Source organism: Marvinbryantia sp. (assembly GCF_047017445.1).
GTDB lineage: Bacteria > Bacillota > Clostridia > Lachnospirales > Lachnospiraceae > Marvinbryantia.
The window spans coordinates 1-57671 of sequence record NZ_JBKXTT010000019.1; the positions used below are offsets into that span (position 1 = coordinate 1).

The 57671-nt window shown below is 48.0% G+C and carries 60 protein-coding genes, 1 tRNA gene and 4 pseudogenes (1 of these 65 running past the window's edge); 56 read left to right on the plus strand and 9 right to left on the minus strand.

Features of this window, described 5'->3' with window-relative positions:
* The first annotated feature begins 127 nt into the window (after positions 1-127).
* The 3 genes from ACLU9Q_RS17095 to greA all read left to right on the plus strand — a co-directional run bounded on the left by ACLU9Q_RS17095 (position 128) and on the right by greA (position 3127).
* Positions 128-209, plus strand: a tRNA-Leu gene (locus ACLU9Q_RS17095).
* A 118-nt stretch (positions 210-327) separates the two neighbouring features.
* A complete protein-coding gene (locus tag ACLU9Q_RS17100) occupies positions 328-2601 on the plus strand; it encodes an adenosylcobalamin-dependent ribonucleoside-diphosphate reductase (protein ID WP_412625682.1) in 2274 nt (757 codons plus the stop codon).
* Between the two features lie 22 nt (positions 2602-2623).
* Entirely contained in the window at positions 2624-3127 is a 504-nt protein-coding gene (gene greA / locus ACLU9Q_RS17105; RefSeq protein ID WP_296840017.1) for a transcription elongation factor GreA, read from the plus strand.
* 39 nt (positions 3128-3166) lie between these two features.
* On the opposite strand, the gene ymfI is transcribed toward greA, so the two are convergent.
* Positions 3167-3901 (minus strand): elongation factor P 5-aminopentanone reductase, encoded by a 735-nt coding sequence (gene ymfI / locus ACLU9Q_RS17110; protein ID WP_296840014.1) that lies wholly within the window; start codon positions 3899-3901, stop codon positions 3167-3169.
* Between the two features lie 10 nt (positions 3902-3911).
* Positions 3912-5405: a UDP-glucose--hexose-1-phosphate uridylyltransferase gene (gene galT, locus ACLU9Q_RS17115; protein WP_296840011.1), complete on the minus strand. Its 1494-nt coding sequence runs from the start codon at positions 5403-5405 to the stop codon at positions 3912-3914.
* Positions 5406-5609: 204 nt separating this feature from the next.
* Here galT and ACLU9Q_RS17120 point away from each other — a divergent pair, with 204 nt between their 5' ends.
* Both ACLU9Q_RS17120 and ACLU9Q_RS17125 read left to right on the plus strand, forming a co-directional pair.
* The gene (locus tag ACLU9Q_RS17120) at positions 5610-6698 is read left to right on the plus strand and encodes a PucR family transcriptional regulator (RefSeq protein ID WP_296840008.1); all 1089 of its coding nucleotides are present in this window, start codon (positions 5610-5612) and stop codon (positions 6696-6698) included.
* A 96-nt stretch (positions 6699-6794) separates the two neighbouring features.
* Complete coding sequence (locus tag ACLU9Q_RS17125) at positions 6795-8138, plus strand: S41 family peptidase (RefSeq protein ID WP_296840004.1); 1344 nt, start codon at positions 6795-6797, stop codon at positions 8136-8138.
* Positions 8139-8145: 7 nt separating this feature from the next.
* Here ACLU9Q_RS17125 and ACLU9Q_RS17130 read toward each other — a convergent pair whose 3' ends face one another.
* Positions 8146-8307, minus strand: a complete 162-nt coding sequence (locus tag ACLU9Q_RS17130; RefSeq protein ID WP_296840001.1) for a hypothetical protein — start codon at positions 8305-8307, stop codon at positions 8146-8148.
* A 165-nt stretch (positions 8308-8472) separates the two neighbouring features.
* Between ACLU9Q_RS17130 and ACLU9Q_RS17135 the strand changes: the two genes are divergently transcribed.
* The 14 genes from ACLU9Q_RS17135 (at position 8473) to ACLU9Q_RS17200 (ending at position 20213) form a co-directional block, all read left to right on the plus strand.
* Positions 8473-10332 carry an NlpC/P60 family protein gene (locus ACLU9Q_RS17135; RefSeq protein ID WP_296928116.1) on the plus strand — a complete coding sequence of 620 codons (1860 nt, stop codon included), beginning with the start codon at positions 8473-8475 and terminating at the stop codon, positions 10330-10332.
* A 214-nt stretch (positions 10333-10546) separates the two neighbouring features.
* Positions 10547-11875 carry a type I glutamate--ammonia ligase gene (gene glnA / locus ACLU9Q_RS17140; protein WP_296838335.1) on the plus strand — a complete coding sequence of 443 codons (1329 nt, stop codon included), beginning with the start codon at positions 10547-10549 and terminating at the stop codon, positions 11873-11875.
* 42 nt (positions 11876-11917) lie between these two features.
* Positions 11918-12466 carry an ANTAR domain-containing response regulator gene (locus tag ACLU9Q_RS17145; protein ID WP_296838332.1) on the plus strand — a complete coding sequence of 183 codons (549 nt, stop codon included), beginning with the start codon at positions 11918-11920 and terminating at the stop codon, positions 12464-12466.
* A 72-nt stretch (positions 12467-12538) separates the two neighbouring features.
* On the plus strand, positions 12539-13372 hold the full coding sequence (gene dapF / locus ACLU9Q_RS17150) for a diaminopimelate epimerase (protein ID WP_296838329.1): 834 nt from the start codon (positions 12539-12541) through the stop codon (positions 13370-13372).
* Between the two features lie 103 nt (positions 13373-13475).
* Positions 13476-14690, plus strand: a complete 1215-nt coding sequence (locus tag ACLU9Q_RS17155; RefSeq protein ID WP_296838326.1) for an LL-diaminopimelate aminotransferase — start codon at positions 13476-13478, stop codon at positions 14688-14690.
* 207 nt (positions 14691-14897) lie between these two features.
* The gene (locus ACLU9Q_RS17160) at positions 14898-15509 is read left to right on the plus strand and encodes a DNA-3-methyladenine glycosylase I (protein WP_296928118.1); all 612 of its coding nucleotides are present in this window, start codon (positions 14898-14900) and stop codon (positions 15507-15509) included.
* A 24-nt stretch (positions 15510-15533) separates the two neighbouring features.
* Positions 15534-15899 carry an ACT domain-containing protein gene (locus ACLU9Q_RS17165; RefSeq protein WP_296838320.1) on the plus strand — a complete coding sequence of 122 codons (366 nt, stop codon included), beginning with the start codon at positions 15534-15536 and terminating at the stop codon, positions 15897-15899.
* Positions 15900-16052: 153 nt separating this feature from the next.
* Entirely contained in the window at positions 16053-16883 is an 831-nt protein-coding gene (locus tag ACLU9Q_RS17170) for an ornithine carbamoyltransferase (protein WP_296838317.1), read from the plus strand.
* 30 nt (positions 16884-16913) lie between these two features.
* Positions 16914-17363, plus strand: coding sequence for a SufBD protein (locus tag ACLU9Q_RS17175; RefSeq protein WP_296928121.1), 450 nt, complete (start codon positions 16914-16916; stop codon positions 17361-17363).
* 56 nt (positions 17364-17419) lie between these two features.
* Positions 17420-17773 carry a TIGR04076 family protein gene (locus tag ACLU9Q_RS17180; protein WP_296838310.1) on the plus strand — a complete coding sequence of 118 codons (354 nt, stop codon included), beginning with the start codon at positions 17420-17422 and terminating at the stop codon, positions 17771-17773.
* Positions 17774-17876: 103 nt separating this feature from the next.
* Positions 17877-18185, plus strand: a complete 309-nt coding sequence (locus tag ACLU9Q_RS17185) for an ArsR/SmtB family transcription factor (RefSeq protein ID WP_412625693.1) — start codon at positions 17877-17879, stop codon at positions 18183-18185.
* 91 nt (positions 18186-18276) lie between these two features.
* Positions 18277-19290, plus strand: a complete 1014-nt coding sequence (locus ACLU9Q_RS17190; protein ID WP_296838303.1) for a permease — start codon at positions 18277-18279, stop codon at positions 19288-19290.
* Positions 19291-19462: 172 nt separating this feature from the next.
* Entirely contained in the window at positions 19463-19828 is a 366-nt protein-coding gene (locus ACLU9Q_RS17195; protein WP_296838300.1) for a thioredoxin family protein, read from the plus strand.
* Entirely contained in the window at positions 19818-20213 is a 396-nt protein-coding gene (locus ACLU9Q_RS17200) for an arsenate reductase ArsC (protein ID WP_296838341.1), read from the plus strand. The genes ACLU9Q_RS17195 and ACLU9Q_RS17200 overlap by 11 nt, the downstream gene beginning before the upstream one ends.
* Before the next feature lie 36 nt (positions 20214-20249).
* Here ACLU9Q_RS17200 and ACLU9Q_RS17205 read toward each other — a convergent pair whose 3' ends face one another.
* The 4 genes from ACLU9Q_RS17205 to ACLU9Q_RS17220 form a co-directional block, all read right to left on the minus strand.
* Positions 20250-20390: a hypothetical protein gene (locus tag ACLU9Q_RS17205; RefSeq protein WP_296838297.1), complete on the minus strand. Its 141-nt coding sequence runs from the start codon at positions 20388-20390 to the stop codon at positions 20250-20252.
* A gap of 158 nt (positions 20391-20548) precedes the next feature.
* Positions 20549-20866, minus strand: coding sequence for a hypothetical protein (locus ACLU9Q_RS17210; protein ID WP_006860705.1), 318 nt, complete (start codon positions 20864-20866; stop codon positions 20549-20551).
* Positions 20863-21090 carry a helix-turn-helix transcriptional regulator gene (locus ACLU9Q_RS17215; RefSeq protein ID WP_296838289.1) on the minus strand — a complete coding sequence of 76 codons (228 nt, stop codon included), beginning with the start codon at positions 21088-21090 and terminating at the stop codon, positions 20863-20865. Before ACLU9Q_RS17215 ends, ACLU9Q_RS17210 begins: the two co-directional genes overlap by 4 nt.
* Positions 21091-21475: 385 nt before the next feature.
* Positions 21476-21838, minus strand: coding sequence for a DUF4180 domain-containing protein (locus ACLU9Q_RS17220; protein WP_296838286.1), 363 nt, complete (start codon positions 21836-21838; stop codon positions 21476-21478).
* 416 nt (positions 21839-22254) lie between these two features.
* Here ACLU9Q_RS17220 and ACLU9Q_RS17225 point away from each other — a divergent pair, with 416 nt between their 5' ends.
* Positions 22255-22743, plus strand: a complete 489-nt coding sequence (locus ACLU9Q_RS17225) for a hypothetical protein (protein WP_296838283.1) — start codon at positions 22255-22257, stop codon at positions 22741-22743.
* Positions 22744-22830: 87 nt separating this feature from the next.
* A complete protein-coding gene (locus tag ACLU9Q_RS17230; RefSeq protein WP_412625684.1) occupies positions 22831-22953 on the plus strand; it encodes a hypothetical protein in 123 nt (40 codons plus the stop codon).
* A 114-nt stretch (positions 22954-23067) separates the two neighbouring features.
* On the opposite strand, the gene ACLU9Q_RS17235 is transcribed toward ACLU9Q_RS17230, so the two are convergent.
* A complete protein-coding gene (locus ACLU9Q_RS17235; RefSeq protein ID WP_412625685.1) occupies positions 23068-24243 on the minus strand; it encodes an IS110 family transposase in 1176 nt (391 codons plus the stop codon).
* A 317-nt stretch (positions 24244-24560) separates the two neighbouring features.
* Here ACLU9Q_RS17235 and ACLU9Q_RS17240 point away from each other — a divergent pair, with 317 nt between their 5' ends.
* The 15 genes and pseudogenes from ACLU9Q_RS17240 (at position 24561) to ACLU9Q_RS17310 (ending at position 33947) form a co-directional block, all read left to right on the plus strand.
* Positions 24561-24890, plus strand: coding sequence for a SufBD protein (locus ACLU9Q_RS17240; RefSeq protein WP_412625687.1), 330 nt, complete (start codon positions 24561-24563; stop codon positions 24888-24890).
* A gap of 248 nt (positions 24891-25138) precedes the next feature.
* Positions 25139-25555 carry a YjdF family protein gene (locus ACLU9Q_RS17245; protein ID WP_296834872.1) on the plus strand — a complete coding sequence of 139 codons (417 nt, stop codon included), beginning with the start codon at positions 25139-25141 and terminating at the stop codon, positions 25553-25555.
* 61 nt (positions 25556-25616) lie between these two features.
* Positions 25617-25766 (plus strand): recombinase family protein, encoded by a 150-nt coding sequence (locus tag ACLU9Q_RS17250; RefSeq protein ID WP_296834874.1) that lies wholly within the window; start codon positions 25617-25619, stop codon positions 25764-25766.
* Between the two features lie 30 nt (positions 25767-25796).
* A complete protein-coding gene (locus ACLU9Q_RS17255; protein WP_412625689.1) occupies positions 25797-26297 on the plus strand; it encodes a zinc ribbon domain-containing protein in 501 nt (166 codons plus the stop codon).
* A 56-nt stretch (positions 26298-26353) separates the two neighbouring features.
* Positions 26354-27058, plus strand: a complete 705-nt coding sequence (locus tag ACLU9Q_RS17260; protein WP_296834878.1) for a metallophosphoesterase family protein — start codon at positions 26354-26356, stop codon at positions 27056-27058.
* 14 nt (positions 27059-27072) lie between these two features.
* Complete coding sequence (locus ACLU9Q_RS17265) at positions 27073-27414, plus strand: hypothetical protein (RefSeq protein ID WP_296834880.1); 342 nt, start codon at positions 27073-27075, stop codon at positions 27412-27414.
* Between the two features lie 44 nt (positions 27415-27458).
* Positions 27459-27992: pseudogene (locus ACLU9Q_RS17270) on the plus strand (cell filamentation protein); the annotation flags it as partial.
* A gap of 79 nt (positions 27993-28071) precedes the next feature.
* Positions 28072-28284: pseudogene (locus ACLU9Q_RS17275) on the plus strand (hypothetical protein); the annotation flags it as partial.
* A gap of 416 nt (positions 28285-28700) precedes the next feature.
* Positions 28701-28865, plus strand: a pseudogene (locus ACLU9Q_RS17280) (TnpV protein); the annotation flags it as partial.
* A gap of 91 nt (positions 28866-28956) precedes the next feature.
* Positions 28957-29370: a sigma factor-like helix-turn-helix DNA-binding protein gene (locus tag ACLU9Q_RS17285; RefSeq protein WP_296834882.1), complete on the plus strand. Its 414-nt coding sequence runs from the start codon at positions 28957-28959 to the stop codon at positions 29368-29370.
* 8 nt (positions 29371-29378) lie between these two features.
* Positions 29379-29501, plus strand: a complete 123-nt coding sequence (locus ACLU9Q_RS17290) for a helix-turn-helix domain-containing protein (RefSeq protein WP_412625690.1) — start codon at positions 29379-29381, stop codon at positions 29499-29501.
* 242 nt (positions 29502-29743) lie between these two features.
* Entirely contained in the window at positions 29744-30958 is a 1215-nt protein-coding gene (locus ACLU9Q_RS17295) for a replication initiation factor domain-containing protein (protein ID WP_296834884.1), read from the plus strand.
* Positions 30959-31559: 601 nt separating this feature from the next.
* Entirely contained in the window at positions 31560-31778 is a 219-nt protein-coding gene (locus ACLU9Q_RS17300) for a tRNA wybutosine-synthesizing protein 3-like protein (RefSeq protein WP_412625694.1), read from the plus strand.
* Positions 31779-31889: 111 nt separating this feature from the next.
* Positions 31890-33493: pseudogene (locus ACLU9Q_RS17305) on the plus strand (recombinase family protein).
* Between the two features lie 70 nt (positions 33494-33563).
* Complete coding sequence (locus ACLU9Q_RS17310; protein WP_296834887.1) at positions 33564-33947, plus strand: hypothetical protein; 384 nt, start codon at positions 33564-33566, stop codon at positions 33945-33947.
* Between the two features lie 418 nt (positions 33948-34365).
* Here the strand turns inward: ACLU9Q_RS17310 and ACLU9Q_RS17315 are convergent, their stop codons facing one another.
* Positions 34366-34875, minus strand: coding sequence for a hypothetical protein (locus ACLU9Q_RS17315; protein ID WP_296834889.1), 510 nt, complete (start codon positions 34873-34875; stop codon positions 34366-34368).
* Positions 34876-35084: 209 nt separating this feature from the next.
* Here ACLU9Q_RS17315 and ACLU9Q_RS17320 point away from each other — a divergent pair, with 209 nt between their 5' ends.
* From ACLU9Q_RS17320 to hslO, 20 genes are all read left to right on the plus strand, one after another.
* Entirely contained in the window at positions 35085-35864 is a 780-nt protein-coding gene (locus ACLU9Q_RS17320) for an EFR1 family ferrodoxin (protein WP_296834891.1), read from the plus strand.
* A gap of 111 nt (positions 35865-35975) precedes the next feature.
* Positions 35976-36701: a LytR/AlgR family response regulator transcription factor gene (locus tag ACLU9Q_RS17325; RefSeq protein ID WP_296834893.1), complete on the plus strand. Its 726-nt coding sequence runs from the start codon at positions 35976-35978 to the stop codon at positions 36699-36701.
* A complete protein-coding gene (locus ACLU9Q_RS17330) occupies positions 36682-37956 on the plus strand; it encodes a sensor histidine kinase (RefSeq protein ID WP_296834895.1) in 1275 nt (424 codons plus the stop codon). The genes ACLU9Q_RS17325 and ACLU9Q_RS17330 overlap by 20 nt, the downstream gene beginning before the upstream one ends.
* Positions 37957-38102: 146 nt before the next feature.
* On the plus strand, positions 38103-38270 hold the full coding sequence (locus ACLU9Q_RS17335) for a cyclic lactone autoinducer peptide (protein ID WP_296834897.1): 168 nt from the start codon (positions 38103-38105) through the stop codon (positions 38268-38270).
* A gap of 3 nt (positions 38271-38273) precedes the next feature.
* A complete protein-coding gene (locus ACLU9Q_RS17340) occupies positions 38274-38837 on the plus strand; it encodes an accessory gene regulator B family protein (protein ID WP_296834900.1) in 564 nt (187 codons plus the stop codon).
* A 409-nt stretch (positions 38838-39246) separates the two neighbouring features.
* Positions 39247-39897 carry a hypothetical protein gene (locus ACLU9Q_RS17345; RefSeq protein WP_296834902.1) on the plus strand — a complete coding sequence of 217 codons (651 nt, stop codon included), beginning with the start codon at positions 39247-39249 and terminating at the stop codon, positions 39895-39897.
* A 446-nt stretch (positions 39898-40343) separates the two neighbouring features.
* On the plus strand, positions 40344-41399 hold the full coding sequence (gene ispG / locus ACLU9Q_RS17350) for a flavodoxin-dependent (E)-4-hydroxy-3-methylbut-2-enyl-diphosphate synthase (protein WP_296834904.1): 1056 nt from the start codon (positions 40344-40346) through the stop codon (positions 41397-41399).
* Between the two features lie 2 nt (positions 41400-41401).
* On the plus strand, positions 41402-45994 hold the full coding sequence (locus ACLU9Q_RS17355) for a PolC-type DNA polymerase III (protein WP_298515347.1): 4593 nt from the start codon (positions 41402-41404) through the stop codon (positions 45992-45994).
* Between the two features lie 43 nt (positions 45995-46037).
* A complete protein-coding gene (locus ACLU9Q_RS17360) occupies positions 46038-46544 on the plus strand; it encodes a YqeG family HAD IIIA-type phosphatase (RefSeq protein WP_296837920.1) in 507 nt (168 codons plus the stop codon).
* Complete coding sequence (locus tag ACLU9Q_RS17365) at positions 46541-47047, plus strand: shikimate kinase (RefSeq protein WP_296837916.1); 507 nt, start codon at positions 46541-46543, stop codon at positions 47045-47047. Before ACLU9Q_RS17360 ends, ACLU9Q_RS17365 begins: the two co-directional genes overlap by 4 nt.
* Positions 47037-48104, plus strand: coding sequence for a M24 family metallopeptidase (locus tag ACLU9Q_RS17370; protein WP_296837913.1), 1068 nt, complete (start codon positions 47037-47039; stop codon positions 48102-48104). Before ACLU9Q_RS17365 ends, ACLU9Q_RS17370 begins: the two co-directional genes overlap by 11 nt.
* Before the next feature lie 95 nt (positions 48105-48199).
* A complete protein-coding gene (efp, locus tag ACLU9Q_RS17375) occupies positions 48200-48757 on the plus strand; it encodes an elongation factor P (RefSeq protein WP_006864545.1) in 558 nt (185 codons plus the stop codon).
* A gap of 79 nt (positions 48758-48836) precedes the next feature.
* Positions 48837-50183: a phosphoglucosamine mutase gene (gene glmM, locus ACLU9Q_RS17380; RefSeq protein ID WP_296837908.1), complete on the plus strand. Its 1347-nt coding sequence runs from the start codon at positions 48837-48839 to the stop codon at positions 50181-50183.
* A 6-nt stretch (positions 50184-50189) separates the two neighbouring features.
* Positions 50190-51932, plus strand: a complete 1743-nt coding sequence (locus ACLU9Q_RS17385; RefSeq protein ID WP_296837904.1) for an ABC transporter ATP-binding protein — start codon at positions 50190-50192, stop codon at positions 51930-51932.
* A gap of 78 nt (positions 51933-52010) precedes the next feature.
* Entirely contained in the window at positions 52011-52910 is a 900-nt protein-coding gene (locus tag ACLU9Q_RS17390; protein WP_296837901.1) for a DUF2156 domain-containing protein, read from the plus strand.
* A gap of 6 nt (positions 52911-52916) precedes the next feature.
* Positions 52917-54104: a pyridoxal phosphate-dependent aminotransferase gene (locus tag ACLU9Q_RS17395; RefSeq protein WP_296837897.1), complete on the plus strand. Its 1188-nt coding sequence runs from the start codon at positions 52917-52919 to the stop codon at positions 54102-54104.
* Between the two features lie 346 nt (positions 54105-54450).
* Positions 54451-55515, plus strand: a complete 1065-nt coding sequence (hisC, locus tag ACLU9Q_RS17400; RefSeq protein ID WP_296837893.1) for a histidinol-phosphate transaminase — start codon at positions 54451-54453, stop codon at positions 55513-55515.
* On the plus strand, positions 55512-56009 hold the full coding sequence (locus ACLU9Q_RS17405) for a COG2426 family protein (protein ID WP_296837890.1): 498 nt from the start codon (positions 55512-55514) through the stop codon (positions 56007-56009). The genes hisC and ACLU9Q_RS17405 overlap by 4 nt, the downstream gene beginning before the upstream one ends.
* 60 nt (positions 56010-56069) lie before the next feature.
* Entirely contained in the window at positions 56070-56834 is a 765-nt protein-coding gene (locus ACLU9Q_RS17410) for a class I SAM-dependent DNA methyltransferase (protein WP_296837886.1), read from the plus strand.
* Position 56835: 1 nt separating this feature from the next.
* Positions 56836-57671, plus strand: partial view of an Hsp33 family molecular chaperone HslO gene (gene hslO / locus ACLU9Q_RS17415; RefSeq protein WP_296837883.1) — the 5' portion only. Its footprint extends 49 nt past the window's final position; only the first 836 of its 885 coding nucleotides appear in the window; it begins with the start codon at positions 56836-56838; its stop codon lies beyond the right edge, outside the window.

A 57671-nucleotide genomic window follows, 5' to 3' on the forward strand; every position in this document is an offset into this window, starting at 1 on the left:
AGAGCACTTGACTTTTAATCAAGTTGTCCGGGGTTCGAATCCCCGATGCTTCATCCGAAAAGCATTGATGTAAAGTCGATGCTTTTTGTTTTACCCTGCAGAAAACTTCATATATAAGAAACGATATGCGGATATGGCGGAATTGGCAGACGCGCAGGATTTAGGTTCCTGTGTCTTACGGCGTGCAGGTTCAAGTCCTGTTATCCGCATTTTTATTTCCGCGGATCTTTGGACCTGTAGGCCGCGAGGACAGAAAAATCCGCCTTGCATACCACCATATGTTGTGGTATGATAAATGGGCATCAACCAAATATGGAGGAATTTGAAATGACAACAGAAGAATGGCTTGGGCAGGGGAATCAGCTTGGAATGGACATCTGGGAGCGCAAATACTGCAGCGACGGCGAGGATTTTGAAGCGTGGATCGCGCGCGTCAGCGGCGGCAATGAAGAAATCGCGCAGTATATAAAGGAAAAGAAATTCCTTTTCGGCGGCAGGATTTTATCCAATCGCGGATTGAGTCAGAAGGACCGCAAGGTGACGTATTCCAATTGTTACGTGATCACACCGCCGAAGGATGAAATTGAAGATATTTTTGAATGTGCAAAGAAGCTTGCGCGCACATACAGCTACGGCGGCGGCTGCGGAATCGACATTTCCGGACTTGCTCCGCGCGGCGCGCGCATCCACAACGCGGCCAAGGAGACAAGCGGCGCCGTCTCCTTTATGGAGCTGTATTCGATGGTCACAGCGCTGATCGGCCAGAACGGCAGACGCGGCGCACTGATGATCTCCATCGACAGCTCGCACCCCGATGTGGAGGAATTTATCAATCTGAAAACAGACCTGGAGAAGGTCACAAAGGCGAATATTTCCGTCCGTCTCCATGACGATTTTATGGAAGCGGTAAAGGGAAATGAGGAATACCGTCTGCACTTTAAGCGGGAGGCCACCGGAGAGGTGGTCGAGCGCACCGTGCAGGCGAAGGAGCTGTTCCACAAGATCGCGCTGACAAACTGGGATTACGCCGAGCCGGGCGCGCTTTTCTGGGACCGCATTTCGAGCTGGAACCTTCTTAGCAATACGAAGGATTTCAGCTATGCGGGCGTCAATCCCTGCGCGGAGGAGCCGCTTCCGGCGGGCGGAAGCTGTCTGCTCGGCAGCATCAACCTCTCGGAGTTTGTGCAGCATCCGTTTACGGAGACGGCGTCCTTCGATATGGACGGTTTCCGCAAATGCGTGCAGGCGTGCGTGCGCGCCCTGAACGAAGTGCTGGAGGAGGGACTTCCGCTCCATCCGCTTGCGGAGCAGCGCGAGAGCGTGGCAAAATGGCGTCAGATCGGTCTCGGCATCATGGGACTGGCGGATGCACTCCTGAAGCTGGGGTTGACCTACGGCGAAGAGGACGCGGTGGAAATGTGCGACAGGATCGGCTTTGCGATGGCGGACGCGGCGATCGCTACCTCGGCGGTGCTGGCAAAAGAGCAGGGCGCATTTCCTGCATGTAATACTGAGGAGATCATGGAAACACCGTTTTTCCTGGCAAATACATCGGAAAAAACACAGGAGCTTGTGCGCAAGTACGGGCTGCGCAATTCGCAGCTTCTTACGATCGCCCCGACGGGCACGCTGTCGACGATGCTTGGTATTTCCGGCGGTATTGAGCCGGTGTATGCAAACTCCTATCAGCGAAAGACGGAGTCTCTGCACGGAACCGACGTTTACTATAAGGTTTACACGAAAATCGTGGAAGAATATATGAAGCAGCACGGCGTTACAGACGAAAATGCGCTTCCGGGATATTTTGTGACGGCGATGATGCTCGATTATCATCAGCGCATTGAGATGCAGTCCGTCTGGCAGAAACACATCGACGCATCCATCAGCTCGACGGTAAACGTGCCGAACAGCTTTACCGTGGAAGAGACGGAGAGCCTTTATCTTTACGCTTATGAGCGCGGCCTGAAGGGCATCACGATCTACCGCGACGGCTGCAAGCGCACCGGCGTGCTGACGGTGACGGACAAAAAGAAGGTGGTTGCAGGCGAGGGGCTGGAGCGCGGTGAGATCATCCTGGTGACAGACGATGTGGTTGGAAAGAAGCGCAAGCTGATCACGGGCTGCGGAAGCCTGCACTGTATCGCGCTGTTCGATCCGCACACGGGCGCGCTGCTGGAGACGTACCTCAGCAAGGGATCGACCGGCGGCTGCAACAATTTCATGGTCGGGCTGTCCCGCATGATCTCCATCAGTGCGCGCGGCGGCATCGACATTGAGACGATCGTGGATCAGCTCAATTCCAGCGGTTCCTGTCCGTCCTACACGGCGCGCCGCGTAACGCGCAAGGATACCAGCAAGGGCGCGTGCTGTCCGATGGCGGTCGGCAATGCGCTGATGGATATGTATAAGGAAATGCAGGCGGAGCTTGCGCAGAAGCAGGAGATCAAACCGGAAACAGAAGCAAAAAAGACAAAAAAACCGCAGGCAGTTGACATAAAAGAAGCAGACAGGCATATGTACTGCCCGGAATGCGGCGAAAAGCTGGTGTTCGAGGAAGGCTGCAATATCTGCAAGAGCTGCGGCTGGAGCAAATGCCTGTAATGGATGTGGCTGGAGGAAATTTATGGGTGAGACATTAACAAAGAGCGATGTCCGCAAGATCGAGGAGGAGATTGAGTACCGGAAGCTGACGGTGCGCAAGGAGGCGATCGCTGCGGTGAAGGAAGCGCGGGCGCACGGGGATCTGAGCGAGAACTTTGAATATCATGCGGCGAAGCGCGACAAGAATAAAAATGAGAGCCGCATCCGCTATCTGGAGCGGATGCTGAAGACAGCGCACATTGTATCAGATGTATCCAGGGACGGCGAGGTCGGGTTGAACAATATAGTGGAGGTCTATTTTGAGGACGATGATGAGACGGAAACCTACAAAATCGTTACCTCCATTCGCGGCAACTCCATGAGCGGCAAGATCAGCATCGAGTCGCCGATGGGCAAGGCGCTGCTCGGAAAAAAAGAGGGCGATCGCGTCTATGTAAAAGTAAATGAAAATACGGGCTACTACGTGGTGATCAGATCGGTGAAAAACACCACGGAGGACGCAGACGACAAAATAAGAGGCTTTTAGAGCCTCTTATTTTGGTTGTCCTGTAGATGAGGAATATTTTCAGATCCATCCCCCGTCCAGCGTGATGATCTGTCCGGTGAGATAATTATGACCGCTGCAGAGCGATATCGCAAGCTCGGCGACCTCCTGCGGCTCGGCAAAGCGTCCGGCAGGGATCTCCTCCGTCAGAGCCGCGCGTTCCTCAGCGCTCAAAAAGCCGTTCATTTCGGTGTCGATCACGCCGCAGGCAATCGCGTTTACCTGGATATTGCTGGGGGCGAGCTCCTTTGCGAGCGCTTTTGTGAAAGCGTTGACGCCGCCCTTGGAGGCGGAGTAGGCCACCTCGCAGGAGGCGCCCGCCACGCCCCAGACGGAGGAGATATTAAGAATCTTCCCCGCGTGACGCTGCAGCATCAGCGGGATCGCCATGCGGCTGGTGTAAAACACGGAGCTTAAATTTGTCCGGATCAGACGGTCCCACTCCTGAGGCGTCATGTCCGTCAAAAGACCGTGCCAGGAGATGCCGGCATTATTGACGAGGACATTCAGTCCGTCCGTTTCCCGACCGATCTGCGCAAATACCTGCTCCATCCGGAAAGCGTCTGCGGCGTCTGCAGCGAAGGTGCGGCAGTGGATGCCAAAGCTGTGCTCCAGCTCCTTTTTTAATTCCAGGAGCAGCGCTTCATTTTTCCGGCAGGTGAGAAATAAATCGTAACCCTGCGCGGCAAAGGCAGCGGCAAGCGCACGTCCGATGCCGCGGGAGGCGCCGGTAATACAGGCTGTTTTTCGTTCCATAGCGCGCTTCCTACAGCGTATTGATAAATTTCAAAAATGCTGCGCGTCCTTCGGCGGTACATTTGTAGACGCCGGCATGTTCCAGAACCTGCATAAATACATGTCCGATCTCAGCGTGCAGAATATCCATCACATTTTCTTCTGTGATCTTTTCATACTTTGGAAGGAACTCGTCTACCCAGTCGGCGTGCTTTTCAAGGTCGGCGTGAGAGCGGACGTCTTTGCCGGATACCAGATATTCAGCCAGCAGCTCCATCTCTGCTTTCAGTCTTGCCGGAAGTACGGCAAGTCCCATAACCTCGATCAGACCGATGTTTTCTTTTTTAATATGATGCAGCTCTGCGTGCGGATGGTAGACGCCCAGCGGGTGCTCGTCCGTGGTAATATTGTTGCGAAGTACCAGATCCAGCTCGTAATCTTCCCCGCGGCGGCGTGCAATCGGCGTGATGGTGTTGTGCGGTTCGCCGTCTGTCTCCGCGAAGATAAAAGCGTCCTCGTCGGTGTAGCCGCGCCATGCAAGCAGGATGTGGTCGGCGAGGTCGATCAGACGGTCTTTATCGGCACAGCGCAGACGGATCACGGACATTGGCCATGCCACAATGCCGGCCTTCACATCATCATAACTCCTGATGGAGATTTCCTGCTCCACCGGAGCCTTTGCCATAGCAAACTCATAGTGACCGCCCTGGAAGTGGTCGTGGCTTAAAATAGAGCCGCCCACGATCGGCAGATCGGCGTTGGAGCCGACAAAATAGTGCGGGAACTGACCGACAAAATCCAGCAGTTTGCCAAAGGTGGCGCGCTCGATCTTCATCGGAACGTGCTGGGAATTGAATACGATGCAGTGCTCATTGTAGTAAACGTAGGGAGAATACTGGAAGCCCCACTGACTGCCGTTGATCGTCACCGGAATGACGCGGTGGTTCTGGCGCGCCGGGTGGTTGATCCTTCCGGCGTAGCCGACATTCTCCATGCAGAGCAGGCATTTCGGATAACCGCTCTGCTTTGCGAGCTTGGCTGCCGCGATCGCCTTCGGATCCTTCTCAGGCTTTGAGAGATTGATGGTGATATCCAGCGTGCCGTATCTGGTATCGGTGGTCCACTTTACATCCTTGCAGATGCGGTAGCGGCGGATGTAGTCAGTATCCTGGCTCAGCTTATAAAAATAATCAGTGGCTGCAGCCGGAGATTCGTTGTAGAGATTCCAGAATTTTTCCACGACCTCGTGCGGACGCGGCGTCAGCAGTCCCATTATTTTTGTGTCGAACAGGTCGCGGTAAACGACGCCGTTTTCCTGCAAGATGCCTTTTTCATATGCGTAGTCTAAAAGGTTGCATAGCGTTTTCTCCAGGCAGATTTCCCGGGAGCTTTCCGCGGGCGCTTCGTATTCCTCCAGGTGAAACAGCTCCAGCAGCTCATTGACGGCATAATTTTTATCTGTTTCCGTGATCAGACCGCTCTGGATACCATAGGTGACCAGATCGGCGATATCATTATAAATCATGGCGATGCCCTCCCTCTTTGTAATAAAAGAAGTATAGCATATTTTTATATGCAAGAAAATACAAATATTTTGGTTCTTCTGTACCATTTGCACAGGTCTTGTCGGCACTTTTTAATTTTTTACAAAAAAGGACGAATTTTCTCTTTTATTTTTGGTAAAATTGGTGTATGATTGTAACATGACAAACGTATCGGGGTGAAGGACATGATTTCAAATCAAATTTTGCAAAATACGGTAGAGGGAATCAAGCAGATCAGCAGAGTGGATGTCGGGATTATCGACACGGAGGGAAATGTACTGGCGTCGACGTTTGACGAGGTGGGGCAGTATGTGGACTCGGCGATGCTGTTTGTTAATTCCCCGGCGGACAGCCAGGAGCTTCAGGGTTACCAGTTTTTCAAGGTGTACGACGATGCGCAGCTTGAATATATCCTGCTGGCGAGCGGAAGCAGCGACGACACCTACATGGTCGGAAAGATGGCTGCGTTTCAGGTGCAGAACCTGCTGATCGCCTACAAGGAGCGCTTTGATAAGGACAATTTTATCAAAAATCTTCTGCTCGACAACCTGCTTCTCATCGACATCTATAACCGCGCGAAAAAGCTTCATATCGAGACGGAGGCGCGCCGGGTGGTTTTTATTCTGGAGACGGATCATGAGAAGGACAGTTCCTCTCTGGAGAGCGTGCATATGTGCCTCGGCAATAAGGCGAAGGATTTTATCACGGCGGTCGATGAAAAGAGCATCATTGTTGTGAAGGAGCTGTCGCCTTCGGACGACTATGCGGAGATGGAAAAGGTTGCCGCGCAGATCCTGGGCAGTCTGGACGAAACGAAGCGCGAGCATGCCCATATCGCATACGGTACGATCGTGGGAGAGATCCAGGAAGTATCCCGCTCCTACAAGGAAGCGCGGATGGCGCTGGACGTTGGCAAGATTTTCTTCGACGAGCGCGATATCATTGCGTACAGCTCGCTTGGGATCGGACGGCTGATCTATCAGCTCCCGATGCCGCTGTGTAAAATGTTCATCAAGGAAATCTTCGACGGAAAGTCGCCGGACGATTTCGATGAGGAGACGCTCACCACCATCAATAAGTTCTTTGAGAACAGCCTGAACGTTTCCGAGACCTCCAGACAGCTCTATATCCACCGCAATACGCTCGTATACCGCCTGGATAAGCTTCAGAAGAGTACCGGGCTGGATCTGCGCGTATTTGAGGACGCGATCACCTTCAAGATCGCGCTGATGGTCGTAAAGTACATGAAGTATATGGAGTCGATGGAATATTAATGCCGACATGAAGACAGAAGCTGCTGCATAAAATAACAGGGAGAAATTGTGTGGGGGATTTGAGCTGCTCAGATTCCCCTTTTTGCGGAGAATATTATGGAAAATGAAAATCTGGACGAAGAAATGAAAATACTAACTGAAAAGAAGCAGGAAACGGACGATCTGCCGGAGGAGGCGGGGCAGCCGGCGGAAAATGCCGCGCAGACGGAGCGAAAAAATCGCGACAGCTTTTTCATTCACGGGATGCTCTGCGGCGTTCTGCTCACGCTGCTCTGCATTGCGCTCGCGCTGGGCTGGTTCCGCTTTAGGCTGATAAAGCGGCTCTCCGCGCAGACGGAGACTGCCACGCAGGAGGAAGCCGGCAATCTGGATCTGGATACCGGTGCGATCAGCAGTAAGATTCTGGAGATACAGGAAGTCATCAATCAGTATTTTATGGGAGAGCCGGACGGAGAGCTTGTGGAGGATGAGCTCTACAGCGGACTTTTGGAGGGACTGGAGGATCCGTATGCCGCGTACTATTCCGCCGAGTCGCTGAAAACCCTGGAGGAATCGACAAGCGGGGAATATTCCGGCATCGGCGCGCTGCTTGCGCAGGACCCGGAGACAGGAGCGATCTCAGTTGTCACCTGCTTTGCGGATACTCCGGCGGCGGAGGCAGGAATGCTTCCGGGAGATATGGTAACGGCAATTAACGGAGAGAAAACGGACGGCATGGATCTGACGGAGCTGGTTTCCCGCATCAAGACGGAAGCGGGAGAGACAGTGACTTTAAATATTCTGCGTGAAGAGGAGGAACTGGAGCTTTCGGTAGAGCGGCGGGAGATTCAGATCCCGACGGTCTCCGCGGAAATGCTGGAAAACCAGATCGGCTATCTGCAGATCACGGAATTTGACGATGTGACAGTAGAACAGTTCAGGACGGCGATGGCTGATCTGGATGCGCAGGGAATGGAAAAGCTGGTGATCGATCTGCGCGACAATCCGGGCGGTACGCTGCAGTCTGTCTGCGATATCCTGGAGGAGCTGCTGCCGGAAGGGCTGATCGTTTACACGGAGGATAAATACGGGCAGCGCACGGAATATTATGCTTCCGGAGAGCATGTCTTTGACAAGCCGCTGGCGGTGCTGATCAACGGGAACAGCGCCAGCGCGTCGGAGATATTTGCGGGTGCGGTGAAGGATTATGGGATCGGAACCCTGGTCGGCACGACGACCTTTGGGAAGGGCATCGTGCAGCAGATCTTCACACTGTCCGGCGGTACCGGCATGAAGCTGACGGTGGCGAAATACTATACGCCGAGCGGAGCTGACATTCACGAAAAAGGTATCGAACCCGATGTAGAGATCGAGCTTTCTGAGGATATGAAAAACCAGTTGAACATTGAAAAGGAAAACGACGATCAGCTTCAGGAGGCGCTTCGCATTTTAGAGGAATAGTCTGGTCTTACGGGAGAGGACCGGCAGGAAAATCCGGACATAGCTTCCGGAATTCCGCAATTTCCTTCGGTGGGAGCGGTTCCAGATATGCTTTGAAAAATTCTGCATCGCTCATGCAGGCGAAGCGGCGGAGCTGTTCTGCGATAGCTTCCGGGTTTCTGATTTCCATAGATTGCGGCTCCTTTCCTGAATATAGTTCCATTTTAGTCTAAATAAGTCTAAAAGTAAATAGAGAGCTTTGAAAAAAAAGAAATTGAAATTATGAGAAGAATGTGATACGGTATACAGATAAGGAGTGTGGGGAATACCGATTTTCAGGAGATTGACATACAGAATGAAAAGAAAACAGCTTTGGAAAAAAATATCATATATTGCTGTTTCAGGAATGCTTGCCGTATCCGTACCGGCAACGGCGGTGCGGGTACCGGTGTCGGCTGAGGAAACAGAGGGGCAGGAGACGGTAAAGAAGGACCAGGAGCAAAGCGCGGAGCCGCTGCAGACAGATCCACCGCAAGCGGATCCGCCGCAGACAGACCCGCCGCAGACAGATCCGCCACAGACGGATCCGCCACAAACAGATCCACCACAGACGGACCCGCCGCAGACAGACCCGCCGCAGACAGATCCACCACAGACGGATCCACCGCAGACGGATCCGCCGCAAACGGATCCCATACAGACAGAACCGCCGCAGACGGATGAACCGCAGACGCCGGGTTCAGAGCCGGAAACGGGTTCCGCGGAAACGCCCTCCGAGTCGGAAACGGGAGCGCCGGTTACAGAGCCGGAGACAGAGTCTGACTCCGGGACGGAGCACACGGAAACAGAGGATGGCGAAACAGAGAGCGGCAGTGAAACAGAATCGCAGTCCGGGACGGAAACGGAATCGGAGGCTGAGTCGGAATCGGAGGCTGAGTCGGAGAGTGAGGATCATTCGCAGAAGAATGCGAACTGGGAGACGAATATCATTGCCAGCAATGCGGCTTATCTCGGACAGCTTTCCAGTCTCTATGGCATCAGCTTTTCGGACGGCTTCGGCAGTCTCTGCAGCGAGGTGGAGGCGGCGTTTGCGCAGACGCTCGCCGACCCGGAGAATTTTCATGCCTCCAACTGGAAGGACGTCTTTGCGGTGTTTGTTTACGAGTTAAAGCAGAGAACCGGCTCCGGCGCGATAACGCCGGATGCCCGTGCGCTTCTGCTGGAGATCTTCACGGAGATGAACGAGCCGGAAAGAGACGTGCAGGAGGTGTCCGGACCGGATATTTCCGAGGTATTTGTGGAGGAATACTCCATTGAGGACGAGCTGGCAGCCGTGGACGCGCAGGAGGAGCTGCTGCTTGCAGGATGCAGCACCCAAATAGGCGGGATGGCAGAGCTTATGCGTGCATCCATTAAGGAGCGTGCCGAGCAGCAGAGAGAAACGCTGCGCGAGGAAAAAAAGGAACAGATGGATGCGGCGCGCTATGAGAAGTGGCTGAGACTTCGTCAGGAGAGCGAGCTGCAGGCGGATGGACAGGCTGCGGAGACTGTGGAAACGTATTCTGCGGCGGAGCTTGTCCCGGCGACGATTGACGATTATGTGCGAAGAAACGGCATTGACAGCGCAGGGGCGGCGGAAATGCAGTCCTACGCATCCGCGCAGTGTCTGCAGCTTTGCGCGATCGCCAGCGCGGCGCCGCAGATCGTGCGCGCATCGGTTGGAGATGATATTTCTGATGCACGTGTACAGATCGTCACGGCGGCATATAGCCTGGTCGGAAAGGTCGGCTATTTCTGGGGCGGCAAATCCTTTGTGTTCGGGTGGGACAGCAGATGGGGTTCTCCCGCGCAGGTGACGGCGGACGGCAGTACCTCGACCGGTATGACGAGAGGATACGGTCTGGACTGCAGCGGCTTTACGCTGTACTGCTATTACAATGGTCTGGGCGGTTCCGATGCGGGTATCGGCGGACACACGACAAGCCAGTGGAATGCTTCCGTGATGGTGGACCAGATCAACGCAGGACCGGGAGATCTTGTATTTTACGGCGGCCCGGAGCGCGGCGACATGAACCATGTCGGACTGGTGGTCGGAAAGTCGGCGGACGGCGGCCTGATCGTTGCGCACTGCTCATCCAGTCAGAATGGCGTGGTAGTCGGCGAGGCATGGAGTTCCGGTTTCCGGTATGTGCGGACAGTGCCGGGACTTTCGTAGGATCTTTGTGCGGCGCCTGATCGTGTTGTGACAGGAGTTTTCATCGAAATAATACATGATATTGATGTTTTTAATTCATGATGCTGGAGCGGGTTTTTTGTTGACAAACAAAAAGCCCGCTGTTATCATTTTTTCAGAACAAAGGCGTTCTTACAAAAGGGTATAGAATGCCTTTTTCTGTTTTTTAATAGGATTTAAAGGAGTGGATTTAAGGATGGGATATACGAAGGAAGATGTGATCAGACTGGTGCAGGAAGAGGATGTGGAGTTTATCCGCCTGCAGTTTACCGACATTTTCGGGACATTAAAAAATATAGCGATCACGGCGAGCCAGCTTGAACGGGCGCTGGATAACAAGTGCATGTTTGACGGCTCGTCGATCGAGGGATTTGTACGCATAGAGGAATCAGATATGTATCTGCACCCCGATCTGGATACCTTTGCGATTTTTCCGTGGCGGCCGCAGCAGGGCAAGGTGGCGCGGTTAATCTGTGATATTTATCGTCCGGACGGCACCGCGTTTGAGGGAGATCCGCGCTACGTGCTGAAGCGTGTGCTGAAAGAGGCAGAGGAGATGGGCTATCAGTTTGACGTGGGACCGGAGTGTGAGTTTTTCCTCTACCACACGGACGACAACGGGCAGCCGACCACCATCACGCACGAGAAAGCGGGCTATTTTGATCTCGGTCCGGTAGATCTCGGCGAGAATGCACGGCGCGATATGGTGCTGACACTGGAGACGATGGGCTTTGAGATCGAGTCGTCCCACCACGAGGTGGCGCCTGCGCAGCATGAGATTGATTTTAGATATGATGACGCGCTGACAACAGCGGATAATATCATGACCTTTAAGCTGACAGTGAAAACGATCGCGAAGCGTCACGGACTGCACGCCACCTTTATGCCGAAGCCGAAGGCGGGCATCAACGGTTCCGGTATGCATATTAATATGTCACTTTCCAGGGATGGAAAAAATATTTTTGCAGACCCGGAGGATGAGGTGGGGCTGAGCCGGGAGGCGTATTATTTCATCGGCGGATTGATGAAGCATATCCACTGCATGACGGCGATCACAAATCCGATCGTAAATTCCTACAAGCGCCTGGTGCCGGGGTTTGAGGCGCCGGTCTACGTGGCGTGGTCGGCGCATAACCGTTCCCCGCTCATCCGCATTCCGGGCATCCGCACGGAGGGAACGCGCATCGAGCTGCGCTGTCCGGATCCGTCCAGCAATCCGTATCTGGTGCTGGCAGTCTGCCTTGCAGCAGGACTGGACGGAATTAAGAATCAGATCATGCCGCCCGCGCAGGTGGAGCGGAATATTTTTGAGATGACGGACAGGGAGCGGAAAGAGCTTGGCATCACAACGCTGCCGGATAACCTGCTTACGGCGGTGGAGGCGATGGAGAGCGACGAGCTGATCTGCAAAGTGCTTGGCGAACATATTGCAAAAAATTATTGCCAGGCGAAGCGCAGCGAGTGGGCGCAGTACAGCAGGAATGTCACAGAGTGGGAGCTTGAACAATATCTCTACCGGATTTAAATTCTGTTTTTATTGAAAAAATAAGAACAGGGGGTGGAGAGATTGGTAAGTATCATTGTGGTATTCCCGAAGGCGGAGGATGCGAAAAATATCCGCAATATCCTTGTCCGCAGCGGGTACCGGGTGGCTGCCGTATGCACCAGCGGAGCGCAGGTCCTGCAGGTCGCTGACCGCATCGGAGAAGGCATCGTCGTGTGCGGCTATAAATTCACCGATATGCTTTACAGTCAGCTTCTGGAGGATATCCCGGACAGCTTTGAGATGCTGCTGATCGCCTCGCGGAGCGTCCTGGAGTCGTGCGACGACCGGAGCGTCGTCTGCCTGGCGCTTCCGCTGAAGATTCATGATCTTGCGAATACGGTGGAAATGATCATGGGAAATCTTCTTCGAAAGAAAAAGAAGCGCAGACAGCAGCCGAAGGTGCGCTCGGAGGAGGAGATGAAACTGATCGCGGACGCGAAAAAGCTTTTGATGGAGCGCAACAGCATGACGGAGGAGGAGGCGCACCGCTATATGCAGAAATGCAGCATGGACAGCGGCACCAATATTGTGGAGACGGCGCAGATGGTATTCACGCTGATGAAATATTAAGAAACTGCTCGGGTGGTCTGCAGCTTGCAGGCGAAGAGATGCAGGAAACAGGCAGGTTGGGAGGATAATTGCATGAAGTTTACAAAAATGCATGGAATCGGCAACGATTACGTTTATGTTAATTGTTTTAAGGAGACGGTGGACGATCCGGCAAAGACAGCCGTTTTCGTCAGTGACCGTCATTTCGGGATCGGCTCCGACGGGCTGATCCTGATCAAGCCGTCTGAGGTTGCGGACGGAAAGATGGAGATGTACAACGCCGACGGCTCACAGGGGGCGATGTGCGGGAACGGCATCCGCTGTGTGGCGAAATATATGTATGATTACGGGATCACGGATAAAACCAGCATCAGTGTGGAGACGAAGAGCGGCATTAAATACCTTGACCTCACGGTGGAGAACGGAAAGGTCTCTGCTGTTAGGGTGAATATGGGCTCTCCGGTTCTGCAGGCGGCCGCCATACCGGCAGTTTCTGAAAAGGAGACGGTGATTGACGAGCCGGTGACGGTGAACGGCAGAGAGTGGCGGCTTACCTGTGTTTCTATGGGCAATCCGCACGCTGTGACCTATGTGGAGGATGTGAAGCATCTGGATATTGAGAAAATCGGCCCGGAGTTTGAGCATCATCCGATGTTTCCGGACAGGGTGAATACGGAATTTGCGCATGTGATCGACCGCCATACAGTGGAAATGCGCGTGTGGGAGCGCGGCTCTGGCGAGACGCTTGCCTGCGGTACCGGGGCGTGCGCGACGGCGGTTGCCTCTGTTCTGAATGGCTATACGGAGGATGAGGTGACGGTGAAGCTTCTGGGTGGCGACCTGAAAATTTTCTGGGACAGAAAGGAAAATAACGTCTACATGACTGGAAGTGCGACGACGGTATTTGACGGGGAAATTGCGCTTTGACGTCATGCATTAAGACGGCGGGAATGTCGGGAAGTTGTTTAAAAAGGACAGCGGAGACGGCAGGAAAAGAATAGATTCATACAGGGGAAAAGGAGACGGGAATATGGCAAAGGTAAATGACAATTATTTAAAGCTGCCGGGCAGTTATCTGTTTTCAACAATCGGCAAAAAGGTAGCCGCATATTCGGCGGCAAATCCGGATAAGAAGATTATCCGCTTAGGAATAGGCGATGTGACGCAGCCGCTTGCCCCGGCAATTATCACGGCGCTGCACGGCGCGGTGGATGAGATGGCGAAGGCGGAGACTTTCCATGGATATGCGCCGGATCTGGGCTATGAATTTTTGAGAAATGCGATCGCAAAAAATGATTACGCAGACCGCGGCTGTGACATCGCGGCGGATGAAATTTTCGTGTCGGATGGCGCAAAGTGTGATTCGGCGAACATTCAGGAGATTTTCAGTCTGGACAACAAGATCGCAGTCTGCGATCCGGTGTATCCGGTGTATGTGGATTCCAATGTGATGGCGGGCAGAACCGGTACCTGGGATCCGCAGACGGAGACCTGGAGCGACGTCATCTATATGCCGTGCACGGCGGAAAATCATTTTGCGCCGGAGCTTCCCTCCGAGACGCCGGATCTGATTTACCTGTGCTTTCCGAACAACCCGACCGGCTCCACGATCACAAAGGAGGAGCTGCAGGTCTGGGTGGACTATGCAAATAATGTGGGCGCGATCATTATCTACGACGCGGCTTACGAGGCGTATATTTCGGAGGAGGATGTGCCGCACTCCATTTATGAGTGCGAGGGCGCGCGAACCTGTGCGATCGAACTGCGCAGCTTCTCGAAGAATGCCGGCTTCACCGGCGTGCGCCTTGGATTTACCGTTGTTCCGAAGGAATTAAAGGCGGGCGGCACCAATCTGCATCCGCTGTGGGCGCGGCGCCACGGTACGAAATATAACGGAGCGCCTTACATTGTGCAGCGCGCGGGCGAGGCGGTCTACTCCCCGGAGGGAAAGGCGCAGCTTAAAGAGCAGGTGGCGTATTATATGAAAAATGCCGCCGCTATTTACGATGGACTGAGCGAGATGGGCTATACGGTATCCGGCGGCATCAACGCGCCGTATATCTGGCTGAAAACACCGGACAACATGAGTTCCTGGGAATTCTTTGATTATCTTCTGGAAAAAGCAAACGTGGTCGGCACGCCCGGCTCCGGCTTCGGACCGAGCGGGGAGGGATATTTCAGGCTCACCGCGTTCGGCAGCTACGAGAATACAGTGGCGGCGCTTGAACGGATCAGAAGGATGTAAAAAATAGGGAGGAACAGCGTCTCTTCGGAGGCGCTTTCTTTTGGCGATTTTCGGGAGGGGAGTGGCTTTTGATTGATACGGCAGCCTTTTTCTGTTATGATGGGTGGTAGAAAAAGGCTGCCGGACAGTTTACAAAAATGTCCGGGGCAGGGTTATCGGATAAGAGCCGGCATACGGAAATAGGATGAAACAGGGGGGAGAGACGGTATGGAACGCTGTAAGTGGTGCCTGTGCAATGAAAAAATGATAAAATACCATGATGAGGAATGGGGGATGCCGCTGCATGATGACAGGAAGCAGTTTGAATTCCTGATGATGGAAGCCATGCAGTGTGGGCTGAACTGGAATATGATGATCCAGAAGCGGGAAATATTCCGAAAATGCTTTGACGGGTTTGATTATGAAAAGGTAGCTGCCTATCAGGAAGCGGATATCCGGAGAATTATGGAGACCGAAGGGATGATACGCTCCCGGAGAAAGATCGAGGCAGTTATCCATAATGCGGCATGTTTTCTGAAAATCCGGGAAGAATGCGGCACGTTCAGTGAGTATCTGTGGAGGTTTTCAGAAGGAAAAACCATACAGTACATGGGACACCAGAAAGGGAATCTGCCTGCCAGAAACGGACTGTCGGACACGGTCAGTAAAGATCTGAAAAAGCGTGGGTTTAAATATCTCGGTTCTGTTACGGTGTATTCTCATCTGCAGGCTTGCGGGATCATCAATGACCATGCAGAAGGCTGTTTCCGCTATACGGAAGTGACGGCAGGTGTCCCGGTAGTCCGCAGGCGCCGTGATAAGGAAGATGATGGAGTATAGGATACAGGACTTTGGAGGGTTACGATGGAAATAAAAAGAATAGATTATGATTTTTCTGTCTGTAAAGTGGAAGATTTTTCGATGGTAGATCCGGCACAGCCGTTTTATTTTACTGGCAGGACAGATGAAGAAAATTCACTGGTGTGCATGACAGAGAATGTTCCGAAGAATGCAACAGAACGGGATGATGGCTGGAAGGCATTCCGGATACAGGGCGTTTTGGATTTTTCCCTGATCGGTATACTTTCTAAGATATCAGCTTTGATGGCGCAGCATGATATTGGCATCTTTGCGGTATCTACTTATAATACGGATTATATCCTGGTGAAAAGGGAAAATTATGAAAAGGCATTGCAGGTGTTTTTCAAAGCGGGATATCAGATTATTTGACGGGAGGCGGTTCGTGATGAAAGAGCGGAAGGAAGTTTTGGATTTTGGAATGACTTTCCCGGATGGGGAAATCAAAAGGATGATTGCAGAAAGCTATGATCTGATTGTTGGGAAAAACAGAATAAAAGTTTAAGCTTTATGGAGGACAGTGTCTTGAAAAGTTTCATTAGATTGACAGACTACAGTGTAAATGATATTTATGATATATTTGCACTGACAGATGAAGTTAGAAAAGGAAAATATCAGGGAATACTCAAAGGAAAAAGCGTGATTTTATTTTTTCCTAATTCCAGTATCAGGACAAGGGTATCATTTGAAAAAGGAGTCTATTTGTTAGGTGGGCAGTCAATTCTCTTTCCAATGGAAACTTTAGATAAAAAAGAAGATATAAGGGATGTGTGTGGATATTTAAATAATTGGGCTGATTTAGTGATCGTGCGACACAAAGACATTCACTTAGTGGAACAGATGTCTGCTTGTTTAAGCGTACCTGTTATCAATGCCATGACAGATGTGAATCATCCATGCGAAGTTTTAGCAGATATGTATACCTTGTCTAAGATACGAAAGGATTTTATAAAAGATAGATTCTTATTTGTCGGGGAAAGAGGAAATATTGGATTGGCATGGAAAGAGGCTTCGGAGGTCATGGGTTTCAGCCTGGAACAATGTTGCGGCAGAGGTTATGAAATTGATGGTTTGACAACTTATCATAATATCCATGATGCAGTGGCAGGTAAAGATATTGTGTGTACGGATTCTTTGCCTGCAGGAGCACTTGTAGATTTCAAAGAGTGTCATGTTACGACGGAGGTAATGGAAATGGCAAATGATGGTGCGCTCCTAAATCCTTGTCCGCCTTTTTATCGCGGAGAAGAAGTTTCTGAAGAAGTGATCGAATCAGATTTTTTTGTTGGATATGAATTTAAGAAATATTTGCTGGAGGTTCAGCAAGCAATAATGATTTATTGTTTAACCAAATAAATTTGCCCCCAAATTGTAAAGGAGAAAAGTGTGCCAGTTAATATAGCAGAAACGTTTGAATTACTGTTTGACAAAAATAATAATACCGCATATAAAGCATTACAGGAGCTGCAAAAAGAAAGTGAAAAAACGGATTGCGTTTATGCTTACATGGATAGGTTAGGAGATATGCTTGACAGCAATAACTCTTATATCCGTACCAGAGGGCTTGTGCTGCTTGCCTGTAATGCAAGATGGGATATAGATAATAAGATCGATGAGATTATTGACGAATATTTGAGACATATAACGGATGTTAAGCCGATTACGGCAAGACAGTGCATAAAGATGCTGCCTGTGATCGCAAGGGAGAAGCCGGAGTTAAGAAATGATATTTGTTCGGCGCTGCAAAAGGCGGATATATCTTTTTATGATGACAGTATGCAGCCGCTGGTTTATAAGGATATTCAAAAGGCGTTGAAAGAGATACAGAAATTATAAAAAGCAAAAATTCTGGTTTGTTGAGCCTGGAAAGCAGAAATATTTGGAGGACAGTTATGAAAAAGTGGTATGATGAGGAATATGAATTTGAAATTGAAGTTATCGGTTTTTTAAGAGGCGATCATACAGAACGGTATTGCCGTAATGGGGAAGAAATCGGAGATAAATACACCTGTACTTATGGCTGTCCTGTTAATAAAGACGGATATGGAATCTGCTCTAAAACAATGATGGTGTTGTATCCGTTAATGGAAGCCGTCAGAAGCGGGGGAGATTTGGAAAATCTTGGCGGCGATGGAAAATACAGCAAAACAATTGTCTGTCCGGATGGCTGCGTGATGTTCCGGCTGACAGCGAAACCGCTTGGAAATGAGAATTTTCATAAGGGCGGCTTTTGGAAAGAACCTTGATTTTCTGTTATAATTTTTTTGAAAAACCCATTGACAAACATCTATCTGTCACATATAATATAGAAAATCATCAATTTGTTGACGGGAGGTGTGTTGGATGAAGATTGACGAAAAGAGAACGGCAATCATCTTCAAAGCTTTTTGCGATGAAAATCGCATAAAGATATTGAAGATGCTGACTACGGGAGAAAAATGCGCGTGCAAATTGTTGGAAGAGATCAATATTACACAGCCAACCATGTCACACCATATGAAAATCCTGTGTGATTCTGGTATTGTTGTTGGGCGTAAAGAGGGGAAATGGATGCATTATTCCATCTCCGCTGAAGGTTCTGAATACGCTATGCAATGCCTGCAGGCACTTACCAAAGCGACCAGTACAGACGAAAGGAAGTCGTGCCTGGAAAAGTAAGGAAGTCAAAACTTTTCCGCACGGCTTACTTTCAAGTCAATAAATTGATACATTTCAATATAACTATTTATCAAAGGGAGGCTTTTTCTTTATGGAAGTAATAAGAACAGCGTGGGATTTCTTTCAAAGTGAAATTCTCGGCATGAGTTGGCTAAACAGGCTCATTGGATTCGCATTGAACGCCTGTGGATTAGATACTGCTGGTAAAATTGGCGGCAGCGTTCAATTTTTTATTTATGATACCATTAAAATCATGATACTCCTTGGGTTCTTGATTTTAATAATCTCGTATATCCAAAGCTATTTCCCGCCGGAACGGTCTAAAAAGATATTGGGACGCTTTCACGGGATTGGCGCCAATATTCTCGGCGCACTGCTCGGCACAGTTACACCATTTTGCTCCTGTTCTTCCATCCCGATTTTTATTGGATTTACAAGTGCAGGTCTGCCGCTTGGGGTAACATTTTCCTTCCTGATCTCTTCACCGATGGTTGACCTTGGCTCTCTTGTATTGCTCATGAGCATTTTCGGATGGAAGGTTGCCATTGTTTATGTTGTTTTGGGATTAGTGATTGCCGTAGTTGGCGGTACGCTGATTGAAAAATTGCATCTTGAAAATCAGGTGGAGGATTTTATCCGCAATGGAAATTCGCTGGATACGCCCCAGGAAGAACTTCATTTCAAAGACCGAATGAAATATGCCTGGGAGCAGGTAGTCTCTACGGCCAGGAAGGTGGCTCCTTATGTTCTGGTCGGTGTTGGCATTGGTGCTTTTATCCACAACTGGATTCCCGAAGATCTGATTGTAAAAGTCCTGGGTACAGGCAATCCTTTCGGTGTAATTCTCGCAACGATTGCCGGCGTTCCGATGTATGCAGATATTTTTGGTACGATTCCGATTGCAGAAGCCCTGCTTGCAAAGGGTGCTCAGCTTGGTGTTGTCCTGTCCTTTATGATGGGCGTTACGACACTATCCCTGCCTTCCATTATTATGCTGAAAAAAGCAGTGAAACCGAAATTGCTGGGTATCTTCATTGGAATCTGCACCTTGGGAATTATCCTCGTGGGGTATTTCTTTAACGCAGTTCAATATCTGTTGATCTAAATGGGAGGAAAAGAAAATGGCGAAAAATATGCAGCTCTTTCAGAACATGGTCTGCAATTTTTGTAGATTATGGTTCTGATTCCTGCGCACCATGCAAAGCAATGTTGCCTGCGGTGGAAACTGGACTCTATTTGCTGTTAATTTTTGATTTTTGATTTAGGAGGTATTCGATATGAGTGAGAAAAAAGGTTTTTTTGCCACATTATTTGGCGGTGGGCATTCCAATGGATGCTGCAACATGGAAATCACAGAGGAAACGCAAAGCGATTCCAATAGCCCTGCGGCAGATGCAGGTAAGACGGTTATTAAAATTCTCGGTCCTGGGTGCCGGAATTGTCAGGCCTTGGAGAAAAATGTAAAAGAGGCATTGACTGCTATGGGAAAAGACGCCGTTATTGAACATGTGACGGATTACGGCCAGATTTCTTCCTACGGCGTTATGAGCACTCCCGGACTGGTAGTGAATGAAAAGTTGATTTCCTACGGCAAAGTTCTAAGTACTGCTGATCTTGAAAAGGTTTTGAAGGATTTGTTCTGACCAATGTTACAATAAAGGCCGCAGCCAAATTGCAGAGGCACTTGGAAAACATCTTATGGGAAATAAGTTTGAGTTCTATTCTGCCGGAACAGAGACAAAACCGCAAATCAATCAGGACGCAGTGCGGCTGATAAAACAACTCTACGGCATCGATATGGAACAGACACAGTATAGCAAAACGATTGCAGAGATTCCTGCACCGGACATTGCAATCTCAATGGGCTGCGATGTCGGATGCCCCTATATTGGCAGAGCGTTTGATGATAATTGGGGCTTACCTGATCCGACAGGGCAGAGCGATGAAGTATTTATTGATGTTATAAAACAGATTGAACATCATATTTTATCCATAGATAAAATAAAAAGCAATTTGGTTTCAATATAGCAATATAGTAAGGCTATTCCTGATTGCCTGCTTTTGCTATTTATTGCTTTGACGTTTATTTGCTTTCTTTTTCTTATGCTCTTCTCGCCACTTTTTACTCCACCATGTACCAGCCAGTGAGCAGCTGCCACCACATGCAACAATTACAGCAAAAATAATAAATGTAGATAACTCCATTACTTACATCTCCTTTCGCGGACAATCCAAAGTTAGATTATAAATCCTTGCCAACAAAAACAGTATAATTTATTTCACTCTAAATGTCAAATATTTCATACTAAAAGTAATAAAAAAATCTTGCTCGCCGATTCAGTGGCAAGCAAGAATGGTTTTCGCTATTCAAGTTTCTTATAGATTAGGATCGCAACAACTTCAACTGTAAGCACAATATCATAAATCCATTGAATACAACAGGCGGTTGTAATATAGTTTACGGTTATATGGGAAGATAGTTTTGCAAATCCATTCACAAGAAGAATAAAAACAATCATGGCGATAATACTTGCTTTTCCGATGATAGCACGCCCTCTTTCATCTCGTGATGATTTAATGAGGAACAATACAATCAGGGCAACGGTAATCGGCAACCCATACCACGCTCCTACAATAAGCAACGTTCTGTTGCTAATGATTTCATTTATTAAGGCAATCATTTTTCTACCTCCGAAAAATCAAATAAATCTTCAATCGTGACATCAAAAACCTTTGCAATACTGTATGCCAGCAGCATAGAGGGATTATAACGGTTCCGCTCAAGCTGCATAATAGTCTGACGGGATACACCAACTAAATCGGCAAGTTCTTGCTGTGTCATTCTCTTTGTAGCCCGGTAAACATGAATTTTGCTTTCAAACCTGTATCTGTCTTTACTTGCCACTAGTACACCGCCTTTCTTGATTTTTTTTACTGCTACATAGATTCGAGTATAACATATTTCTTGCATTTTGTGAAATAAAGATTTTGCGATATTTACGGAATAGCAGGCGGCCGAGAAATGGGGCATTTCAGATAGGGGAGGTATTTTATGTTCAGAGGGGAAGATTTTGGGCGTTACCCGTGAAGGACGCAGTTGGAAAATTCCTGCAGATGCGAAGAAACCAGAGGACGGCGCCGTACATATCAATACCTAGATTGGAAAATACAGAAAAAAGGCAGTTGCAGAATTGTCTTCTCTTTATGAGAACAGGGACAGGCAGTCAGAAACGCATCTGCTTGGCTGACAGGGCTTCCCGGAGCTGCAGAAACAGGCCCCGGGGAAATATTTACTGGCAGAGTTTTTCAATGGCTTCTTCTTTGGTCGGCACAAAGAAGAAACTTCTGCCGTGATTGCTCTCATAGATAAAATCATGGAGCGGCTTGCTGGTGTAGCCGGAGTAATCACCGACAAAGGCTGCGCGGATACCGTAATTTGTGAATTTCTGGAGGATTTCCCCGGCAAGCCCCGTACTGAGGATGAAGAAATCACCGCATATGGATGCCTTGTCCAGAATTATGGAGGTGCATCCGGTTTCGTATTTTACAGTAGCAGCAAGGTCCAAAGCACTCTGCACGTCTGTAATCAAAAGTTCTTTTTCCGGAATCCATGCAATGTGGGTTCCGTTCTTCTCTAATTGTTGAATTGTCATCTTTATAGTCTCCTTTTTAAAATTTTCGATAAAAAAAGACCACATGAGCAAAGAAATTCTTTACCGATGTGGTCTTAAATATAAATCTATTTGCCAGCCACACGGATACAGCACAAGAAGCGTCCATATCCGTGAATGAGATTCATGGATAGAACGCTAACAATCTGCCGCTTCCTTTAAGTTGGTGAATAGACTCCTGTACATACTGTTTACCTGCCTTTTTCCGTATGTCCATTAACTTATCATAGCTGTCTGGAATTGTCAACAGGATATGATAGACGAAAAGCAGACTAAGTGTAGATAAAGTGTCTTTTGATTGATACGGCAGCCTTTTTCTGCTATACTTTGGAATGGGAAAGGCTGCGGTCTTTTCCTTACAAATCAGTATTTGTCAAGATAATCGAAGGAGGATACAAATGCTTATATTGTTGCAAATTGTGCTGTACTGTCTTTTGTTTATTCTTCCCGTAAAATGTGCGGTAGGAAACAGTGGCCTTAATTGTCTCTATTTTTATCCAAAAGAATATATAGATGAAGCATGTAAACGGGGAATTGCAAATAAAGATGTCATAATGAAAAAAGGAAAACTCTTTATGATACCATTTTGTATTGTCTTATTTATGGCTTTGGTCATGATTATTTCTGTTTGGAATCATGTTACAGATTTTAAAACTGCATATATTCAAGCATATCTGTTTCTGGTGGTTATGAATTGGTTTGATGGTATTGTCCTTGACAGGCTGTGGGTAGGCCATAGTAAAATTTGGATTATTAAAGGTATGGAAGATGTTCCTTATATTAAATCCTGGAAAAATGTAATAACAAAAAGAGGAATGGCTACAATCATATATCTAATCTTTGCACTTGTGATAGCTGGTATTGTGGTGTTAGTTGGGAAAATTTGATTTTAAACATAGCAGCAAAAATAGAAAAACAAGGATACAAATTTCAGCTTTTAGAGCTGAATTCCCCCAAATATAAAGGAGAAGATTGTGCCACTTAATATAGCAGAAACTTTTGAATTGTTGTTTGATAAAAATAATAATACCGCATATAAAGCATTACAGGAGCTGCAAAAAGAAAGTCTAACTATTAAAAGTCAAGACCCAAAATGAAAATTTTTGCATGAATTGCAGAAATACATTTCGGATTAATCAGTACCTTGAAAACTGCATGACAAATAGAGCATCGTTTCCGGTGCTCAAAAAAAGGAGATATGAGATTAGCGTTTATTCCTTCCGATTATAGGGTTGTCCTGTTCTTTCCATTTGGTAAATAACCCGTACCAGTTTCTTGGCGGCATGGGATATGGCAACATTGTAGTGTTTCCCTTCCGCACGCTTCTTTGCAAGGTAAGCAGCAAAGGTGTCATCCCATATACAGACAAATTTTGTGGCGTTAAACAGCGCATAACGGAGGTAGCGGGAACCGCGTTTTTCCATATGGGAATAACTACCGTCAAGCTGGCCTGACTGGTAAGTAGAGGGCGAAAGCCCCGCATAAGCAAGTATCTTATCAGGTGAGCTGAAACGATTAAAATCTCCAATCTCAGCAATAATCATGGCACCCATCCGGTAGTTGATACCGGGGATGGAGAGGATCGGCGAGTGAATACTGTCCATAATGGATTGGATGGAGGTTTCTATCTCGTCAATCTCAGAGGTTAGTTCTTGAATGAGCCTGATTGTATGCTTTAGTTCAAGAGATTTGGCAGGCATACTTGATCCTATGGATTGTCTGGCGGAGTTTCGGATTTCTATCGCTTTTTCTTTGCCGTAATGCCCTTTAGAGGCATTTTGCAGCAGCTTTGTGAGGTGTGTCAGATGGCAGGAGGCAATCTGAGAGGAGGAAGGAAGCTCAGCGAGGAGTGTATACACAGAAACCATATGGAGAGTAGGAACAATTTTTTCCAGTTCCGGGAAAAGGATATTTATGAGCCGGGAAACAGAAGTTTTCAGCTTCGCCCGTTCTTTTACCTTATCAAACCTGTATCTGGTTAATGACTTAAGTTCTTCGTTGTGATAAGATGTGTCTGAGTAGGACTGTAAGTTTACTCCAGACATCATCATAAGAGCAATCGTACGAGCATCTACCTTGTCTGTTTTCGTCTGTCTAAGACTGAGACTTTTACGGAACAGATTGGTATGTAAAGGGTTGATGACAAAGGTGGGGAGACCTTTATCAATGAGAAATCCTAACAGATTGTAATTGTAGTGTCCGGTGGCTTCCAGTCCTACTTTTATGTTAGAAAAATCATTTGTCAGGGAAGAAATCTTTTGATAGAGGTCATTAAAGCCATCCGCATTGTTTGGAATGGTAAATGCATTGAAAAGTATTTCACCTTCTGAGTTTGTGATAAAACAGTCGTGTTTGTCTTTTGCGACATCAATCCCGATATAAATCATGGCAAATCTCCTTTGAGTAAATTTGACGCTGTTTTAGAACCACAGATGCTCTTTGCAGTTGTGAACTCGTTCTAAATAAACCGTCATGCGGTATCTAACTGATTAACAATCAACCAAAGAGACTGTGGCTGGACACTTTCTGAAACCATCGAGTGGTAGTGAGGAAACACCAGTCCACAGCATCTTAATTATCATAGCCATACCTGTAGAAAAGGTAAAGAAAGACTATGAGAAAATAGTATCCAGACCTTGGAGAGGGTCTATAAACACTACTACTTTATAATACGAGTGAGGAAACGGATTGCGTTTATGCTTACATGGATAGGTTAGGCGATATGCTTGGCAGTGATAATTCTTATATCCGTACCAGAGGGCTTGTGCTGCCTGCCTGTAATGCGAAATGGGATAAAGATAATAAGATCGATGAGATTATTGACGAATATTTGAGACATATAACGGATGTTAAGCCGATTACGGCAAGACAGTGCATAAAGATGCTGCCTGTGATCGCAAGGGAGAAGCCGGAGTTAAGAAATGATATTTGTTCGGCGCTGCAAAAGGCGGATGTATCTTTTTATGATGACAGTATGCAGCCGTTGGTTTATAAGGATATCCGAAAGGCGTTGAAAGAGATACAGAAATTATAGGCAGATGCAAATTTGGTTTTTAGCGGGAGTAAATCCTGCTGAAAATAGAAAAAGCAAAGATAAAAACGCAACGTGCATCCTTTGGATGTGCCAGAGCCGGTAGGGCGCACAAGGTCTGGGAGACCTTGGGTTTGCGCCGACCGAAGCGGAGCGTAGACCCCGGCCGTCCTGATGGTATCAGGGTAAGTAACCTGCCCCTCCTGGGTTGTCCGTTCTTTGTTCATAACACATTTAAGGAGGGTTTCATTATGGACAGAGGAAAGGCAGGCTTGACGGTATTTTTTGAGGGGCCGTTCTGGGTCGGTGTATTTGAGCGGATTGAGGATGGGAAACTTTCGGTATGCCGGGTGGTCTTTGGGAGCGAACCCAGGGACTATGAGGTGTGGGATTTTGTCCTCAAAAATTATTACAGCCTGAGATTCAGTCCGACTGTTGAGGTGGCTGTGAAAGACAGCAGGATCAATCCGAAGCGGAGGCGGAGGGAGGCTGTGAGGCAGACCATGCAGGCGGGGATAGGCACAAAGTCCCAGCAGGCGCTGCAGTTGCAGAGGGAAGAAAGGAAGACGGAGCACAGGCAGGTCGACAGGGAGCAGAGGGAGGCCAGAAAAGAGCGGATGTTTGAGCTGAAACAGCAGAAACGGAAGGAGAAGCACAGGGGCAGATAGGTTTCCTGTGTTTCAAGTATAGTAGTATCAATGGGCATCAGTCAGAAATGGCTGGTGCTTTTTGCGTGGAAAGGGGTTTGATTCTAAATGCCAGGTGGGCGTGGATAAATCCCAGTGGATCGTGGTCCGGAATACCCATGAGGGAATCGTGACACAGGAGGAATTTGACCGGGCAAATGCCAATATGAGGGACGTGGTGCAGGGAAAGTAAAAGAACCCGTCCACAAAGAAGAATTTTTCCGTGATCGTATGCCCGTACTGCGGGCTGACACTCAGACCGAGAAAGCGGCAGGACGGTTTTATGTACTGTCCTACAGGGAGGATGCGCCGGGACAGCCCATGCAGTGAGGTAAGGATACGGAAGGATGTGGCGGAGCAGACACTGGTGGAGCTTGTACGGACGCAGGCACAGCTTCTTGTGAAGGCGGAACAGATGCTGAAGGAAAAGAAGAGTAAGCCGAAGAAAAGCAGGGATGTCGGGAGCATGAGGGCAGAGATCAGGCGGCTGGAGTTATCTGCGGCAGCGGCGGAACTGGAAGTACAGGAGCTTGTGGAAGATGACAGCCAGCGGAAATATGGTGAAGTATTTGGAATAAAGGAATATCTGCATCTGGAACGGTTTGATAAAACGGTGATGGCATCTTTGATCGAGAGCGCTAAAGTGATGGGCGAGGACAGGCTGGAAGTAACCTGGAAGCATCAGGATGTTTACGAAAAGATTTTAGGTGAAATGCAGGGATAGTGATGGTATAATGAGGATGTCTGCCGGAAGGCAGGCATCCGGAAAGGATGGATGGGATGATTTACATAACGGGAGATACCCATGGGCAGTTCGGACGCATAGAGACATTCTGTGAGAGGTTTGGGACAAGCCGTGAGGATGTATTGATTATTTTAGGCGATGCGGGGATTAACTTTAGCGGATGGAACCGGGACTGTGTAAAGAAAAGGTTCCTGGAATCCCTTCCGATCACGTTTTTCTGCATCCATGGGAATCATGAGCAGAGACCGCAGACCATAGACAGTTATCGGGAAAAGCAGTGGCACGGCGGTACTGTGTATTATGAAGAAGAGTATCCGGATCTGCTTTTTGCGAAGGATGGGGAAGTGTTTGACCTGGATGGGAAGCAGACCATTGTCATGGGCGGAGCATACAGTATTGATAAAATGGTTCGGTTGATATATGGATATGGCTGGTGGCCGGATGAACAGCCGTCTGATGAAATCAAGCGGCATGTGGAGAGCCAGCTTGATAAGCTGGGATGGAAAGTGGATGTGGTGCTGAACCATACCACGCCGTTGAAATATGAGCCTGTGGAAGTGTTCCTGCCCGGGGTTGACCAGAGTAAGGTAGATAAGACTACGGAAGAGTGGCTGGATGGGATTGAGGATAAGTTGGAATATCAGAAGTGGTACTGCGGGCATTATCATACGGAGAAGAAGATTGACAAGTTGGAGATAATGTTTGAGAATTTTGATGTGTTTTGTGGAGCGAAGAATTAAGGAGTGCAAAAGATATGGAAAAAATAGTGTCAAAGATAACTGCGTTGGGAGTACCAGGGGTGGTTTTGCTTCTAGCCATGTCAGCAACTGGACTGTCAGGGGCGGCAGCTATCACTGCTGCGTTGGCGGCTTTAGGTCCCTTTGGTATGCTGGGAGGAATTGCCACGTTAGGGATACTTTCATTGATTGCACAGGGATTGACGGAATTTGGATTTGATGCTATTTTTACAGCAGTTGTAAAAGAACTTTATAAAAAGGGAGAGAGCAGGGAATCCATCTTGGAGAAAATTGAAAAGTATCCCGTCTCAAAAGCTCTGAAAAGGAAGCTAAAAGAAGAGTTGGACAAAGTATCATGACAGAAAAAGTTGAAAATTTTTTTGTCCCATACTTGACATGAGCTGAGGGCAACACCAGAACGACTGCAGTATTCTTCATAAAATATCTGCGCACGTTGGGGTTTGACGTGACAAATGACATTTTTGCCGAGAATGCATGGTATTTCCGGAATTCATTGGTCAGGGCAAACTATAACGATCTGAAAAATGGCATTCATGAAACGACAGAGTACCTTGAATTGTTTTTGCGCAATCTCCTCTTGAATGAGAACAATCCACTTCATAACCGGACATTGCATATTAGCGGAACATTCAAAGAAATAGAAAAACCGGACATTGATGCGTTAAAACCGGATATTGATGCGCTAAAACCGGACATTGAAAATTCTTTTCGGCCGAAAACAGCAAGCCATATATTGAAGCTTCGTGAAGCATTTTCGGGTCAGACAATCTTTGGACGGTCTGATGTGATGCTGGTGATTGATATTAAAGCATCCAGAGCATCTGACCTTTTGAAGGAAATGGCTGAGCACGGAATCATTGAGCCAGTGTCCGGGCACGGGAAAGGCAAGTATCGATTCCGGAATCAGAAGAGTTGAGATGATGGGATTTCAGACTTAAAATAAACCAATACATGTTTGTTTACCATTATCTTAGCAAAGGGGCAATACCTCCATTAAAGAAGAAACTATGAGACGGGCGATTGAACGTTCAAAATTAGACAGAGAAATGAATGCTGAATTGGTAGAAACGATGTGGGAGCAATTTCATAACCTTGGATTTTATGAGCAAAATGTTATAGACACAACAAATCTTTCAATTACAGATACAGTTTCCATGATTAAAGAGAAAATCACAAATAAAACAACTCTGCTCCCTCCAATCCTGTAAGCTATGATAGAATATTCGCAGTAGTAAAACACTCTCGTTCTTACTACGATTTTACTACGTTTCATGGCCCGGGCTTGCCCCATTTTACTGCATTTTGCTTATTCTGTGGCAGGTTTAACAATCTCAGAGCAAAATTTAGGGTCGGCAAATCGGGGCAGACATACGCATTTTAGGAGAAATTTCGGTTATGATAAAAGTATTATCAACAAAGCAAGTGCGGATTCAATGTATAGTCTTGCCAGGGCTTTGGGCTGCACAATGGAAGATTTGATTGAGCGATAATCAAAATTTATGGAATAAAATCTATGTTTATAAGCATCTATCAGAAGAGCAGTGGTAGGTGTTTTTCTTAAGGAAGGCTGCACCAAATCAATGGCAGTAACACACCCGTTTTGAAGAAATGGGCGGTACATATGAGCGGCAGGCTCAATAACCACCTTGCGGAGATAGATGGAGAGGCGCAGGAACGCTTTGAAGCGCTCATAGAGCAGAGGAAACAGGCACAGGGTATTATGGAACAGCTAAAAGCTGAAAATGGTGTAGAATGGACAGGAAAAATTCAATGTGTAAACGAACAGTAGAGTTAAAAGACACTCAGCTAAAAAGAAAATAAACAATTCATCAATTGAAAAAACATAAAAGCGCTGTATACTTGTAGCAGGAGGTGATTCTGTGAAAAAATCTTCTTTTGAAAAAGTCATCTGTATGCAATTTGATTTTTTAATGAAGTTGGTCATTCAAAGAACGAAAATTTCTTACTATAGAGAAAGTTATCGACGTTCCCGACATGAGAAATTATTTTGTGATATAACTGATTTTGCACTAGAAAAAACTGGGTACTATGACAATTATCCCAGTGAATTTATAATGTTTTCTGTATTTGATTATGACATTTATGTATCTAATAAAAAGCTAGGGAAGGCACTAAAAGAGTTGTCTGAAAGACAACGTAATATCGTCTTATTATTTTATTATCTTGATATGTCGGACGCTGAAATTGCTATGTCCTATGCTATTTCGCGTTCTTCTGTTTATCGCAACAGAAAGAAAGCTTTAAACAATTTAAAAATATTAATGAAAGGATAGAATAAGTAATGAATCAAACAAATAAATATCCGCCCTATGCAATAATTGATAAGGCTGTTAATGGAGATGAATCCGCTATCACGTTACTGCTAAAATATTATGAAGCATACATATCAAAATTGTGTCTGTGACCTAACAAGGGGGCACAAAAAACTGGAAACCTTATCCTACAAGGTACAAAAATCCTTGTATTTATAAACGAAATCGGCATTTTAACAGGTGTGATAAAAAAGTTTCTGATATTACTATGAAAACTGAATATTGTAGCATGAAAGACAGTTGATTTTTAATAAGTTGGCTGTCTTTTTTTATTGATTTTATACAGGCGATTATCCATAAGCGATAGTTGCCTTTTTGATTGGAGGAATGAATATTGAACAATGATGATTTTATCAGAGAATTAAAGCTGAAACGTGAAGAATACGGAGTATCACAAAATAAGCTGGCGGTTGCCTGCGGTATCACTCGTGAGCATTACAACCGCATTGAAAAAGGGAAACTTCCATTGACGGAAAAACTCAAGGAAACTTTAACAAAGGAAATCGAGCGTTTCAATCCGCAAGAGCCATTGTTCCTGCTGATTGATTACTTTCGTGTCCGTTTCCCCACGACAGACGCATTAACGATTATAAGAGATATTTTACATATCAATCCAAAATATATGCTCCATGAGGACTATGGAAAATACGGATATGAAAGCCAGTATGTTATTGGTGATATTACCGTACAGTGTTCACAGAACATACAGTTAGGAGTTTTGATTGAATTAAGGGGCAAAGGCTGTCGGCAGATGGAAAGCTATCTGTTGGCACAGGAAAGAAGCTGGTATGATTTCATGCTGGATTGTCTGACTGCTGACGGTGTAATGAAGCGGATTGATCTCGCTATCAATGACAGAGCAGGAATATTGGATATTCCCATGTTAAAGGAAAAATACAAGGCTGGTGAATGTATCTCCTACTTTCGTAGTCAAAAAGACTATGGCGGTTCACAAAAATGCGGTGATGATGTTCCAAAGAATACAGGGGAAACGCTCTATCTCGGTTCAACCAACAGCCAGCTCCATTTCTGCATTTATCAGAAGAATTATGAGCAGTATGTAAAGAATGGTGCAGATATTGAAGATACGGAGATTAAAAACCGTTTCGAGATACGATTGAAAGATGACCGAGCTATTCATGCGGTCATGGATTTACTGACTTATCGTGACGTGGAGCATACCGCCTTTTCTATCATCAACCACTATCTGCGTTTTGTGGACAAAGAGGACGGAAAGCCAAAGAGCAAATGGAAACTCAATGCCGACTGGGCATGGTTTATCGGGGAAAATCGGGAAAAACTGAAACTGACGACACAGCCTGAACCATATACGCTGGAACGGGCGTTGCAGTGGCTACACAGACAGGTTGCGCCTACGCTAAAGATGGTGGCGGAACTGGATAAGCAGAACCATACAACGATACTGCAAGATATGATTGAACATACAGAGTTAAAAGAAAAGCATAAACACCTGTTGCAATTAGAAAAATCAGATATAAAAGAAAGGGTTGATACCGCTGTTCCGAGGGAGAATGACGGTATTTTTTAGTGCATGGAGAAAAAATTTTTAAAATGAGTTGCAAATCAAGGTTTCGTGTTGAGTGTTATACAGAAGAAAATCATTCTTTTATCTGTCCAGCTTAACAAATGATACGTTTCATTCCCTATATGAAGCGGAAGAAAAAACAGGAAAATATTCATTTTCTGCAACAATTTTGCTTTGCATGGGTAGCTAGTGAGTGAAAGGAAATCTCTATATTTTTCTGAAAATGGCAACAAATCACGCTTTTGTGTCGAGTGTTGGTCGGAAAGAAAAAATGATTGATGATTGCCATTTTATCCGTTCCATGCGTACTAATAACGGAATAGGTGATTTTCTTCTTTCCAGTGTTCTTTGACAACTGAATAAAGCAGTCAGATACGTTAGACAATCAGCGAGCCTTTGGAGCCGATACGCCATGACCTTATCTAAGCGAGCGAACCACTGTCAGCGTCCATGAGGAAGATTTGTCCTCTTTCTTCGCCATGACCTGTTCTGTCTGATAATGATACTCCCGTACAGCCACAGCTTGAGCGTTGAAAGCGTCGCACGCAATGGGTACGGTTGCATGAGAACCATGCAGAGGTGAAATTCCTGTGGGTAATGACAAATACCGTTTGACTGCTTAAAAAATATCGAAAGAAAGGGGGAATGTATTATTGATAATGATGTAAAAAATCAAAAAAAGGCGAATCAGCAGACAATGAAAATTGCCAGCAGACGAACAACAAAAATCGTTGTAAAAGAGCATTTTTCAAAACAGGGAAAAACAATGGAAGAACTTTTAACTGATGTCATGTTAGAAAAAGCAAAGCAAACAATCGCATAAAAAGAGCGCTGTTGTAAAAATAGATTGAATGAGAAAAACAACCCATGTTATACTTTATCTGCAAGCAGGTATTGTAAGCATGGGTTGGTTATAAAGGAGGATAACTGACAGATGAAACAACAGATTTACAATACCGCACTTTATCTTAGGTTGAGCCGAGATGATGAATTACAGGGTGAAAGTTCCAGCATTACCACACAGAGAAGTATGTTGCGTCTTTATGCGAAAGAACATCATTTGAATGTCGTTGATGAATATATTGACGATGGCTGGTCGGGAACAAATTTTGAAAGACCGAGTTTCCAAAGAATGATTGAAGATATAGAAGCAGGAAAAATCAACTGTGTTGTTACGAAAGACCTTTCCCGTCTTGGCAGAAACTATATTATGACTGGGCAATATACAGAATTGTATTTCCCAAGTCATAATGTCCGTTACATAGCGATTGATGACGGTGTAGACAGCGAAAAAGGTGAAAGTGAGATTGCACCATTTAAAAATATCATCAATGAATGGGTTGCAAGAGATACAAGTCGTAAGGTCAAATCAGCGTTTAAAACAAAATTTGCAGAGGGTGCTTATTATGGTGCGTATGCTCCGTTAGGATATAAGAAACACCCGGACATCAAAGGGAAACTGCTAATTGATGATGAAACAAAGTGGATTATCGAAAAAATCTTTTCGCTAGCCTATCAAGGCTATGGAAGTGCAAAAATCACAAAGATACTCCGAGAGGAACAGGTTCCTACTCCTGCATGGTTGAATTTCACAAGATACGGTACATTCGCACATATCTTTGATGGTCAGCCTGAAAGCAAGCGTTATGAATGGACAATCGCCTATGTCAAGACGATATTAAAAAATGAAGTCTATATCGGAAACAGCGTACATAACCGACAGTCTACGGTATCGTTCAAGAGCAAGAAGAAAGTACGTAAGCCAGAGAGTGAATGGTATCGAGTAGAGAATACGCATGAGCCGATCATTGACAAGGAAGTGTTCTATCGTGTGCAGGAACAGATAAAATCAAGACGTAGACAGACAAAAAATAAGGAAACACCGATATTTGCAGGACTTGTCAAGTGTGCTGACTGTGGCTGGTCTATGAGATTTGGAACGAATACATCAAATAAGATACCATACAGTTATTACGCTTGCAGTTTCTACGGACAGTTTGGCAAAGGCTACTGCTCCATGCACTATATCCGTTATGACGTACTTTATGAAGCTGTATTGGAACGATTACAGTATTGGGCGAAGGCTGTTCAGCAGGACGAAGAAAAAGTCTTGAAAAAGATACAGAAAGTCGGCAATGCAGAGCGAATAAGAAAAAGACAGCTAAGTTAAAGAAAGCTGAAAACCGTCAAAATGAAATTGACCGCTTATTTGCGAAAATGTATGAGGACAGAGCCAGTGAGAAGATAACGGAGCGAAACTTCATTATGTTGTCGGGCAAATATCAACAAGAACAAATCGAGCTGGAAAATGAGATAAAAAACCTAAGAGAAGAATTAAATAAAATGGAGCAGGATATGATTGGTGCTGAAAAATGGATTGAGTTAATCAAGGAATATTCCGTACCAAAAGAACTGACTGCACAATTATTAAATGCCATGATAGAAAAAATCCTCATTCATTCGGCAGAAACCAATGAGAATGGGGAACGAATACAGGAAATCGAGATATATTACCGATTTATTGGCAAAGTCGATTGATGAACAAGAGCAATATTTTTAACTAAGGGAAAGCGGAATTGGATTTCCAGATATAAAAACGATTGAGCCATTGGCGGAGGCGTTAGGTGTAAGCGTCCTTGAAATCATGCAAACAAATAGGAATGAAAAGAATGGTTGTTCCGAAAAAGATGCAGTTGAACTTATGAAATTTACAGCAGAGGTTGCAATGAAAAATAGAAAACAGGAACTTACCGCAACTGTTTTGGCTGCTTTTACAATTATCGTAGTTGGTGTCCTTTCATGGGTTGCGGGGTTTGGAAATTTTGGAGGCTCTTTTTTCTTTGGAGCAATTGTATCTGTTGCGGAAGTCGGAATCTATTATTATATGGATGGCAGGGATGATGCAGATAATAGGAAAATTTACGCAATCATTAGTTGTATAGTTATAGTTATAATCGGTCTTCTGATGATCCCCATAGTGTCAAATCGTTAAGAATATCTAATAAAGTTACACCACCGCCGGTACATAACGGTTTGTATCAAATCCTACTGGCGATGAAATATCTGCGTTCATCCGATGAGGAGTGGACAATATTTGTGGATGCTTTCGATAAGCTGATTCAAAATAATATTGGTGTAGTCAGTCTTACAGCAATGAATCTTCCGGCGGATTGGAAAGCACATTTAAGTGTATAAATGAAGTAGAACTGCATAAAATAGTAAAGCAGACCTAACCAAGCTTTTTTGCTCAAACCGGTTAGGCTTTCGGCGGAGTGTTACGATAAGCACTTCGCCTTTTTTATGGGATAATATTCTGGAATAAATGAGTTGATTCAGGAGGAGCCTATGAAAATTTCACGATTAATCATAAAAAATTATAGAAATTTGAAAAATGAAAGATATGCCTGGAACTACAGGCGGAAGCAGTTAAGAAACTTCCGCGGGAAAAGATCCCAGGCGATATAGCCGTAGCTGCCTTTTTCGTCCTGGAACAGAAGGAAGATGTCGGTTTCGTGTCCTTCGTTGGAGCTTGCGGAGACAGGAATTTCCCAGACTGTCAGCGTGCTGCCGTTTCCGTAGTCAAGTATCGCAGACGGCGCCCCGGAGGGAAGCGCTTTTTGAATGCGTCCCTCACCTGCATTTGAGACGAGCTGATAAATTTGGTAGGCGCGCTCTTTGTCCAGCGATCTGGTTTCTCCGCTTACGCTAATCTGCAGAGTGCCGTTGCGGTAGGCGTAGGCAGTGCTGTTGGAAAGACGTCCGACGTAATCCCAGTAGTTTCTCTGATAACGGCCTGCAAAGCCGACAGAAAGAGCGAAAGCGGCGATAAGCAGCGCGCACACGGCAAGCCCGATCCAAAGAGCTAAATTTCCTTTGCTGCGTGCACCGCGCTTCACATTTGCATACATATTATTTGTCATAACTATACCCCTCGTCTTATTTATGAAACAATTCTCAGATAAAATTTCCAGATATGATAGTATTTACTGCATAAATCATACCATGAAAGTCTGCGACAGGTAAACGGTATTTTTTTAAATGTGGTGGCGTGCCGGCGTATTTTGCGTTACAATGAAAATAATTATTAAAATTCGACTGATCAACATTCTAAAAAGGGAGAGACAAAGGTATGATTTTATATTTTTCCGGAACAGGAAACAGTGAATACGCCGCAAAGAGAATCGCTGCGGTGACCGGTGACGGCGTATTAAATCTTTTTCAGAAGCTTCGCAGCGGAGATCATGCGCCGCTGGATTCAAAACAGCCGTGGGTGGTTGTCACGCCGACCTATGCGTGGCGTATTCCGCGTCTGGTGACGGACTGGATTGCAAAGACAGAGCTTCGCGGGAGCAGGGAAATCTATTTTGTGATGACCTGCGGCGGAAATATCGGCAATGCCGGACAGTACCTCAAAAAGCTCTGTGCAGACAAGAATTTGCAATATCGGGGCTGCATGGAGGTTGTTATGCCGGAAAATTATATTGCGTTGTTTTCCACGCCGACGCGGGACGAGGCGGAAAAAACAATCCGGGCGGCGCAGGGCGCGATCGCTGCGGCTGCCGCGGCAATCTGTGAGCGCAGGCCGTTTCCGGAGCCGAAGATAACCCCGATGGACCGCATAAGCAGCGGCATTGTGAACGATGTTTTTTATCCGATGTTTGTTCATGCGAAGAAATTCCACGCGACAGACGCCTGTATTTCCTGTGGGCAATGCGTGAAGCTGTGCCCGACGAAAAACATCCGTCTGAGGGACGGCAGACCGGTGTGGAAAAACCGGTGCACACATTGCATGGCCTGTATCTGCCGCTGCCCGGCAGAGGCAATCGAGTACGGAAAGCATTCTAAGGGACTGCCGCGCTATGTGTTCCCGAAGGATTTCAGGGAACAGGAAGAGGAAAACAATATATAATGGTTTCTTGATCAAGGGTTTTTGTTTGTACCATCCGTTATCCCAGTGTATCCCAGGCTTCAGAGAGCCGGGACAGGAACAGTAGGGCGGTACTTGCAGGGGAAAGGGATTATGAATGTAGTTATTTGCGATGATGAAAAAAGTACCTGTGCAGAAGTGGAAAATGTAATCAGAGCGTATGCGGACGAACGGAATGTGAAGATGGAGGTGGATATCTTTTTCAGCGGGAGCACCCTGACAGCATATTTAGAAAAAGGGGGAGTTTTGGATATTCTGTTTCTGGATATAGAGATTCCGGGGAAAAATGGTGTGGCAGTCGGAAACTATATACGAAGTGTGTTGGATAATGATCAGATATTTATTGTTTATATATCTTCAAAAACACAATATGCATTACAGCTTTTTCAAAACAGACCATTTGATTTTCTGGTTAAGCCTTTGAGCAGAAAAAAGATTTACCGTGTACTGGACGGAATTTACCGGATAGTGGGAAAAAGCAATCGTGATTTTGAATACCAGAGCAATGGAAGCATTTATCGGATTCCATATAAAGATATTCTCTATTTTCAAAGTGATGGAAGAAAAATACATATTGTAACAGAGCGGGAAAGAAGAAGCTTTTACGGAAAACTGACGGAGGTGGAGAAAAGAGTCCCGGAATTTTTATTTATGAACATCCATAAATCTTATCTGATTAACTTTAATTATGTAAAGGAATACACTTATGAAACGGTACGGATGCTGAATGATGATGTTTTGAGTATAAGTAAAATGAACAGGGCGTCAATACGCAGGAAAGTTATGGAGAGAGAAGCAGATGAATTTAGAAGCGGCTAATGTATTGCTTGGCGTACTGGGAAACGCAGTGCGTTTTTATGCTATAAAACGGCTTATAGAGCTTTTCCTTGGAAAGAATAATAATTGCTGGAAATATACATGGGTGTTGTATGTTGCAGCCTGTTGCTATACAAGTGCAGTATATGAAATTTTCAAGTCTCCGGTATGGAATATTTTTTCGAATCTGACAGGGTTATTATTAGTTACCTTTCCCTATAAGACTAAATTATCAAGAAAAATGTTCTTTGTTTTTCTGATATATATTATAAATGGTGCTGTGGATGGTGTTATAGTGTTTTCTTTTACAAGATATGTGACAGGAGAATCCTTTAATCAGATTTATGAATGCATTACCAGTCTTGTAATATTATTGATTACATTTATACTCGAAAAAACTGTCCAGACAGAAAGGAAAATAGAACTGCCGTTATTTTATGTGATGATTTTGGGAGCCGTTCCAGCGGCAAGTATTGCTTGCGTGTATTATCTTGCACTGACAGAGACAGAGCGAAGACAAACAGTAGTTGTAGTTTCGTCTCTGATCCTGCTTGTTAATATGATTATTTTTTACTTATATAATGCGCTTGCGCAGTTTTATTCTGAAAAAATCGAAAAGCAAATGTTTGAGCAGATGGTGAACGTGTACGAATACCAGTTGGATATTGTACAAAAATCGCAGGAACAGATAAATGCTCTTCGGCACGATATGAAACATCATATTATTGAGCTGTCATCAATGATAAAGGAGAAAGAAAATCCGGAAGCAATAGCATATTTAGAGGATATGCGAAAATTTATGCTGAATCCGCAGGAGTACGTTTCGACAGGCAACAGAGAGATTGATGGAATATTGAATTACCTGCTGAAAGATGCAGATAAAACACTGGAACACGTAAACATAAATATCAGAATGCCGGAAAAAATTTATGAAAAGGATTTTGAAATTTGTGTAATACTGGGAAATCTGGTCGATAATGCCATTCGTGAAGCGCGCAAATCAGAAGAGAAATATCTGGAAATAGATATCCAGACAAAAAAAGGAATTTTATTAATATTTATAGAAAACAGCTATTCGGGAGAAGTAATTGAACAGGACAATCAGTTCAAAACTTCACAAAAGGGGATTGCGATTCATGGAATCGGGCTTGAAAATGTAAAAAAGATTGTGGAGGAAAATGGTGGAGAGATTTATATAGATTATGGAAACAATAGATTTAAAGTAAAAGTATTATTATATTTAACAGGTATAAAATAAAATTATCAAAAAGGAGACAGTGCGCCTCCTTTTTGTGCATTAGGGGTATATTTCGACAGAATTATAGCCCTTTTATTACATTGCAGAAGATTTGGAAAAATATTGTGGTATGATTCAGACATCAAAAAAAGAAAGGATAATGTGATATGAGTAAGATAATATCCCAATATGGTAAAAAAGCAATAAGATTTCTGGCAAAAAAAGCAGCGGAGAGAGATGCTAATACAAGCTGTCCTCTTTGGGGATATCAGCCCGAATTACCGGAAGCTGTAAAGAAATTGAAAAAAGAAACGGTATATAAAAAAGAAAACTAAAAAATGATGCGAAGATGTGATGAATTTTCAAACAGGTTACTGCTACAAATAAGTGAGAACGAAGACGAATGTGAGATACTGTGTTATGGGTTACATCAGATATTGATAATAACAGTAAATTTATTGTCAGTATTAGTCTGCGGAATCTTATGGGATGAATTGCTTTTTAGTACTTTTCTTTTTCTCTGTCTGTTTTTTCTGCGTCCGTATGCAGGCGGATACCATGCGGACACAGAAAGCAGATGCTATGTAATATCTGTTGGCGTAATGAATTTAGCGATGGTTGGAAATAAGGTTTTGAGAATTCCGACTAGTGCTATGATTTTAATATATTTTATTATGGTTCAAGTTATATGGAAAAATGCTCCGGTAGAAAATAATATAAATCCGTTGACGGAAGCAGAAAAAAGAAAGTATTCGGGAAAAGCAAAACGAATCATAATTATTTACAGTGTCATAGCCGGATCTGCAGTATGTGCAAATAACGTTTTGGTGTATAACGTTGTTTTTTATGGTATAGCAATAACAGCGTTTTCTGTTCTTGTTGGGCAGTATAAGTACTATTAGGAATATAGTGAAGAAAGTTGTGAAATAACTGTGAGTATTATTTTTGCGATGATCAATATAGTATTCAATTGGTGGCATTGATATTCGGGACATATGAATTGGTAAAGGTAGTAGAATATCTGGTTGAAATTTTAGCAAATTTTATAAACATAAATAAAAGACTGGAGGGGATTCCAATGTACAGTATAGAATTGATTTATAAAATAAAATGTGGAATAAACACAAAAAACGTATCTACATACTGAACCACATTAAGCGTATTCCTGCTTGAGTAGGAAGGCGCACTTGCACATCAACAAGCAAATAGGGGCATTTAATACTAATGCCGGGATGTCTTAATGATTAAGTTTGTTGTAACACAAAAACTTGAGGCTGTGTACTATATGTGCCGCAATTGAAAGGTGGCGGAATGGAGATTATCATGAGGAAAAAAATATTAGTTTTTTTAAGCGTAGTGTGCTTACTTTTGGGTTTAAGCATTCATGTTTTTGCAGCAGATAAAATTACAAATGTGGAAGATGTTCAAAATGAGATGGAAAGATTTATAGATAAGACACCGCTTCCGATGAAAGTTGACGGACTTTCTATTTCATTGAGAAACGACGTAGATTTAAACGGATACACAGAAGAAGAAATTTGCGAATTACTTGGAAAAGATCTGGAGCAAATGAAAGAAATAATGTCTTCTGGATATTATAATTTAATAGAAAAACCGCAAACTAGATTGGCAAACAAAGGCGGCGGCGAGTATACTGCAGAAGTATGGGCCGGAGTACCGGCAGTGGGCTGGAGTACCGTAAAGCAAGATTTCAGAGCATCTATTTCATCCGGAAAAGTAAAATCAATTACTTTTTTAGGGGATGGATATATGGATGGGGTTTCATGGGGGCAGTATAATCATATCCGTTCTTGGTATGAGATCTATAGTAGTAGTACAAAAGTAGATATAAAGATTAAAGGAAACATTAACTATTTGCTTAACTTAGTAAATGCAAATTATGAAGCCACATTCTTAGAAGAATTGGAAGTTTCTGGAAACTCATTAGTAAGGCAATGGTAATGAAAAGAATATTTGTGGTTCTTGTTTTGTTTATTGTGGTTTCCGTTATAGGATTTGTTTCGTTTTTGAATAAAACGAGAGGAGTAAATGCTGGCGCATTTATTTTTCCAGGAATTATTTCGATAATTCTTTTAAGATATTATCTACGAAACAGATGATAGAATAAGGATGTTTCAAGAAGAAATTTAGAAACAAAATAAAGTATTTTAAAAAGTCAGCTTTGATTAAGTATTTATACAGTATTAACAAAGCTGGCTTTTTTGCGTGGAGTTAAAAATGCAATGAGCGACGTGTATAAAAATACACTGAGTTTTATACCGGTAGAGCAGCTTCAGAAGCAGATAGGCACTAACGGGGCAGCAGTTTGGGACTTGCCCCTTCCGTTATCCCGGTGTATACTAGGAATCAGAGATCATGCGGTATGCATGGGAAAGGACGAAAGCAGGATGTACAGAGATCATACAAAGGTAGTAAAGATCGGTGACTGCGCCATTGGCGGCGGCAATCCGATTAAGATACAGTCGATGACGAACACGAAAACGGAGGATGTGCAGGCGACGGTGGCACAGATCAGACGCCTGGAGGCGGCGGGCTGCGAGATCATCCGCTGCACGGTGCCGACGATTGAGGCGGCGAAAGCGGTGGCGGAGATCAAAAAGCAGATTTCAATCCCGCTGGTTGCGGATATCCATTTTGATTATCGGATGGCGATCGCGGCGATCGAGAACGGGGCGGATAAGATCCGCATCAATCCGGGAAATATCGGCGGGGCGGACCGCGTGCGCGCAGTTGTGGACGCCGCGCGGGAGCGCAATGTGCCGATCCGCGTGGGTGTGAACAGCGGCTCGCTGGAAAAAGAACTGGTGGCAAAATACCACGGCGTGACGGCGGAGGGGCTTGTGGAGAGCGCCCTGGATAAGGTCCACATGATTGAGGAGCAGGGCTACGATAACCTGGTCATCAGCATCAAATCCTCGGACGTCATGATGTGCGTGCGTGCGCATGAATTGATCGCTGAAAAGACAAACTATCCGCTGCATGTGGGCATCACGGAGGCGGGCACGCTGCTGTCCGGCAACATCAAATCCGCCATCGGTCTGGGGCTGATTTTGTCGCAGGGCATCGGCGATACCATCCGCGTTTCCTTAACGGGTGATCCGGCAGAGGAGATCAAATCGGCGAAACTGATCCTGCGCACCCTCGGGCTGCGCAAGGGCGGCATCGAGGTGGTGTCCTGTCCGACCTGCGGGCGCACCAGCATCGATCTTATCGGGCTGGCGAACCAGGTGGAAAACATGGTGGCGGACATCCCGCTGGACATCAAGGTGGCTGTGATGGGCTGCGTGGTGAACGGACCGGGAGAGGCGAGAGAGGCGGACATCGGCATTGCCGGCGGCAAGGGCGAAGGTCTGCTGATCAAAAAGGGCGAAGTGGTGAAGAAGCTGCCGGAGAGCGAGCTTTTGGGCGCGCTTCGCGAAGAGCTTTTGAATTGGGAGAAATAAGAATGGAGAGAGCTTTCACGGAAGTTTTTCCGGGATTGAAGGTAAAAGATGAGGTAAATGATCTGCTGACAAAGGTAACGGTTGCGAAAGTGACCGTTACTTCTGCGAAGGACTTTCTGCGCGTATTTATTGTCAGCGAGGTCTGGATACATAAAAAATTCATCTATGAGATCGAGCAGGCGATCAGCGAGCAGTGCTTCGACGGCAGCGATATGACGGTGAAGGTCATCGAAAAATTTCATCTGTCGGGGCAGTACACGGCGCAGAATCTGTTTCCGGTGTACAAGGACAGTATTCTGCTGGAGCTGCGCAACTACAGCATGTTCGAGTATAATCTGCTGCGTCATGCCGAGTGCGATTTTCCGGCGCCGGACAGTATGCATATGACGATCGAAAAATCTGTCATTGCGCACGGAAAGGCGGAGGAGCTGGTCCGCATTCTGGAGAAGGTGTTCTGTGAGCGCTGCGGTCTTTCCCTGAAGATCACGCTGGAGGAAAAAGAGGCGAAGGAGAGCCGGGCGCGCCGGAACAGCGACGTTATGATCGAGCAGGAGGTGCAGGCGATTGTGGACCGCGTGCGCAAAAATAAGCAGGCGGCGGAGGCGGACGAGCTGATGATCGGCGATGAACCGGCGGCGCAGCCGCGCGCACAGGCGCAGACGGCAGGCGCACCGCAGGCAAAGAAGCCGGCAGGAGGACAATTTGCAAAAGGCGCGCAGGGCGGCGCGCCGCAGAAGGGCAATGGCGGCGGAGAATACGGCAGGGACGGCGGACGCGGCGGCTTTGTACGCAAGGGCGAATACCGCCGGCCGCTGCGCCAGTCGGACAACCCGGACGTCTTATATGGAAGAGACTTTGAGGATGAACCGATCCCGATCAGCAGCATCGAGCATGAGATGGGCGAGGTGGCGATCCGTGGGCAGATCCGCGCGCAGGAGATGCGCGAGCTGCGCAATGAAAAATTCCTCATGATCCTGGAGGTGACGGATTTTACCGACACGATCGTGGTAAAACTGTTTTTGCAGGCGGAGCAGGCAAAGGCGCTCGGCGAGACGGTGAAAAAGGGCGCGTTCGTCAAGGTGAAGGGCGTCACGAACATTGACCGTTTCGACAGTCAGCTCGGCATCGGTTCGGTGACGGGTATCAAGAAAGCGTCAGATTTCCGTGTGGGAAGAATGGATACCTATCCGCAGAAGCGGGTGGAGCTGCACTGTCACACAAAGATGAGCGATATGGACGGCGTCTCCGAGGTGAAGGATATCGTGAAGCAGGCGTACAAATGGGGACATCCGGCGATCGCCATCACAGATCACGGGGCGGTGCAGGCGTTCCCGGACGCCAATCACGTCATCGAGGACATTGACCGCGCTTACCGGGACGCTTACAAGGAGGATCACCCGGAGGTGACGAAGGACGAATTAAAGAAAATCTCCCATCCCTTCAAGGTGTTATACGGGGTGGAGGGTTATCTGGTCGATGACCTGCAAAAACTTGTCACAAATTCAAAAAATCAGGTGATTGAGAGCACCTGCGTGGTGTTCGACCTGGAGACGACGGGCTTCAGTCCGACGCAGAACCGCATCATCGAGATCGGTGCGGTGAAGGTGGAAAACGGTGAGATTACCGACCGCTTTTCGACCTTTGTTAATCCGCAGGTGCCGATCCCGTTCCGCATCGAGCAGCTCACCAGCATCAATGACAACATGGTGATGGACGCGCCGACGATCGAGGAGGTGCTGCCGAAGTTTCTTGATTTCATCGGCGACGCAGTGCTGGCGGCGCACAACGCCTCCTTCGACGTCAGCTTTATCGAGGAAAATATGCGAAGGCAGGGATTGTGGCGCGATTTTACCTACGTGGATACGGTGGCGCTTGCCCGCGTATTGCTGCCGCAGCTCAACCGTTTTAAACTGGACACGGTGGCGAAGGCGCTGCATGTGCAGCTTCAGCATCATCACCGGGCGGTGGACGACGCCGAGTGTACGGCAGGTATTTATCTGAAATTTATGGAAATGCTGAAACTGCAGGGGGCAGAGAACTTCGATGCGGTCAATGAGCTTGGAAGCGCCTCGCTCGACCAGATCAAGAAGCTGCCGACGTACCATGTGATTATTCTGGCGAAGAACGACGTCGGGCGGGTAAATCTTTACCGGCTGGTTTCTTTTTCGCATCTGCAGTATTATAACCGGCGGCCGCGTATTCCGAAGAGCGCCTTAAATCAGTATCGCGAGGGGCTGATCGTCGGTTCCGCCTGCGAAGCGGGCGAGCTGTTCCGGGCGGTGCTGGAGGGCAAAAGCGAACCGGAGATTGCCAGGATCGTCGACTTCTACGATTATCTGGAGATCCAGCCGATCGGGAACAACGCCTTTCTGCTGCGCGAGGACAACGACATCAATTCCGAGGCGGATCTGCAGGAGCTGAACCGGAAGATCGTCCGGCTGGGCGAGCAGTTTAACAAGCCGGTGGTGGCGACCTGCGACGTTCATTTCCTGAACCCGGAGGATGAGGTCTACCGCCGCATCATTATGGCGGGCAAGGGCTTTAAGGACGCCGACCAGCAGGCGCCGCTGTTCCTGCGCACCACCGAGGAGATGCTGAAGGAATTCGCCTACCTCGGCAGTGAGAAGGCGGAGGAGGTCGTCATCACAAATACCAATAAGATCGCCGATATGTGTGAGAAGATCTCGCCAGTGCGGCCGGATAAATGTCCGCCGGTCATCCCCGATTCGGATAAGACCCTGCGTACCATCTGCTATAACCGTGCGCATGAGATCTACGGCGAGGAGCTTCCGCCGATCGTTACCGAGCGTCTGGAGCGCGAGCTGAATTCCATTATTTCCAACGGCTTCGCGGTTATGTACATCATCGCCCAGAAGCTGGTGTGGAAATCGAACGACGACGGCTATCTGGTTGGCTCGCGCGGTTCCGTCGGCTCGTCCTTCGTCGCGACGATGGCGGGGATCACGGAGGTGAATCCGCTGAGTCCGCACTATTACTGTGAGGATTGTCACTACTATGATTTTGATTCCGAGGACGTGAAGGCGTATGCCGGGCGCGCCGGGTGCGACATGCCGGATAAAAACTGTCCGGTCTGCGGGGCGCCTCTGCGCAAGGAGGGCTTTGATATCCCATTCGAGACGTTCCTTGGCTTTAAGGGAAACAAGGAGCCGGATATTGACCTGAACTTCTCCGGCGATTACCAGGGCAACGCCCACCGCTACACCGAGGTGATCTTCGGCGAGGGGCATACCTTCCGCGCCGGGACGGTCGGCACGCTGGCGGATAAGACGGCGTTCGGCTATGTGAAGAAATATTATGAGGAGCACGGGCAGCGCAAGCGCGTCTGCGAGATCAACCGTATTGTAGAGGGCTGCGTGGGCGTGCGCCGCACCACCGGGCAGCATCCGGGCGGCATCATTGTGCTTCCGCACGGCGAGGAGATTTATTCCTTTACGCCGATCCAGCATCCGGCGAACGACACGGAGACGGATATCATCACGACACATTTTGATTATCACTCTATTGACCACAACCTCTTGAAGCTGGATATTCTCGGACACGATGATCCGACGATGATCCGAATGCTGGAGGATCTGACCGGGCTGAACGCAAAGGATATCCCGCTGGACGATAAGAGCGTCATGTCGCTGTTCCAGAGCACGGAGGCGCTCGGCGTCACGCCGGAGGAGATCCTGGGGTGTCCGCTCGGTTCTCTGGGTATTCCGGAGTTTGGAACGGATTTTGTTATCCAGATGCTTCAGGACACGAAGCCGCAGAGCTTTTCCGACCTTGTCCGCATTTCCGGGCTGTCGCACGGTACCGACGTGTGGCTCGGCAACGCGCAGACACTTATCCAGGAGGGCAAGGCGACCATCGCCACCGCGATCTGTACGCGTGACGATATTATGACGTATCTCATCCGCATGGGGCTTGACAGCGAGCAGTCGTTCACCATTATGGAGAGCGTGCGAAAGGGCAAGGGCCTGAAGCCGGAGTGGGAGAAGGAAATGAAGGAGCACGATGTGCCGGACTGGTATATCTGGTCGTGCAAGAAGATCAAGTACATGTTCCCGAAGGCGCACGCGGCGGCATACGTTATGATGGCGTACCGCATCGCCTACTGCAAGGTGTACTATCCGCTCGCTTATTATGCGGCGTATTTCAGCATCCGCGCGTCGGCGTTCAACTACGAGCTGATGTGCCTCGGACACGAGCGGCTGCTGGCGCATATGAAGGAATACAAGAAAAATTACGATTCGCTGACGAAAAAAGAGCAGGATACCTACAAGGATATGAAGAGTGTGCAGGAGATGTATGCGCGCGGCTTTGAGTTTATTCCGATCGACATCAACCGGGCGGACGCCAGCCGCTTCCAGATCATCGACGGCAAGCTGATGCCCTCCCTGTGCAGCATCGACGGTCTTGGCGACAAGGCGGCGGAGGCGGTCGTGGAGGCGGTAAAAGACGGCCCCTTCCTGTCAAAAGACGATTTCTGGCAGCGCACCAAAGTGCCAAAGAGCGTCATCGACGTGATGTCTGATCTGGGGCTTTTGGGAGACCTGCCGGAGACAAATCAGCTATCGCTGTTTGACTGACGCAAGGCGGTATTTGACATTAAAGAGGAACAGGTGGTAGAATATGTTAGAGAAATTTTACCCGGACGAGTATGTGGACTCCACGTACGCCATTGATTTTGAGGACTGGTACGCAAAGGGCTACCGCGGCGTGCTGTTTGACATCGATAATACGCTGGTGCCGCACGGCGCTCCGGCGGATGAGCGCGCGGTGGAGTTTTTTGAAAAGCTGCGCGCGACAGGCTTTCAGTATTGTCTGATCTCCAACAACCAGCTTCCGCGCGTACAGCCGTTTGCGGAGGCGGTGCAGGCGTATTACATCGAAGACGCGCACAAGCCCTCGGTAAAAGGCTACCGGAAAGCAATGGAGCGCATGGGGACAAATGTGCAGAACACGCTGTTTGTGGGAGATCAGCTTTTTACCGATGTTTACGGCGCAAGGCGCGCCGGCATCAAAAGTATTCTTGTAAAGCCGATCCATCCGAAAGAGGAAATCCAGATCGTGCTCAAGCGTTACCTGGAGCGGATCGTGCTGTACTTTTACGCGAGGAAAAAGAGGAAAGAGCAATGAACCACATTATTTTAATTGGTTTTATGGGGGCGGGCAAGACCAGCGTCGGCGAGGCGCTTGCGAAAGAAATGGGGCTTGTTTTTGCCGACACCGACGAGCGCATCGAGGCGCAGCAGCAGAAAAAGATCAACGATATCTTTGCGCAGCACGGCGAAGCGTATTTCCGAGATCTGGAAACGGATATGCTGAAGCAGCTTCAAAGTGAAAAAGAGCGTCTGGTGATCTCCGTGGGAGGCGGACTGCCGGTGCGCTCCGAAAACAGGAAGCTTCTCAAAGAGCTTGGCACGGTCGTTTACCTGCGGGCGCAGGTGGATACGCTTGTCGGAAGGCTGCAGGGCGACACCACGCGGCCAAAGCTTGCGGGCGGCGATCTGCGGGAAAAAATTGAGACGCTGATGCGTGCAAGAGAAGCGTGCTATCTGGAAGCGGCGCAGCTTCTGGTTGACACAGATAAAAAAAATATTGAGGATACGGTAAAGGAGATAGAAGATCATGTTTTGTGAAAAAGTGTATGATGTGATGAAGGAAAAGAACATTGACGCGATAGTCGTATCGGACGGTGCAAATATGCGCTATATCAGCGGCTTCCGCGGAGCGACGGGATATCTCTATATTTCCGGGAACCGCCGCGTGCTGGCGACCGATTCCCGCTACACGACGATGGCGAAGGAAGAGGCTCCGGATTTTGAGATCGTAGATCCGGGCGCTGCACGCAATTACGGAGAAGTCTTAAACGGTCTGATGGAGCAGGACGGCGTTAAGGAGGTCGGCTTTGAGGATCAGTATCTGCTTTACAGCTCTTACAGCAAGCTGCAGGAGGCGTGCAAAGGCAGGCTGACGACGCCGCTCGGTGACAGTCTTGATCTGCTGCGCAGCGTCAAGACAGAGCAGGAGCTGGAATATATGGCGAAGGCGGAGGAAATCGGCGACATGGCGTTTTCCCATATGCTGCAGGTGTTAAAGCCGGGCATGACGGAGATGGAGACGGCTGCGGAGCTGGAATATTTCATGAAAACGCATGGCGCGGAGAATTTAAGCTTTGAGACGATCATCGCCTCCGGCGTAAATTCCGCGATGCCGCACGCGATGCCGTCCCACAAAAAGATTGAAAAGGGCGATTTTGTGACCATGGACTTTGGCTGCGTGTACAACGGTTATTGCTCCGATATGACGAGAACGGTCGTGATCGGCAAAGCGAATGAAAAACAAAAAGAGATCTATGGCATTGTGCTGGAGGCGCAGCTTGCCGGGCTTGACGCCTGCAGAAGCGGCGTGCGCGGCTGCGATGTGGATAAGGTTTCCAGAGATATCATCGCAAAAGCGGGCTACGGCGACTATTTCGGACATGGACTCGGACACAGCGTCGGACTTTACATCCACGAGGAGCCGCGCCTTTCCAAAACCTGCGAGACGGTGCTGCAGCCGAACATGATCCAGACGGTGGAACCGGGCATCTATCTGCCGGGCTTCGGCGGCGTGCGCATCGAGGATATGGTCGTGGTGACGGAAGGAAAGTGCCGCAATCTGGCGCATTCTCCGAAAGAATTAATTGAATTATAAAAAACTGTTGAAATGCAGACAGTTTTATTATACAATATTTTTAATTATGGGAATGCGTATGTTCCCTACCTGTTAATCGAAGGAGGAAAATTTGCATGATATCAGCAGGAGATTTTAGAAATGGCGTAACACTGGAAATTGAGGGAAATGTATACCAGATTGTAGAATTCCAGCATGTAAAACCGGGAAAGGGAGCTGCGTTTGTCAGAACAAAACTGAAAAACATCATCAACGGCGGCGTTGTTGAAAAAACCTTCCGCCCGACAGAAAAATTCCCGCAGGCGCGTATCGAGCGCGTGGATATGCAGTATCTGTATTCCGATGGAGATCTGTTCCACTTCATGAACGTGGAGACCTATGATCAGATCGCACTCAGCCAGGAGGATATCGGCGATGCGCTGAAGTTTGTCAAAGAAAATGAAATGGTAAAGGTCTGCTCCTACAACGGCAACGTATTCGCGGTAGAGCCGCCGCTGTTCGTAGAGCTGGAGATCACAGACACCGAGCCGGGCTTCAAGGGCGACACCGCACAGGGCGCGACCAAGCCGGCAGTGGTAGAGACAGGCGCGACGGTTTACGTACCGCTGTTTGTAAACCAGGGGGACAAGATCAAGATCGACACCCGTACAGGGGAATATCTGTCCAGAGTGTAAGCAATTATAGTTAGGCAAAGAAGGGCGATAGGTTGCACAAAGGGTAATCTATCGCCGTATTCATTAAAAGGAGTTTATTATGGGAAAATATTTTGGAACCGACGGCTTTCGCGGAGAAGCAAATGTAAACCTTACGGTCGAGCACGCCTACAAAGTGGGACGTTTCCTGGGCTGGTATTTCGGAAGAGACCACAAGGCGAATATCGTTATCGGAAAGGATACCAGAAGAAGCAGCTATATGTTCGAGTATTCGCTGGTAGCAGGTCTTACGGCATCCGGCGCGGACGCTTATCTGCTGCATGTTACTACCACGCCGAGCGTGTCCTACGTGGTGCGCACGGAGGAGTTTGACTGCGGCATCATGATCTCCGCCAGTCACAATCCTTTCTACGACAACGGCATCAAGCTGATCAACCGCAGCGGTCACAAGATGGACGCCGGGGTTGAGGATCTGATCGAGCAGTACATTGACGGCGAGCTGGAGGAAATCCCGTTTGCAACAAAGGAAAACATCGGACGAACCATCGACTACGTGGCAGGCAGAAACCGCTACATTGGCTATCTGATCTCTCTGGCGACGCGCTCTTTCAAAAAATACCGCATCGGTCTGGACTGCGCAAACGGCAGCTCCTCCGCGATCGCAAAGAGTGTGTTTGACGCGCTTGGCGCAAAGACCTATGTCATCCACAACGAGCCGGACGGCGTAAACATCAACACAAACTGCGGCTCCACTCACATCGAAGCGCTGCAGGCGCTGGTGCGCGAGAAAAAGCTGGACGTCGGCTTTGCCTATGACGGCGATGCGGACCGCTGCATTGCAGTCGATGAGAACGGCAATGTGGTGGACGGCGATCTCATTATGTACGTCTGCGGAAAGTATTTAAAGGAAAACGGGAAACTGAAAAACGATACCATTGTCACCACTGTTATGTCCAATTTCGGTCTTTACAAGGCGCTCGACCGTGAGGGCATCGAGTATGAGAAAACGAAGGTCGGCGACAAATATGTTTACGAAAATATGGTGAAAAACGGGCACTGCCTGGGCGGCGAGCAGTCGGGACACATCATCTTCAGCAAGCACGCCACCACCGGCGACGGCATCCTTACTTCTCTGATGGTTATGGAGGCGATGACGGAGAAGAAGATGAGCCTTGGCAAGATGGCAGGCGAGGTAACGATTTATCCGCAGCTTCTGAAAAATGTGCGCGTGTTCGATAAGCAGGAGGCGCGCGAGAATGAGGCGGTAGTGGAAGCGATCGCGTCCGTGGAAAAAGCGCTCGGCGACGAGGGACGCATCCTGGTGCGCGAGAGCGGAACGGAGCCGGTGCTGCGTGTGATGGTGGAAGCACCGGAGCAGAAAACCTGCGAACAATATGTAAACCAGGTAGTCGACGTTCTGACAAGGCAGGGGCTTGTAGTGGAGTAATCCGATATGGAACGACACAAATGGAAAAAATTAGTGCGGTATTATAAGCCGTATCTGGGACTGTTTCTGTCTGATATGTTTTTTGCAATTCTGGGGGCTGGCGTGACACTCGTCATCCCCCTGATTGTACGCTATATTACAGGAAACGTTATTTTTCTCCCGGCGGGGGAGGTGCTTCCGGCTATTCTGAAGCTGGCGGCGCTGATGCTCGCTCTGGTGCTTCTGGAGTGTTTTTGCAATTTTTACATCGGCTATTACGGACACATCATGGGCGCTTCCATCGAGCGCGATATGCGCAACGAAATTTTCGGACATTATCAGAAGCTTTCTTTTGCTTTCTACGATAACCAGAAGGTCGGACAGCTTCTGTCGCGTATTACCAGCGACTTGTTTGATATCAGCGAGCTGCTGCACCACGGTCCGGAGGACATCGTGATTTCTCTGATGAAATTCGTCGGCTCGTTCGCCATACTGATGTCCATCAATTCGACGCTGGCGCTGGTGATGTTTGCCTTCGTGCCGCTGATGGCGCTTTACGCCTTTTATCTGAACCGGAAAATGAAGCGCGCGTTTAAGGAGAACCGCGCCCGCATCGCCGATATCAACAGTCAGATTGAGGACAGCCTCTCCGGCATCCGCGTTGTGAAATCGTTCGCGAACGAGGACGTGGAAATGGAGAAATTCGGAAAGGGCAATCAGCGCTTCGTGGACAGCAAGCGCATCAGCTACCGCTATATGGGAGCCTACAATTCCGGGCTGGGCGCGCTGACGACGCTGGTCACGGTCGGCGTGATCGTGGCGGGGGCAGTGTTGATCTCGGACGGCTCCATGGACAGCACGGATCTGATCACGTTTCTTTTGTACGTCAATAACTGCACGGAGCCGATAAAGAAGCTGATTAACTTTACCGAGCAGTTCCAGAACGGCTACAGCGGCTACGAGCGTTTCCTGGAGATTCTGGCGGTGGAGCCGGATATCGCGGACGCGCCGGATGCTGTCGAGCTTACTGATGTGAAGGGCGAGATCGTGTTTGAGGATGTCACCTTCCGTTACGAGGAAAATCTGGAGACGGTGCTCAACCATATTAATCTGAAGGTGGATGCCGGGGAATACATCGCGATCGCCGGAAGCTCCGGCGGCGGAAAGACGACGCTCTGCAGTCTGATTCCGCGCTTCTACGATGTGGATAGCGGGCGCATTCTGCTGGACGGCACCGACATCCGACAAATTAAGCTGAAAAGCCTGCGCGACCACATTGGCATTGTGCAGCAGGACGTCTATCTGTTTGCGGAAAATGTGATGGAGAACATCCGCTACGGCAGACCGGACGCCTCCGACGAGGAGGTTATCGCGGCGGCGAAAATGGCGAACGCCCACGAGTTTATCATGGAGCTGCCGGACGGTTATGAGACGGACATCGGACAGCGCGGCGTGAAGCTCTCCGGCGGACAGAAACAGCGCCTTTCGATCGCGCGAGTATTTTTGAAAAATCCGCCCATACTTATTTTTGACGAGGCGACCTCCGCGCTCGATAATGAGAGCGAAAAGATTATCCAGGAATCGCTGGAAAAGCTGGCGAAGGGGCGCACCACGTTTGTGATCGCGCACCGGCTGACGACCATCCGCAACGCTGGAAAAATTCTGGTGATGACGGAAAAAGGCATCGAGGAGCAGGGAACCCATGAGGAGCTGCTGGCAAAGGGCGGAATCTACAGCCGGCTGTACCGGATGTCGGAGGCGGAAGCCTAAATGGATCTGCGAAGGTTACTGTGAACGGAGTGAACAGTAGCGGAGCCTATCTGAAGGAGCAAAGGAAAAGGATATAGAATGGACATTGTATTTAAAAAAGTGGAAATGAAGGACCGGGAGCTGATCAACCGTTATCTTGCGCAGCAGAAAACAAGAAGCTGCGAAATGACGTTTGCCAATATTTATCTCTGGTCCGTATATTACAAAGTAGATTATGCCATCGTGGAGGATATGCTGATTTTCCGCGGCTCGGAGGACCGTGTGTTTTTCGATTATCCGGTGGGAAAAGAGGAGGGCGTAAAGCCTGCGATAGACGCGCTGCTGGAATACTGCCGTGAGCGCGGACAAAGATTTATCCTCGGACTGGTGACACCGGAAAAATTTGCGCGCTTGGAGGAACTTTATCCGGGCATGTTTGAGATTTCCTACGACCGCGACGCGGCGGATTACGTTTATGAGACGGAAAAGCTTGCAAATCTTTCCGGAAAAAAGTATCATGGAAAGAAGAACCATATTAACAAATTCGAGCGGCTGTACCCGGAGTGGAAGTATGAACCGATCAACGATTCCAATGTGGAGGACTGCTTCCAGATGGCGCTCGCATGGCGGCGCATGAACGGCTGCGAGGAGGACCCGGAAAAGTCGGCAGAGATGTGTGTGACCTTAAATTCCCTGCGGCTGTTTAAGGAGCTGGAGCTGCGCGGCGGTCTGCTGCGCGTAAACGGCGAGGTGGTGGCGTTTTCCATCGGGGAGCCGGTGTGTGACGACACGATGGTCGTGCATATTGAAAAGGCATTTTCTGAGGTGGATGGCGCATATCCTATGATAAACCGCGAGTTTGTGCGCCACGAGGCAGCAGGGTATACTTATGTAAACCGCGAGGAGGATCTGGGCGAGGAGGGGCTGCGCAGAGCGAAGCTTTCTTACCACCCGGTGTTCCTGGTTGAGAAGGGGACTGTTACTATCAAGGAGAGGTAAAAGACGATGATTTCAGAAAAAATGATACAGATGACGAAAAACAGCTCGGCGATCCGGGCGATGTTTGAGGAAGGAAAAGAGCTGGCGGCGCAGTTTGGGGCGAAGAATGTCTACGATTTCAGTCTCGGCAACCCGAATGTCCCGGCGCCGTCGGAGGTAAAGACGGCGATCGAGGAGATTATCAATGAGGAAGATCCGCTGATGGTGCACGGCTATATGAGCAATTCCGGCTATGAGGACGTGCGCGCGGCAATCGCGGCTTCCTTAAATAAGCGCTTTGGCACCGGCTTTTCCGAAGAAAATATTCTGATGACGGTGGGTGCAGCGGGCGGTCTGAATGTAATTTTTAAGACGCTCTTAAATCCGGGCGACGAGGTGCTTACCTTCGCGCCGTATTTTGGAGAGTATCGTTCGTATGTTTCCAATTACGACGGCATTCTGAAAGCGGTGGAGCCGGATACTGCAACTTTTCAGCCGGATCTGGAAAAATTTGCGCAGATGATCACGCCGAAGACTAAGGCGGTGATCGTCAACACGCCGAACAATCCGACAGGCGTCGTTTATTCGGAGGAGACGATCGTGCGTATGGTGGAAATCCTCTGCGCCAAAGAAAAAGAATTCGGCATCAGTATCTATCTGATCTCCGACGAGCCGTACCGCGAGCTTGCGTATGACGGCGTTTTTGTGCCTTATCTTACGAAATATTATCACAACACTATCGTCGGGTATTCCTTCAGCAAATCGCTCTCCCTGCCGGGCGAGCGTATCGGCTATCTGGTGATCCCGGACGAGGCGGACGACAGCGCGCTCATCATCGGAGCGGCAAATGTGGCGAACCGTATCCTCGGATACGTCAACGCACCGTCACTGTTCCAGCGCGTGATCGCAAAATGCCTGGACGCGAAGGTGGACGTAGACTATTACAACCGCAACCGCGAAACGCTCTACAGGGGTCTTACTGAGGCGGGCTTCTCCTGCATCAAGCCGGAGGGCGCGTTCTACCTGTTTGTAAAATCCCCGGTTGAGGACGAAAAGGCCTTCTGCGAGGCGGCGAAAAAATATCATCTGCTGCTGGTGCCGGGGTCTTCCTTTGCCTGCCCGGGCTTCGTGCGGCTGGCATACTGCGTCTCCTACGAGACTATCGTGGGCGCGCTGCCGAAATTTGACATGTTAGCCAAAGAGTATGGCTTATAAGCTCAAGATAGGCAAATGATTCTGCACAGGAAGCCTGCCGTCTATGTCTGCCGCAGACGATAGGAAGATTTTGCAGATTTTGCGAGCATAGCGGCAGCAATTTTAGCCGACCAGCTTCTATGGAGGCAAAATTGCTGCCAATAGGCGGCGCAGCAAAATCAAAAAATCGACGTGTCTGCGGCAGACATAGACGGTTGGATTCCGTCGCAAAAACATCTGAGGAAAATCTGCCTATTGTCTGTGGCAGACATGGACGAATGGATTCCTGTGACAAAACTGCGAGAGAAGAGCAGGGGTACCTGGAAAGAAAAAAAGTATGGGATATCAGAAAACAGAGGAGTAAATTATGAAAAAATGGGAAGCAAACGTCCGCAGGGTAATCCCCTATACCCCGGGGGAGCAGCCGGATTTTGCGGATATGATTAAACTGAATACAAATGAAAATCCGTATCCGCCCGCGCCGGGCGTGCAGGCGAAAATAAAAGAGCTGTGCGCCGAAGAGCTGCGCCTGTATCCTGCTCCGGCGGCGGATGCGCTGGTGGAAGGGCTTGCAAACTACTACCGTCTTTCGAAGGAGCAGGTGTTTGTCGGCGTCGGCTCAGATGATGTGCTGGCGATGGCGTTCCTCACATTCTTCAACGGCAAAAAGCCGGTACTGTTCCCGGACATTACATACTCTTTTTACGATGTGTGGGCGGGACTGTTTCACATTCCCTACGAGTGTCAGCCGTTGAACGACCGGTTTGAGATCGTAAAAGAGGACTACTACAAAGAAAATGGCGGCGTAGTGTTTCCAAACCCCAACGCGCCGACTGGTATGGAGCTTCCGCTGGCGGATATTGAGGACATCATCTGCCACAACCGGGATGTGGTAGTGATCGTTGACGAGGCGTACATAGATTTCGGGGCAAAATCTGCGCTGGAGCTGATTGAAAAATACGATAACCTGCTTGTTGTGCAGACCTTTTCGAAATCGCGCTCCCTTGCCGGGCTGCGCATCGGCTATGCGTTCGGCAGCAGGGGGCTGATCAAATATCTGAACGACGCAAAATACTCCTTCAACTCCTACACGATGAACCGTCCGAGCCTTGCGCTTGGCGCGGAGGCGCTGAAGGACGACGCATATTTTAAGGAGACAACGGCAAAAATTATTGCAGCGAGAGAGCGCACGAAAAAAGAGCTGGCAGCGCTTGGCTTTACGTTCGGCGATTCCAAAGCAAACTTTCTGTTCGTCACGCACCCGGATTATCCGGCGAAGGAGCTGTTTGAGGCTCTGCGTGAAAAGCATATTTTCGTGCGGTATTTTGCAAAGCCGCGCATTGACAATTATCTGCGCATCACGATTGGCACGGATGAGCAGATGGACGCTTTGATTTCATTTCTGAAGGAATATAAAAGGAGAGGTTTATGAATAGTTTATTATCCTGGATGACGGCTACCTTTGGCGGCGTCCTCACGAGAGAGGCCCTGGCATTTGTGATTTCCATGGTGCCGATTCTGGAGCTGCGCGGCGGGCTGATCTTTTCCTCCGCGGCGGGCATTGACATGTGGAAGGCGATCCCTATCTGTGTGATCGGAAATCTGATCCCGGTGCCGTTCATCCTGCTTTTGATCACGAGGATTTTTAGCTGGCTGAAAAAGACAAAGGTTTTCCGCCCGATGGTGGAGAAGCTGGAAAACAAGGCGATGAGCAAAAAAGACCAGATTGAAAAGTACGAATTCTGGGGACTGGTGCTGTTTGTCGGCATTCCGCTTCCGGGTACCGGCGCGTGGACGGGTTCGCTGATCGCGGCGCTGCTGGACATGAAATTCCGGAAAGCGTTTCCGGCGGTGATCATTGGTGTCTGCCTGGCAACCGTTATCATGACGACGATCTCCTACGTGATTCCGGGATTTTTCTTCTGAATGTAATGAAGGGGAAAAGCAGCAGGAGAGTGATTATCCGGAAAAATAAAGGAGAATACGATGGAAAAAGAAACGACTGCTTACAGCAGCTTTGCAAAAGTTTACGACCTCTTTATGAGCGAGATTCCCTACGAGGAGTGGCACTCATGCGTGAAAGAGCTGCTGCGGGCGGAGGGCATCTGTGACGGGCTTGTGCTGGAGCTTGGCTGCGGCACGGGTACCTTCACGGAGCTGCTTGCCGCCGACGGCTACGACATGATCGGCGTGGATAATTCCGTGGAGATGCTGGAGATCGCCGCGCAGAAAAAGGAGGTTTCCGGCGCGGATATTCTGTATCTGTGCCAGGATATGCGCGAATTTGAGCTGTACGGCACGGTGCGCGCGGTGGTGAGTATCTGCGATTCCATGAATTACATCACCGGCGAGGAAGATTTAAAAACAGTCTTTTCGCTGGTTAATAATTATCTTGATCCCGGCGGCATCTTTCTTTTTGATTTAAAGACAGTCTTTTATTTCCGCGAGGTGATGGGCGACTGCGTGCTTGCGGACAACCGTGAGGAGGCAAGCTACATCTGGGAAAACTATTATTATGAAGACGAGCAGATGAACGAGTATGATCTGACACTGTTTCTGCAGGAGGAAAACGGTCTCTACCGCAAACAGGAGGAATCGCATCTGCAGAGAGCATATGAGCCGGACACGATCCGGCGGCTTCTAAAAGAGGCGGGGCTGAAATTTGAGCGGGCATTCGATGCCGATACGGGCGGGGAAGTGCGCGCGGACAGCGAGCGGATCTATATTGTTGCAAGGGAGTGTACAAAATAAAGTGAAGGATTATATTGTAAGAGCAACGGCGGCGGACAGCCAGATACGCGCGTTTGCCGCGACGACAAGGGAGCTTGTGGAGACGGCGCGCAGCGCGCATAACACGAGTCCGGTGGCGACGGCGGCGCTTGGGCGTCTTTTGACTGCCGGAGCAATGATGGGCAGCATGATGAAGGGCGACGAGGATCTTCTGACGCTGCAGATTAAAGCGGGCGGCCCTTTAAACGGACTTTTAGTGACGGCGGATTCCCACGGAAATGTCAAGGGCTATGTGGGCAATCCGAACGTTATCATCCCGGCGAACAGCAAGGGCAAGCTGGATGTGGCGGGAGCGGTCGGGCCGGGATTTCTGACGGTCATCAAGGACATGGGCTTAAAGGAGCCTTATTCCGGGCAGACGATGCTGCAGACCTGCGAGATCGCCGAGGATCTAACGTATTATTTTGCGACCTCGGAGCAGGTGCCCTCCGCGGTCGGGCTTGGCGTGCTTATGAACCGTGAGAATACCGTGCGTCAGGCGGGCGGCTTTATCATTCAGCTAATGCCGTTTGCCGCGGAGGAGGTCATCGCCGCTCTGGAGAAAAAAATTGCCGAAGTGACGAGCGTCACCGCGATGCTGGAGGCGGGAAGCAGCCCGGAGCAGATCTTAGAGCAGCTTCTCGGCGATCTGGGATTGGAAATCACCGACACCATGCCGGCGCAGTTTCACTGCAACTGCTCAAAGGAGCGCGTGGCGAAGGCGGTTGTCAGCGTTGGAAAAAAAGAACTGCAGTCGATGATCGATGAGGGAAAGCCGATCGAGGTGAACTGTCATTTCTGCAATACAAATTATGAGTT

Excerpts from the sequence above, each read along its gene's own strand:
- ACLU9Q_RS17100 (WP_412625682.1), top strand. The coding sequence starts at position 328 with ATGACAACAGAAGAATGGCTTGGGCAGGGGAATCAGCTTGGAATGGAC.
- greA (WP_296840017.1), top strand. The coding sequence starts at position 2,624 with ATGGGTGAGACATTAACAAAGAGCGATGTCCGCAAGATCGAGGAGGAG.
- ymfI (WP_296840014.1), bottom strand. The coding sequence starts at position 3,901 with ATGGAACGAAAAACAGCCTGTATTACCGGCGCCTCCCGCGGCATCGGA.
- galT (WP_296840011.1), bottom strand. The coding sequence starts at position 5,405 with ATGATTTATAATGATATCGCCGATCTGGTCACCTATGGTATCCAGAGC.
- ACLU9Q_RS17120 (WP_296840008.1), top strand. The coding sequence starts at position 5,610 with ATGATTTCAAATCAAATTTTGCAAAATACGGTAGAGGGAATCAAGCAG.
- ACLU9Q_RS17125 (WP_296840004.1), top strand. The coding sequence starts at position 6,795 with ATGGAAAATGAAAATCTGGACGAAGAAATGAAAATACTAACTGAAAAG.
- ACLU9Q_RS17130 (WP_296840001.1), bottom strand. The coding sequence starts at position 8,307 with ATGGAAATCAGAAACCCGGAAGCTATCGCAGAACAGCTCCGCCGCTTC.
- ACLU9Q_RS17135 (WP_296928116.1), top strand. The coding sequence starts at position 8,473 with ATGAAAAGAAAACAGCTTTGGAAAAAAATATCATATATTGCTGTTTCA.
- glnA (WP_296838335.1), top strand. The coding sequence starts at position 10,547 with ATGGGATATACGAAGGAAGATGTGATCAGACTGGTGCAGGAAGAGGAT.
- dapF (WP_296838329.1), top strand. The coding sequence starts at position 12,539 with ATGAAGTTTACAAAAATGCATGGAATCGGCAACGATTACGTTTATGTT.
- ACLU9Q_RS17155 (WP_296838326.1), top strand. The coding sequence starts at position 13,476 with ATGGCAAAGGTAAATGACAATTATTTAAAGCTGCCGGGCAGTTATCTG.
- ACLU9Q_RS17160 (WP_296928118.1), top strand. The coding sequence starts at position 14,898 with ATGGAACGCTGTAAGTGGTGCCTGTGCAATGAAAAAATGATAAAATAC.
- ACLU9Q_RS17165 (WP_296838320.1), top strand. The coding sequence starts at position 15,534 with ATGGAAATAAAAAGAATAGATTATGATTTTTCTGTCTGTAAAGTGGAA.
- ACLU9Q_RS17180 (WP_296838310.1), top strand. The coding sequence starts at position 17,420 with ATGAAAAAGTGGTATGATGAGGAATATGAATTTGAAATTGAAGTTATC.
- ACLU9Q_RS17190 (WP_296838303.1), top strand. The coding sequence starts at position 18,277 with ATGGAAGTAATAAGAACAGCGTGGGATTTCTTTCAAAGTGAAATTCTC.
- ACLU9Q_RS17195 (WP_296838300.1), top strand. The coding sequence starts at position 19,463 with ATGAGTGAGAAAAAAGGTTTTTTTGCCACATTATTTGGCGGTGGGCAT.
- ACLU9Q_RS17205 (WP_296838297.1), bottom strand. The coding sequence starts at position 20,390 with ATGGAGTTATCTACATTTATTATTTTTGCTGTAATTGTTGCATGTGGT.
- ACLU9Q_RS17210 (WP_006860705.1), bottom strand. The coding sequence starts at position 20,866 with ATGATTGCCTTAATAAATGAAATCATTAGCAACAGAACGTTGCTTATT.
- ACLU9Q_RS17220 (WP_296838286.1), bottom strand. The coding sequence starts at position 21,838 with ATGACAATTCAACAATTAGAGAAGAACGGAACCCACATTGCATGGATT.
- ACLU9Q_RS17225 (WP_296838283.1), top strand. The coding sequence starts at position 22,255 with ATGCTTATATTGTTGCAAATTGTGCTGTACTGTCTTTTGTTTATTCTT.
- ACLU9Q_RS17235 (WP_412625685.1), bottom strand. The coding sequence starts at position 24,243 with ATGATTTATATCGGGATTGATGTCGCAAAAGACAAACACGACTGTTTT.
- ACLU9Q_RS17240 (WP_412625687.1), top strand. The coding sequence starts at position 24,561 with ATGGATAGGTTAGGCGATATGCTTGGCAGTGATAATTCTTATATCCGT.
- ACLU9Q_RS17245 (WP_296834872.1), top strand. The coding sequence starts at position 25,139 with ATGGACAGAGGAAAGGCAGGCTTGACGGTATTTTTTGAGGGGCCGTTC.
- ACLU9Q_RS17260 (WP_296834878.1), top strand. The coding sequence starts at position 26,354 with ATGATTTACATAACGGGAGATACCCATGGGCAGTTCGGACGCATAGAG.
- ACLU9Q_RS17265 (WP_296834880.1), top strand. The coding sequence starts at position 27,073 with ATGGAAAAAATAGTGTCAAAGATAACTGCGTTGGGAGTACCAGGGGTG.
- ACLU9Q_RS17290 (WP_412625690.1), top strand. The coding sequence starts at position 29,379 with ATGAATCAAACAAATAAATATCCGCCCTATGCAATAATTGATAAGGCT.
- ACLU9Q_RS17315 (WP_296834889.1), bottom strand. The coding sequence starts at position 34,875 with ATGACAAATAATATGTATGCAAATGTGAAGCGCGGTGCACGCAGCAAA.
- ACLU9Q_RS17320 (WP_296834891.1), top strand. The coding sequence starts at position 35,085 with ATGATTTTATATTTTTCCGGAACAGGAAACAGTGAATACGCCGCAAAG.
- ACLU9Q_RS17325 (WP_296834893.1), top strand. The coding sequence starts at position 35,976 with ATGAATGTAGTTATTTGCGATGATGAAAAAAGTACCTGTGCAGAAGTG.
- ACLU9Q_RS17330 (WP_296834895.1), top strand. The coding sequence starts at position 36,682 with ATGAATTTAGAAGCGGCTAATGTATTGCTTGGCGTACTGGGAAACGCA.
- ACLU9Q_RS17335 (WP_296834897.1), top strand. The coding sequence starts at position 38,103 with ATGAGTAAGATAATATCCCAATATGGTAAAAAAGCAATAAGATTTCTG.
- ACLU9Q_RS17340 (WP_296834900.1), top strand. The coding sequence starts at position 38,274 with ATGATGCGAAGATGTGATGAATTTTCAAACAGGTTACTGCTACAAATA.
- ACLU9Q_RS17345 (WP_296834902.1), top strand. The coding sequence starts at position 39,247 with ATGGAGATTATCATGAGGAAAAAAATATTAGTTTTTTTAAGCGTAGTG.
- ispG (WP_296834904.1), top strand. The coding sequence starts at position 40,344 with ATGTACAGAGATCATACAAAGGTAGTAAAGATCGGTGACTGCGCCATT.
- ACLU9Q_RS17355 (WP_298515347.1), top strand. The coding sequence starts at position 41,402 with ATGGAGAGAGCTTTCACGGAAGTTTTTCCGGGATTGAAGGTAAAAGAT.
- ACLU9Q_RS17360 (WP_296837920.1), top strand. The coding sequence starts at position 46,038 with ATGTTAGAGAAATTTTACCCGGACGAGTATGTGGACTCCACGTACGCC.
- ACLU9Q_RS17365 (WP_296837916.1), top strand. The coding sequence starts at position 46,541 with ATGAACCACATTATTTTAATTGGTTTTATGGGGGCGGGCAAGACCAGC.
- ACLU9Q_RS17370 (WP_296837913.1), top strand. The coding sequence starts at position 47,037 with ATGTTTTGTGAAAAAGTGTATGATGTGATGAAGGAAAAGAACATTGAC.
- efp (WP_006864545.1), top strand. The coding sequence starts at position 48,200 with ATGATATCAGCAGGAGATTTTAGAAATGGCGTAACACTGGAAATTGAG.
- glmM (WP_296837908.1), top strand. The coding sequence starts at position 48,837 with ATGGGAAAATATTTTGGAACCGACGGCTTTCGCGGAGAAGCAAATGTA.
- ACLU9Q_RS17385 (WP_296837904.1), top strand. The coding sequence starts at position 50,190 with ATGGAACGACACAAATGGAAAAAATTAGTGCGGTATTATAAGCCGTAT.
- ACLU9Q_RS17390 (WP_296837901.1), top strand. The coding sequence starts at position 52,011 with ATGGACATTGTATTTAAAAAAGTGGAAATGAAGGACCGGGAGCTGATC.
- ACLU9Q_RS17395 (WP_296837897.1), top strand. The coding sequence starts at position 52,917 with ATGATTTCAGAAAAAATGATACAGATGACGAAAAACAGCTCGGCGATC.
- hisC (WP_296837893.1), top strand. The coding sequence starts at position 54,451 with ATGAAAAAATGGGAAGCAAACGTCCGCAGGGTAATCCCCTATACCCCG.
- ACLU9Q_RS17405 (WP_296837890.1), top strand. The coding sequence starts at position 55,512 with ATGAATAGTTTATTATCCTGGATGACGGCTACCTTTGGCGGCGTCCTC.
- ACLU9Q_RS17410 (WP_296837886.1), top strand. The coding sequence starts at position 56,070 with ATGGAAAAAGAAACGACTGCTTACAGCAGCTTTGCAAAAGTTTACGAC.